This is a genomic window from Arsukibacterium indicum (assembly GCF_019100565.1).
Lineage (GTDB): Bacteria > Pseudomonadota > Gammaproteobacteria > Enterobacterales > Alteromonadaceae > Alishewanella > Alishewanella indicum.
On record NZ_JAHRID010000011.1, the window covers coordinates 35,427 to 93,097 of the forward strand.

The 57,671-nt window shown below is 48.1% G+C and carries 56 protein-coding genes and 2 riboswitches; of the genes, 37 read left to right on the forward strand and 19 right to left on the reverse strand.

All coding sequences use genetic code 11. The features are described from left to right. From KQY15_RS18175 to dapA, 6 genes are all read right to left on the reverse strand, one after another. Positions 1-390: tRNA ligase subunit PheS family protein (locus tag KQY15_RS18175; protein WP_443627117.1), on the reverse strand; the 390-nt coding region annotated here is incomplete at its 3' end. Between the two features lie 152 nt (positions 391-542). Beyond that, complete coding sequence (hda, locus tag KQY15_RS18180) at positions 543-1,238, reverse strand: DnaA regulatory inactivator Hda (protein WP_217671350.1); 696 nt, start codon at positions 1,236-1,238, stop codon at positions 543-545. Next, entirely contained in the window at positions 1,239-2,348 is a 1,110-nt protein-coding gene (locus KQY15_RS18185; RefSeq protein ID WP_217671351.1) for a DUF2066 domain-containing protein, read from the reverse strand. Positions 2,349-2,430: 82 nt separating this feature from the next. Then, positions 2,431-3,150, reverse strand: coding sequence for a phosphoribosylaminoimidazolesuccinocarboxamide synthase (gene purC / locus KQY15_RS18190; RefSeq protein WP_217671405.1), 720 nt, complete (start codon positions 3,148-3,150; stop codon positions 2,431-2,433). 83 nt (positions 3,151-3,233) lie between these two features. Next, entirely contained in the window at positions 3,234-4,298 is a 1,065-nt protein-coding gene (gene bamC / locus KQY15_RS18195) for an NlpB/DapX family lipoprotein (protein WP_308160271.1), read from the reverse strand. An 81-nt stretch (positions 4,299-4,379) separates the two neighbouring features. Continuing rightward, on the reverse strand, positions 4,380-5,261 hold the full coding sequence (dapA, locus tag KQY15_RS18200) for a 4-hydroxy-tetrahydrodipicolinate synthase (protein WP_217671407.1): 882 nt from the start codon (positions 5,259-5,261) through the stop codon (positions 4,380-4,382). 181 nt (positions 5,262-5,442) lie between these two features. Between dapA and KQY15_RS18205 the strand changes: the two genes are divergently transcribed. The 4 genes from KQY15_RS18205 to KQY15_RS18220 all read left to right on the forward strand — a co-directional run bounded on the left by KQY15_RS18205 (position 5,443) and on the right by KQY15_RS18220 (position 9,748). Then, the gene (locus KQY15_RS18205; protein WP_217671352.1) at positions 5,443-5,964 is read left to right on the forward strand and encodes a glycine cleavage system transcriptional repressor; all 522 of its coding nucleotides are present in this window, start codon (positions 5,443-5,445) and stop codon (positions 5,962-5,964) included. Between the two features lie 47 nt (positions 5,965-6,011). Further along, positions 6,012-6,482, forward strand: coding sequence for a thioredoxin-dependent thiol peroxidase (bcp, locus tag KQY15_RS18210; protein WP_217671353.1), 471 nt, complete (start codon positions 6,012-6,014; stop codon positions 6,480-6,482). A gap of 106 nt (positions 6,483-6,588) precedes the next feature. Continuing rightward, positions 6,589-7,713, forward strand: coding sequence for a PQQ-dependent sugar dehydrogenase (locus tag KQY15_RS18215; protein ID WP_217671354.1), 1,125 nt, complete (start codon positions 6,589-6,591; stop codon positions 7,711-7,713). Positions 7,714-7,726: 13 nt separating this feature from the next. Then, positions 7,727-9,748, forward strand: a complete 2,022-nt coding sequence (locus KQY15_RS18220; RefSeq protein WP_217671355.1) for a TonB-dependent receptor family protein — start codon at positions 7,727-7,729, stop codon at positions 9,746-9,748. 14 nt (positions 9,749-9,762) lie between these two features. Here the strand turns inward: KQY15_RS18220 and KQY15_RS18225 are convergent, their stop codons facing one another. Then, on the reverse strand, positions 9,763-10,854 hold the full coding sequence (locus KQY15_RS18225; protein ID WP_217671356.1) for an AI-2E family transporter: 1,092 nt from the start codon (positions 10,852-10,854) through the stop codon (positions 9,763-9,765). A gap of 246 nt (positions 10,855-11,100) precedes the next feature. Between KQY15_RS18225 and bepA the strand changes: the two genes are divergently transcribed. Genes bepA through KQY15_RS18245 form a run of 4 tightly spaced genes read left to right on the forward strand, consistent with a single transcriptional unit; the run spans position 11,101 to position 13,975 of the window. Further along, positions 11,101-12,549 carry a beta-barrel assembly-enhancing protease gene (gene bepA, locus KQY15_RS18230; RefSeq protein ID WP_217671357.1) on the forward strand — a complete coding sequence of 483 codons (1,449 nt, stop codon included), beginning with the start codon at positions 11,101-11,103 and terminating at the stop codon, positions 12,547-12,549. A gap of 42 nt (positions 12,550-12,591) precedes the next feature. Next, a complete protein-coding gene (gene arsC, locus KQY15_RS18235; RefSeq protein WP_217671358.1) occupies positions 12,592-12,951 on the forward strand; it encodes an arsenate reductase (glutaredoxin) in 360 nt (119 codons plus the stop codon). Then, positions 12,951-13,538 carry an NAD(P)H:quinone oxidoreductase gene (gene wrbA / locus KQY15_RS18240; RefSeq protein ID WP_217671359.1) on the forward strand — a complete coding sequence of 196 codons (588 nt, stop codon included), beginning with the start codon at positions 12,951-12,953 and terminating at the stop codon, positions 13,536-13,538. The genes arsC and wrbA overlap by 1 nt, the downstream gene beginning before the upstream one ends. Further along, on the forward strand, positions 13,535-13,975 hold the full coding sequence (locus KQY15_RS18245) for a DUF2069 domain-containing protein (RefSeq protein ID WP_254795839.1): 441 nt from the start codon (positions 13,535-13,537) through the stop codon (positions 13,973-13,975). The genes wrbA and KQY15_RS18245 overlap by 4 nt, the downstream gene beginning before the upstream one ends. A 7-nt stretch (positions 13,976-13,982) precedes the next feature. Here KQY15_RS18245 and KQY15_RS18250 read toward each other — a convergent pair whose 3' ends face one another. After that, positions 13,983-14,759: a substrate-binding periplasmic protein gene (locus KQY15_RS18250; protein ID WP_217671360.1), complete on the reverse strand. Its 777-nt coding sequence runs from the start codon at positions 14,757-14,759 to the stop codon at positions 13,983-13,985. A gap of 170 nt (positions 14,760-14,929) precedes the next feature. Between KQY15_RS18250 and KQY15_RS18255 the strand changes: the two genes are divergently transcribed. Further along, complete coding sequence (locus KQY15_RS18255; protein WP_217671361.1) at positions 14,930-15,511, forward strand: LON peptidase substrate-binding domain-containing protein; 582 nt, start codon at positions 14,930-14,932, stop codon at positions 15,509-15,511. A 30-nt stretch (positions 15,512-15,541) separates the two neighbouring features. Here the strand turns inward: KQY15_RS18255 and queE are convergent, their stop codons facing one another. Next, positions 15,542-16,210: a 7-carboxy-7-deazaguanine synthase QueE gene (gene queE / locus KQY15_RS18260; RefSeq protein ID WP_217671362.1), complete on the reverse strand. Its 669-nt coding sequence runs from the start codon at positions 16,208-16,210 to the stop codon at positions 15,542-15,544. Between the two features lie 96 nt (positions 16,211-16,306). Here queE and queC point away from each other — a divergent pair, with 96 nt between their 5' ends. Next, positions 16,307-16,963 (forward strand): 7-cyano-7-deazaguanine synthase QueC, encoded by a 657-nt coding sequence (gene queC, locus KQY15_RS18265; protein ID WP_217671363.1) that lies wholly within the window; start codon positions 16,307-16,309, stop codon positions 16,961-16,963. A gap of 122 nt (positions 16,964-17,085) precedes the next feature. Beyond that, a complete protein-coding gene (locus KQY15_RS18270) occupies positions 17,086-18,327 on the forward strand; it encodes a dicarboxylate/amino acid:cation symporter (protein WP_217671364.1) in 1,242 nt (413 codons plus the stop codon). 75 nt (positions 18,328-18,402) lie between these two features. Here the strand turns inward: KQY15_RS18270 and lysC are convergent, their stop codons facing one another. Further along, positions 18,403-19,752, reverse strand: coding sequence for a lysine-sensitive aspartokinase 3 (gene lysC, locus KQY15_RS18275; RefSeq protein WP_217671365.1), 1,350 nt, complete (start codon positions 19,750-19,752; stop codon positions 18,403-18,405). Positions 19,753-19,845: 93 nt separating this feature from the next. After that, positions 19,846-20,020, reverse strand: a riboswitch (Lysine riboswitch). A 164-nt stretch (positions 20,021-20,184) separates the two neighbouring features. Next, complete coding sequence (locus KQY15_RS18280) at positions 20,185-20,457, reverse strand: DUF3081 family protein (protein ID WP_217671366.1); 273 nt, start codon at positions 20,455-20,457, stop codon at positions 20,185-20,187. A gap of 143 nt (positions 20,458-20,600) precedes the next feature. Between KQY15_RS18280 and KQY15_RS18285 the strand changes: the two genes are divergently transcribed. The 9 genes from KQY15_RS18285 (at position 20,601) to KQY15_RS18325 (ending at position 31,570) form a co-directional block, all read left to right on the forward strand. After that, positions 20,601-21,197 carry a hypothetical protein gene (locus KQY15_RS18285; RefSeq protein WP_217671367.1) on the forward strand — a complete coding sequence of 199 codons (597 nt, stop codon included), beginning with the start codon at positions 20,601-20,603 and terminating at the stop codon, positions 21,195-21,197. 47 nt (positions 21,198-21,244) lie between these two features. Then, positions 21,245-22,942, forward strand: a complete 1,698-nt coding sequence (locus KQY15_RS18290) for a M28 family metallopeptidase (RefSeq protein WP_217671368.1) — start codon at positions 21,245-21,247, stop codon at positions 22,940-22,942. Positions 22,943-23,119: 177 nt separating this feature from the next. Beyond that, positions 23,120-25,783 (forward strand): intermembrane phospholipid transport YdbH family protein, encoded by a 2,664-nt coding sequence (locus tag KQY15_RS18295; protein ID WP_217671369.1) that lies wholly within the window; start codon positions 23,120-23,122, stop codon positions 25,781-25,783. After that, a complete protein-coding gene (locus KQY15_RS18300; RefSeq protein WP_217671370.1) occupies positions 25,780-25,968 on the forward strand; it encodes a YnbE family lipoprotein in 189 nt (62 codons plus the stop codon). The genes KQY15_RS18295 and KQY15_RS18300 overlap by 4 nt, the downstream gene beginning before the upstream one ends. A gap of 13 nt (positions 25,969-25,981) precedes the next feature. Next, positions 25,982-26,332 carry a YdbL family probable chaperone protein gene (locus KQY15_RS18305; protein ID WP_217671371.1) on the forward strand — a complete coding sequence of 117 codons (351 nt, stop codon included), beginning with the start codon at positions 25,982-25,984 and terminating at the stop codon, positions 26,330-26,332. A 136-nt stretch (positions 26,333-26,468) separates the two neighbouring features. Next, on the forward strand, positions 26,469-28,154 hold the full coding sequence (locus KQY15_RS18310) for a carbon starvation CstA family protein (RefSeq protein ID WP_217671372.1): 1,686 nt from the start codon (positions 26,469-26,471) through the stop codon (positions 28,152-28,154). Beyond that, positions 28,151-28,423 carry a cory-CC-star protein gene (locus tag KQY15_RS18315; RefSeq protein ID WP_217671373.1) on the forward strand — a complete coding sequence of 91 codons (273 nt, stop codon included), beginning with the start codon at positions 28,151-28,153 and terminating at the stop codon, positions 28,421-28,423. The genes KQY15_RS18310 and KQY15_RS18315 overlap by 4 nt, the downstream gene beginning before the upstream one ends. Next, entirely contained in the window at positions 28,414-29,418 is a 1,005-nt protein-coding gene (locus tag KQY15_RS18320; protein ID WP_217671374.1) for an ArsA family ATPase, read from the forward strand. The genes KQY15_RS18315 and KQY15_RS18320 overlap by 10 nt, the downstream gene beginning before the upstream one ends. A gap of 334 nt (positions 29,419-29,752) precedes the next feature. After that, positions 29,753-31,570 (forward strand): PDZ domain-containing protein, encoded by a 1,818-nt coding sequence (locus tag KQY15_RS18325; protein WP_217671375.1) that lies wholly within the window; start codon positions 29,753-29,755, stop codon positions 31,568-31,570. Positions 31,571-31,599: 29 nt separating this feature from the next. Here the strand turns inward: KQY15_RS18325 and KQY15_RS18330 are convergent, their stop codons facing one another. From KQY15_RS18330 to KQY15_RS18340, 3 genes are all read right to left on the reverse strand, one after another. After that, positions 31,600-31,797: a hypothetical protein gene (locus KQY15_RS18330; protein WP_217671376.1), complete on the reverse strand. Its 198-nt coding sequence runs from the start codon at positions 31,795-31,797 to the stop codon at positions 31,600-31,602. A gap of 65 nt (positions 31,798-31,862) precedes the next feature. Next, positions 31,863-33,152: a hypothetical protein gene (locus KQY15_RS18335; RefSeq protein ID WP_217671377.1), complete on the reverse strand. Its 1,290-nt coding sequence runs from the start codon at positions 33,150-33,152 to the stop codon at positions 31,863-31,865. A gap of 76 nt (positions 33,153-33,228) precedes the next feature. Then, positions 33,229-34,575, reverse strand: a complete 1,347-nt coding sequence (locus tag KQY15_RS18340; RefSeq protein WP_217671378.1) for a PKD domain-containing protein — start codon at positions 34,573-34,575, stop codon at positions 33,229-33,231. Between the two features lie 243 nt (positions 34,576-34,818). Here KQY15_RS18340 and KQY15_RS18345 point away from each other — a divergent pair, with 243 nt between their 5' ends. From KQY15_RS18345 to KQY15_RS18380, 8 genes are all read left to right on the forward strand, one after another. Continuing rightward, on the forward strand, positions 34,819-36,864 hold the full coding sequence (locus KQY15_RS18345; RefSeq protein WP_217671379.1) for a tetratricopeptide repeat protein: 2,046 nt from the start codon (positions 34,819-34,821) through the stop codon (positions 36,862-36,864). Positions 36,865-36,952: 88 nt separating this feature from the next. Then, positions 36,953-37,294: a hypothetical protein gene (locus KQY15_RS18350; protein WP_217671380.1), complete on the forward strand. Its 342-nt coding sequence runs from the start codon at positions 36,953-36,955 to the stop codon at positions 37,292-37,294. 281 nt (positions 37,295-37,575) lie between these two features. After that, positions 37,576-38,847, forward strand: a complete 1,272-nt coding sequence (locus KQY15_RS18355) for an efflux RND transporter periplasmic adaptor subunit (protein ID WP_217671381.1) — start codon at positions 37,576-37,578, stop codon at positions 38,845-38,847. Positions 38,848-38,887: 40 nt separating this feature from the next. Continuing rightward, positions 38,888-39,589 carry an ABC transporter ATP-binding protein gene (locus KQY15_RS18360; protein WP_217671382.1) on the forward strand — a complete coding sequence of 234 codons (702 nt, stop codon included), beginning with the start codon at positions 38,888-38,890 and terminating at the stop codon, positions 39,587-39,589. 1 nt (position 39,590) lies between these two features. Then, the gene (locus KQY15_RS18365; RefSeq protein WP_217671383.1) at positions 39,591-40,898 is read left to right on the forward strand and encodes an ABC transporter permease; all 1,308 of its coding nucleotides are present in this window, start codon (positions 39,591-39,593) and stop codon (positions 40,896-40,898) included. A gap of 12 nt (positions 40,899-40,910) precedes the next feature. Then, positions 40,911-42,095, forward strand: a complete 1,185-nt coding sequence (locus KQY15_RS18370; RefSeq protein ID WP_217671384.1) for an FtsX-like permease family protein — start codon at positions 40,911-40,913, stop codon at positions 42,093-42,095. Between the two features lie 3 nt (positions 42,096-42,098). After that, positions 42,099-43,424, forward strand: coding sequence for a sigma-54-dependent transcriptional regulator (locus KQY15_RS18375; protein ID WP_217671385.1), 1,326 nt, complete (start codon positions 42,099-42,101; stop codon positions 43,422-43,424). Then, complete coding sequence (locus KQY15_RS18380) at positions 43,405-44,799, forward strand: sensor histidine kinase (RefSeq protein WP_254795840.1); 1,395 nt, start codon at positions 43,405-43,407, stop codon at positions 44,797-44,799. The genes KQY15_RS18375 and KQY15_RS18380 overlap by 20 nt, the downstream gene beginning before the upstream one ends. Here KQY15_RS18380 and KQY15_RS18385 read toward each other — a convergent pair. Further along, complete coding sequence (locus KQY15_RS18385) at positions 44,774-45,097, reverse strand: DUF1840 family protein (RefSeq protein WP_217671386.1); 324 nt, start codon at positions 45,095-45,097, stop codon at positions 44,774-44,776. The genes KQY15_RS18380 and KQY15_RS18385 overlap by 26 nt on opposite strands. Before the next feature lie 61 nt (positions 45,098-45,158). Between KQY15_RS18385 and glpK the strand changes: the two genes are divergently transcribed. The 3 genes from glpK (at position 45,159) to KQY15_RS18400 (ending at position 47,995) form a co-directional block, all read left to right on the forward strand. Continuing rightward, the gene (glpK, locus tag KQY15_RS18390; protein ID WP_217671387.1) at positions 45,159-46,661 is read left to right on the forward strand and encodes a glycerol kinase GlpK; all 1,503 of its coding nucleotides are present in this window, start codon (positions 45,159-45,161) and stop codon (positions 46,659-46,661) included. Between the two features lie 39 nt (positions 46,662-46,700). Beyond that, positions 46,701-47,336 carry a pyroglutamyl-peptidase I gene (gene pcp, locus KQY15_RS18395; protein WP_217671388.1) on the forward strand — a complete coding sequence of 212 codons (636 nt, stop codon included), beginning with the start codon at positions 46,701-46,703 and terminating at the stop codon, positions 47,334-47,336. An 88-nt stretch (positions 47,337-47,424) separates the two neighbouring features. Next, a riboswitch (cyclic di-GMP riboswitch) is annotated at positions 47,425-47,510 on the forward strand. Positions 47,511-47,623: 113 nt separating this feature from the next. After that, entirely contained in the window at positions 47,624-47,995 is a 372-nt protein-coding gene (locus KQY15_RS18400; protein WP_217671389.1) for a DUF3718 domain-containing protein, read from the forward strand. 83 nt (positions 47,996-48,078) lie between these two features. On the opposite strand, the gene KQY15_RS18405 is transcribed toward KQY15_RS18400, so the two are convergent. Genes KQY15_RS18405 through KQY15_RS18415 form a run of 3 tightly spaced genes read right to left on the reverse strand, consistent with a single transcriptional unit; the run spans position 48,079 to position 50,511 of the window. Then, the gene (locus tag KQY15_RS18405) at positions 48,079-49,629 is read right to left on the reverse strand and encodes a cation:proton antiporter domain-containing protein (RefSeq protein ID WP_217671390.1); all 1,551 of its coding nucleotides are present in this window, start codon (positions 49,627-49,629) and stop codon (positions 48,079-48,081) included. 56 nt (positions 49,630-49,685) lie between these two features. After that, positions 49,686-50,240, reverse strand: a complete 555-nt coding sequence (locus KQY15_RS18410) for an MgtC/SapB family protein (RefSeq protein ID WP_217671391.1) — start codon at positions 50,238-50,240, stop codon at positions 49,686-49,688. Positions 50,241-50,262: 22 nt separating this feature from the next. Beyond that, complete coding sequence (locus tag KQY15_RS18415; RefSeq protein ID WP_217671392.1) at positions 50,263-50,511, reverse strand: DUF1289 domain-containing protein; 249 nt, start codon at positions 50,509-50,511, stop codon at positions 50,263-50,265. Positions 50,512-50,653: 142 nt separating this feature from the next. On the opposite strand from KQY15_RS18415, the gene KQY15_RS18420 reads away from it, so the two are divergent. The 6 genes from KQY15_RS18420 (at position 50,654) to KQY15_RS18445 (ending at position 57,109) form a co-directional block, all read left to right on the forward strand. Then, positions 50,654-53,827 (forward strand): amidohydrolase family protein, encoded by a 3,174-nt coding sequence (locus KQY15_RS18420; RefSeq protein ID WP_217671393.1) that lies wholly within the window; start codon positions 50,654-50,656, stop codon positions 53,825-53,827. A 314-nt stretch (positions 53,828-54,141) separates the two neighbouring features. After that, positions 54,142-54,492: a hypothetical protein gene (locus KQY15_RS18425; RefSeq protein ID WP_217671394.1), complete on the forward strand. Its 351-nt coding sequence runs from the start codon at positions 54,142-54,144 to the stop codon at positions 54,490-54,492. 107 nt (positions 54,493-54,599) lie between these two features. Further along, entirely contained in the window at positions 54,600-55,076 is a 477-nt protein-coding gene (locus KQY15_RS18430) for a hypothetical protein (protein ID WP_217671395.1), read from the forward strand. Between the two features lie 487 nt (positions 55,077-55,563). After that, on the forward strand, positions 55,564-55,986 hold the full coding sequence (locus KQY15_RS18435) for a GNAT family N-acetyltransferase (RefSeq protein WP_217671396.1): 423 nt from the start codon (positions 55,564-55,566) through the stop codon (positions 55,984-55,986). A 99-nt stretch (positions 55,987-56,085) separates the two neighbouring features. After that, on the forward strand, positions 56,086-56,847 hold the full coding sequence (locus tag KQY15_RS18440; RefSeq protein WP_254795841.1) for a hypothetical protein: 762 nt from the start codon (positions 56,086-56,088) through the stop codon (positions 56,845-56,847). 118 nt (positions 56,848-56,965) lie between these two features. After that, the gene (locus tag KQY15_RS18445) at positions 56,966-57,109 is read left to right on the forward strand and encodes a hypothetical protein (RefSeq protein WP_217671397.1); all 144 of its coding nucleotides are present in this window, start codon (positions 56,966-56,968) and stop codon (positions 57,107-57,109) included. Positions 57,110-57,171: 62 nt separating this feature from the next. On the opposite strand, the gene KQY15_RS18450 is transcribed toward KQY15_RS18445, so the two are convergent. Further along, positions 57,172-57,615 (reverse strand): SirB2 family protein, encoded by a 444-nt coding sequence (locus tag KQY15_RS18450; RefSeq protein ID WP_217671398.1) that lies wholly within the window; start codon positions 57,613-57,615, stop codon positions 57,172-57,174. Positions 57,616-57,671 lie beyond the last annotated feature (56 nt).

Here is a 57,671-nt window from a genome sequence, read left to right on the forward strand (position 1 = left end):
AGGGCCATGTTTAACAGCAAAACCTAATTCGGTGAAAAAACTTTCAATCCGGGCAATCGTGCGGGTAACCGGATGCAATCCGCCATCGTCCAGTTTACGACCAGGCAAAGTAACATCAATCTGCTCCTGTGCCAGCTTTGCTGCCAACTGCGTTTGTTGCAGTTGATCGCGCTTCTGGTTCAACGCATCCTGTACCTGCTGTTTAAGTTCGTTTATTTGCTGGCCGGCAATTTTGCGCTGCTCGGGATCCATCGCACCCAGAGATTTCAGCAGTTCAGTAATACTGCCTTTTTTTCCCATAAAGGTTACGCGAACCTCGTCCAGTGCCGCTATGTCTGGTGCAGCAGCAACAGCTTGCAGTGCATTGTCTAATATCGCAGTCAGATTCATCTTTGTCCTCAAAACAGCCAAGATAGTCAGTCAGATTAAAACCGCTAATGATACACCAAAAAACAAGTTAACACGCAGTAGCTAACAGGCTTTTTTCGGCAAAAATAGTAAGGCCTACAATCAGTAATGGCCTTTGCTGTCAGCAAGCTCAACTATAGGAGGATAGATTTTATAAATGGGATGGTTAATTTGCGCTGATGAATGATAGAGGCTTTATCCAGCTTATCGAGCATGGTAACCAGTGATCGGATGTCACGCTCATATCGGTTCAGTAGAAAACGGGCAACGTCATCGCCCAGTTCCATACCGCGCTGATGGGCTTTTTGTTGCAGTAGTTTTTGCTTGTCGTCGTCGGTCAACAAACGAAGTTGTAATGTTTGACAGGCTTGCAGGCGGGACACCAGATCAGCCAAATTAAAACCCAACTGTGCCGGCGTCTGATTAGCCACAATAATCAACGCTTTGCCCTGTTCAACCATCCTGTTATACAAATCAAATACCGCTACCTGCCAGCTGAGGTCACCGGCAATAGCCTGAATGTTATCAAGGCACACCACATCCAGTTGCTCTAAATCATCAAGCAAACGCGGATTGAGCAACCGGTAATCCTGCAGCGCCAGCAGCTGACTGGTTAATCCCTGCTCCTGCGCAAAAATACAAGACGCATAGAGCAAATGTGACTTGCCACTGCCACTGGCACCAAATACAAACATCGGTGGCTGACTGGCGGGCGTTCGCAAATATCGTTTTACTGCATTGACAATCTCAGTCTGGCCAGCAGCATAAAAACTATCAAGCGTTTCATCTTCAGGTAAAGTAACAGCGAGAGTATATTGCAGTGGTTGCATTTAACGCCTGATATACACATATCTGACATCGGCCGCCGATACCGGCTGCAATTCCACTGCACCTGATGCTCGTTGACTGTCATTGTCAATAACCAGCATTTCAGCACGGCTATCTGCCAACGCCAGGGCTGGCTGCCACTGCAATATATGGGTTAGCTGCGGCAATGCTATCTGCAGATCTACGGCGAAACTCGCCTCATTTTCTGAATATTCACGCAATGTTACGCCTGCGACTCCCAGTACCCGGTTCAGCATGCGCTCAACTGCAACGACATCGGCCAGATTCTGCACGTTTTCAACCGCAAGTTGATAGGTACTAACTTGCTCAGTTAATACCACAGCATGTTCAGCTGCAAGTTCCTGACTTAATCCTTTCGAAAATGCGGTTATCAGGCCGGTCAGGTCGGCAGCAGTAACTTCATTACGAATAATCCGGCTCGGGTTTGAACCGGCGAGCTGGCTCTGGCGCTGCCAGCTTAAGCGCAGCAATTGCTCGTTGCCCTGGCTGACTTCATCAAATACCAGCGTCATAATCATATCAGGCCGGTAACGGGAACTCGCCTGGCTAATTGGTTGCCAGAACCCCGCCCAGACATCTGTTTCGGACAGCTGCATCAAATCATCAATATCGTACAACGGCGTTGTAACCGGGATACCGGCTTCAGCAAGATTTTGCAACAACAACCTGAGCAGCTCATCATCTTGCCGGCGCATAAACACCCGTTCTGATCCTTGCTGTTGAACAATCCACAGCAATATTTCAGGACGATGTGCCCCCCAGATAGCAATACCCTGCTGTTGCAGTACCTGGTTAATTAACCCCGAATCCAATAAAACCCGTAAACGATTAGTGCCGTTCTGACGCACCGACTCAAATTGCTTAACGTACTTTCCGGCGTCTTTCAGCTCACTGGCAATTGCCGGGTACTCAGTCAGATTGGAAACACCGGTTAAACGGCTGATGACCTGGGCCAGGGCATTACTTTGCCATTGGCTCTGGCTTTGTTCTGCGCTTACTTCAGCAACGTATAAATTGTCAACTTCAATAGCGGATACCAGATTGCTTAACAGCATTAGCAATGTTGCCAATATCAGTTTAACGGCTTGCATCTGAACTCCTTTATAATGTTGTCGTCAATTATCATCGTGGTATAACACAACAAAGCCACCTTACGGTGGCTTTGTTCCGGGCTTAAGCTAAATTAACCCCAAGCCGGTTGGCGACTTCTTCATAAGCCTCAACAACACCGCCCAGTCCCTGCCGGAAGCGGTCTTTATCCAGCTTTTTGCGGGTGGCCTTATCCCACAAACGGCAACCATCTGGTGAAAATTCATCACCTAACACTACCTGGCCATTGAACACACCAAATTCCAGTTTGAAATCAACCAGCAGCATTCCTGCATCATCAAACAGTTTCTGCAACACCTCGTTCGCTTTAAACGTTAAACGTTTCATTTCTGCTAACTGTTCAGCCGTCGCCCAGCCAAAAGACTCCGCCAGCGATTCGTTAACCATAGGATCATGTAACGCATCGTTTTTCAGAAATAATTCAAAGGTTGCCGGGCTGAGGGCAATACCCTCTGTCACACCCAGACGACGAACCAGCGAACCGGCTGCATAGTTACGTACCACACACTCAACCGGAATCATCGCCAGCTTTTTTACCAAAACTTCGTCATCGGCCAGTAAAGACTCAACTTGAGTAGGAATACCCGCCTGCTCCAGCTTTTGCATGATAAAGAAGTTAAACTTGTTATTTATCATGCCTTTGCGATCTAACTGTTCAATCCGCTCGCCGTCAAATGCAGAGGTATCATTGCGAAAATGAAGAATAAGCAAGTTTTCATCAGTCGTGTTATAAACTGTTTTAGCCTTACCACGGTACAACTCTGTCGTTTTCTGAACCATTATCCACTCCGATCGCCTGGCGAAAAAATCAGGCGAAAGTATAAAGATCTTTAGGCGCTTGGCAAATGACTTTTTCTGTCTATTGCTTAAAGTTCTACCTTAGCGGCCCGGATCGCAGCAACGAAGGGGTCATAAGCTGCCACAATCACATCGGCGGCCAATGGCTTACCTTCTTTTGTCAGCAGATTTATAACGGTACCCTCAGCTGACCGTTGCAGCACAATCTGATAATCACTATCTGCTATAGGCAGGACCGGCGGCGCTTCACGCCCCATCATCGTTGCCCACATACCCCGGCCAGGCTTACTGTAACTAACATAATAGGTAAATGCAGAGCGGTTTATATCATTAACAGTAAAATTAAGCTGTTCAAATACTGGTTCTAACTGCGACCAGGTAACATCAATTGATTGTGGCGTTATAAACGCCGGTTCACCCGCACTGTTTAAACCGGGTTCCAGATCGACCTCCGGCACCCGATCCCGGTTAGCCACTGCAGTTTCTATTTCGGAAACGGCAACCTGGTTAATTAAACTATTTAGTAATTTAACTTCACTATCACGGGCAGCGGCTTTTGTTAACTGAGCTTGTTTGTCAAAAAAACGGTGCTCTAACAAGCTGACTGACATAATAGCTGTTCTGCCGTGTGGCCGCGGTTCAATGCTGATGGTATAGCGGGCTTCGTCCAGTTGTTGCTCGTCCTGCCACAACCAGAAACCCTCAGAACGATAACGTTTAATCCAGCCTGTTTCAAAATTCAGGTTTGCGTCATCTGTTGCCTTTATCTGAATATCCTGCGCCGAAAAATAATTAGTTAATTGCGTTTGTAAAAATGGAATCAAATCACCGGTCAGATCGTTTCGTTCAAACATGACTCTTGCCAGCTTCTCGCTCTCATCAGTTATCCGGCTGCTTGACGCAGTAGCCAGCACCAACACTGGTGATGTTTCTGCGACATCACCTACAGCCATATCACTTTGTGGAATGTCATATTTACCAGGCTGACGCGGTGTTGCCAGATCGGCTGGAATATCCAGGGTGACTTGCTGACGTTGCACACGGCTGTCTGGTTCGTCCTTAAATACTGAACAACCGGATAGTAAAACGGTTGCCAGTGACAATGTGATACAACTCTTTTTCCAATAATGCACCTGTACTACTCCTGAGAAGGTATTTCTGTTAATAACCGGCTTGGTTCGCCAGATTAAATTGTTCTGATGAACATTCAGACATTACGCCGTAAGGCCAGCCTGCTGTAATGCCTGTTCGATTACCCGATGATGAATTGGTTCCAGTTGGGTCATTGGCAGGCGCAAAAAATCTGACTTTATCAGTTCAAGTCGCTGCAATGCCCACTTTGTTGGAATAGGATTTGATTCAATGAACAACTGATGGTGCAAACCCTGTAGTTTATCATCGAGCAGTTTCGCTTCGTTAAACTGCCCGGTCAGGGCCAGCTGGCATAACTTTGCCATCTGCGCAGGCGCGACGTTAGCAGTGACTGAAATCACCCCGTGCCCGCCGCCCTGCATAAAAGCCAGACTGGTTGCATCATCGCCGCTTAATAGCAGAAAGTCTGTCGGGCAGCGTTGCTGAAGCTCGGTTAAGCGGATTAGTGAACCGGTTGCTTCTTTAATACCGACGATATTATCTATCGTTGCCAGTTCTGCTACCGTTTCCGGTAACAGGTCAACACCGGTTCGGCCCGGAACGTTATATAACAACACTGGTTTACTGGTGGCCGCTGCAACCTGCTGAAAATGCGCCAGCATACCTTTTTGCATCGGTTTATTATAAAACGGGGTTACGGTAAGAAATCCATCAATCGCCAGTTTATCAAGCTCGCGGGTACGGCTAACGCCCTCAGCAGTCGCGTTGCTGCCATTGCCTGCCAGCACCGGGACCTGACCACTTACCTGGTTAACTACCCGGCCAATGATATCAAGTTGTTCAACAAAATTAATAGTTGCTGCTTCAGCCGTAGTACCCATAATAACCAGGCCTGCTGTGCCCTGTTGCAAATGCCAGCTAACCAGTTGTTCCAGGCCTTTATAATCAATATTGCCATCTGGCAGCATAGGGGTAACTAACGCAACAATACTTCCACTGAACATCACAGTTAACGGCTCCACGGTAAAAACAGGCAACGATTATAAGGCGGCCTATGTTAAAGAGTGCGGCAAACAAACACAAGACAGGAAACCGATAATGCCAATAGTTAGCCCAGACTGCATATGTTAAGCTTAGCGGTCTGTTCAGTATCAGCTTTTTCAGAAAATTTTTACCTGGAGTTTTATGTCTCAACAACTCGTCATTACGGCAATTGGTACTGACCGCACTGGTATTGTCAGCAAGCTGGCGCGGCTGGTAACCGATTACAATGCCAATATTATTGACAGCCGGATGGCTGTATTTGGTAATGAGTTTACTTTCATCATGCTTATTCAGGGTGATCAGGCTGCGATAAGTAAAATTGAACATCTGATCCCCGCACTGGGTCTGGAACTTGATCTGACTACCATGACCAAGCGTACAACAGCGCGGCCAAGAACTCAGGTAGCAGCTCACTACGTACTTGATTATTCTGGCCCGGACCGGGTCGGCACTCTCGGCGCGATTACCGGCCTGTTGGCCAGCCAGAATATTTATATTGGCTCGTTACAGTCGGCAACATCGGTTAATGATGATAGCAGCGTCGTTATGCACAGCCAGATGACGCTGGAAATTCCGGATGGTGTGCAGCCTGCGTTAATTGAAAGCCAGGTAATGGCATTGCTGGCAGATTTGGCTCTTAGCGGAACCTTCACAGTCCGCTAGGTTTCCCCCGACGGCACGTTTATTTTCGAAGATTATAAGGAGTTATTATGCAAACATTGACAGCTGGCCAGCAAGCACCAGACTTCACTCTACCTGACCAGCACAATCAGCCTGTCAGTTTGAGCAGCTTACTTAAAGACAACAGAGTGCTGGTGTATTTTTATCCCAAAGCCATGACGCCGGGCTGCACAGTGCAGGCCTGTGGTTTACGGGACAGTCAGCAGCAGTTGGCAGAACACGGTGTTAAAATAGTCGGGATCAGCACCGATGCGCCGGTACGGCTGGCAAAGTTTGCTGAGCGCGACCAGCTTAGCTTCACTCTGCTTGGCGATGAAGATCATCAGGTTGCCAGCCAGTTTGGCGTATGGGGCACTAAAAAGTTTATGGGCAAAGTTTATGATGGCCTGCACAGACTGAGCTTTCTGATAAATCAGGACGGAACTATTGCCCATGTATTTGATAAATTTAAGACAAAAGATCACCACGAAGTAGTTTTAAACTACCTGCAAAGTCATTAGTTAGCAGGCCAACCGGCATTTGTCCTGCTGGCTGGCCATTCTGCCCTGTATTTATGTTAATTGCCGGTACAACGATTAGGATATTCAGAAACTTACAGGAGATGTTATGCATACTTTTACCAGGATATTAGCAGCAAGTGCTGTTTTGCTGACGTTTAGCACTGGCTTGTCTGCCCGGCAAGCCACCGAAATCAAATCAGATAAAGCCACATTACAGCTTGAAATGGTTTCGGACGGGTTAGAACATCCGTGGGGCCTGGCATTTTTAGCTGACGGCAAAATGCTGGTTACGGAACGGGCCGGCCGCATGCGATACGTTAATGCCGACGGCAGCCTGAGCGAGCCAATATCTGGCTTGCCAGACATCACCGTTGCCGGCCAGGGTGGCTTGCTCGACGTTGTGCTGCATCCAAAGTTTACTGACAACAACCAGATTTTTTTCAGTTATAACGAGCCCGGTGCTAATGGCAGCAGCACCGCTGTTGCCAGGGCCACACTTACCGGTGATAGCCTGACTGATTTGCAGGTTATATTCAGTGCCCAACCTAAATTTGAGAGCAGGCATCACTTCGGTGGCCGGTTAGTATTCGCTGATAATGGCGACTTATTTATCACCCTTGGTGATCGTGGTCAGCGCCGCGACGACGCACAAACCCACGATACCCACCATGGCAAAGTTGTGCGGGTAACCACCGACGGCAAGCCCTCAGCAGCAAACCCTTATCTGGAAAAGGACAATGCGCTTGCTGATGTCTGGTCATATGGGCATCGTAATATTCAGGGTGCAGCCCTGCATCCGCAAACTAACCAGCTGTGGACTCATGAACATGGCCCGCAGGGTGGCGATGAAATAAATATAACCCGGGCCGCCCATAATTATGGCTGGCCCGTTATCACCTATGGCGAAGAATACGGCGGCGGTAAAATTGGTAAAACCAGCCAGCAAGGTCTGGAGCAACCACTGCACTACTGGGTACCGTCAATAGCACCAAGTGGCATGACATTCTACACCGGTGAGCTTTTCAAAGCCTGGCAGCAGAACCTGCTGGTAGGTTCTCTTAAGTTCGGTCAACTGGTCCGGCTGGAACTTAGTGGTGAAAAAGTTATTAATGAAGAACGGATAATGATTGGCCAGCGCATCCGCGATGTTCGCCAGGGACCGGACGGCGCTGTTTATTTACTGACAGATCAAAAAAATGGTCAGATTTTACGTTTAACCCCAAAAAAATAACAGGATAAGCCTTTTGTTTCGTTCTAAATCACTCCTTACCGCCAGTTTACTGGCGGTATTTTTTCATGCTGCATCAGCCTATGCTGATGAGCCGGTTGAAATCATTGTTATCAGCGCCACCAACAGCCCTGAAAACTGGCTGCAAAGTCCGGCCAGTATCGATGTAAGCTGGCCAGAACAAGCCGGTTTATTAATTGACAGTGCTCAGTTATTACAGGGTATTGCCGGCCTGCAGGCAGATAGCAGGGCAAATTTTGCTCAGGATACCCGGTTAAGCGTCCGGGGTTTCGGCAGCCGCAGTCCTTTTGGCATCCGCGGCATATACCTGCAGCAGGATGGTATCCCACTGAGCGCACCTGACGGTCAGGGTCAGCTGGCCAGTGTACTACTGGATAATATTGCCAGCGTGGAAGTATTGCGGGGCCCTCTGGCGGTGCTGTACGGTAATGGTGCTGGCGCAGTGATTTCACTGCAGAGCCGCCAGTACACTGAAAATGAACTCACTACTCAGGCAGCGCTGAGCGAACATCACCAGCAGCAGCAACTTAACCTGGCGCTGGTCAACGATCAAAACAGCCTGCAACTGGCCGCGAAACAATTTAAAACCGACGGCTACCGGCCGCACTCAGAGGCTGCTAAAGATCAGCTGCAAATTAACTGGCAGCGGCGTTTAACTGACACCCTTCTCCTGAACTTACGCTATGACTGGGCATATGACCCCTATCTGCAGGATCCGCTTAGTTTAAGCCCGCAGCAGTGGCAGGAAAACCCACGCCAGACCATAGACGCTGCTGAAACCTTTGATACCGAGAAAACCGTCAAACAGCGCCAGACCAGTATCAGTTTGCTTGGTGACGGCGCACAACCGTTTCAGCTCAGCATCTGGCAGGGCGAGCGGGCTATAAATCAGCGGCTGGCATTTCCGGGCTCAGCCATTACATCAGCTGGCGGTGAGATATTACTTAACCGGCAGTATTATGGCCTGAAAAGCCAGTATCAGTTTAGGTTGCACAACAATGTTACGGCCGTTATCGGCGGCAGTGCGGTTAAAACTGACGACCGTCGCTTTGGCTTTATTAATAACTTTGGTCAACGGGGCGACTTAAGACGCGATGAAGACAACACTGCCCGTAATCTTGATGGCTTTATCCGGCTCAACTATCAGCCTACTAAGGCAACCAGTATTCATGGTGGCTGGCGATATACCGATTTGGCCTATCAGATAACAGACTACTTTATCGAGGGTGATAACCCCGATGACAGCGGACAGCGGAATTACTATCAACAGGCTTTTGCGCTGGGGATTAACCACCAGCTAAACCCACAGCTAGCCTGGTTTGCTAGTGCAGGTAAAGGTTTTGAAACCCCTACCCTGGCCGAGCTGGCATACAGCCCGACTGATGGCAGTATTAACTTGCAGCTTGCCGCCAGCACGAATAAACAGTGGGAAACAGGGCTTAAGTGGCAAAGCAGCCAGCATAGAGCCAGCATCAGCCTGTTTAATATTGCAACCAGCAATGAAATTATTGCTCAGACCAGTGACGGCGGCCGTACCAGCTTTGCTAACGCCAGCAACACCGACCGGGTAGGCGCCGAGCTGCAGTGGTATTATCAGCTATCAGCGCAGTGGCGCTCAGAACTCTCTGGCCACATTTTACAGGCAGAGTTTAACGATGATCTCAGGGCCGGTAACCAGTTACCCGGCGTAGCTGCTAATGAACTGCACTGGCAGATTGGTTTTACCCCGCCCCTGACAATACCGCTGCATTTTGCGCTGCATAGCCATTACCGTAGCAAAGTATATACCGATGATGAGAACAGCAATGCCGCGCCGGCTGCTATTCATTTCAGTGCCAGTGTTAACAGTCAGCAGCACTATCAACAGTGGCACTTTAAGCAGTGGCTCAGCCTGAGCAATATTACCGACAAAGACTATGTCGGCGCCGTCGTAGTAAACCAGGCAAATGGCAGATCATTTGAACCTGCTGCCGGTCGCGAACTGGCCGCCGGCATCGCCATCAGTTATCGCTGGTAAGCTTTATTATCTTATCAGGGTTCCACCGAGCCAGACTTTATGGGCTCTGGCTGCGGATGAACCCTGCTCGACCAGGCTTTAATTGTCGCTTTAACCAGCGACGCCAGCGGTATGGCGAAGAAAATGCCCCAAAAACCAAACAGGCCGCCAAAGAAAAGCACAGCAATAATGATAAATACAGGGTTTAAATCAACTACCTCAGAAAATAGTAACGGCACCAGTACATTACCATCTAACGCCTGGATGATTCCGTAGGCCAGCATCAGGTAACCGAACTCTGCGGTCAGACCCCATTGAAACAATGCAACCAGGGCAATAGGCACGGTTGCCAGCGCGGCGCCGATATAAGGCACCAGCACTGAAAAGCCGACACACACAGCCAGTAATAACGCATAGTTCAAGCCAAACAGGGTAAAGACCACAAAACTGACCGCACCAACAATCAGGATCTCCAGGATTTTACCGCGGATATAATTCATTATCTGGCCATTCATCTCATGCCAGACCTGACTGATTAATTTACGTTCTGCAGGCAATAACCCGACAAAGCTGGCACTTAGTGACTCTTTGTCTTTCAGCATAAAAAACACCATCACCGGTACCAGCACCAGATAAATAAGCACGGCCACCACATCAAATATTGATGCCAGCGACAGTGACAGGATCTCCCGGCTGAACGTCATCAACCGCTCATCGGTGGTCTGGATCATCAGGTTAATTTGTTCAGCGCTGACTAGCCCGGGAAACATTGCTGGCAATTCCAGCAGGTAAGTCTTGCCCGCTGCGATCATTGTTGGCAAATCTTTCGCCAGATTTCGACCCTGCGCCCAGGCCGCCGGGATAATAGACATCACAATCAGGGTAATGACGGAGATAAAGGTGACCACTACCACACTGGTGCTTATAGTCCGGCTGAAACCCAACCGGGTAAAGCGGGCAACCGGCCACTCCAGTAAATAAGCAAAAGCGATAGCAACTAATACCGGACCCAGCATGCCACTTAACCAGTAGATGGCCAGAAAACCCAGTAACAGCGTTAAAAATAACGTTACCACCTGAGGGTCTGAAAATTTATTGGTATACCACTTTTTTAACCAGTCCAGCATAACGCCGCTCCAACCCTTTATCTATGACAACAATTAATGGGTCCAGTATAACGAAGTTACAACTTATTTTATCGCTAATTATGTCAGGCAAACGTCAGAGTGTGCTAAATTGACGCTCCTGATGTAAAAACAGTCTGATCAGGCAGAAAGTTTGTGGCAAATACGCCTTTGCTACTGAACTAAAACGGTAAATGACAGACCAATAGTCCAGTTAATCTAACCATCTGACACAACTATCGGGGCAGTATGTCTTTTAAAGCAGCACAGCAGTTTTTCGTCGCTTTTCTGGTCAGTTTCGGTCTGGCAACCGGTTCTGTTCAGGCCCGCTCAGGCTTACCTGATATCGGTGGTAATGCTTTTTCGACGTTAACACCTGAAAAAGAAAAGCAACTGGGCGATGTATTGATGCGCCAGACCCGTGGCAGCTTACCAATGGTTTATGATCCGCTGCTTGACGAGTACCTTAATGATCTGGGTAACCGTTTGGTTGCCCGGGCCAATGACGTTAAATTTCCGTTTAAGTTTTACTGGGTAAACAATAAACATATCAACGCGTTTGCCACACTGGGCGGCAACATTGCCTCGCACACCGGCACCCTGGCAGTATCGGAATCTGAAAGCGAATTCGCGTCCGTAATCTCTCATGAAATTGCTCACGTAACCCAAAGGCACATTGCCCGTTTTGTTGAAGCACAGAACCAACGTGCGCCAATGTCACTGGCTGCAATACTGGGAGCTGTGGTGCTGGCGACGGTTAACCCGGAAGCTGGTATGGCAGCAATGATGGCCACTCAGGGCGCCGCTCAGCAAAGTGCAATTAATTTTACCCGCGGTAATGAGCAGGAAGCAGATCGGATTGGCATGAAAATTTTGGCTGACTCTGGCTTTGACCCCTATGCGGTACCTGAATTCTTTTACAAACTAACCCAACAAAGCCGCTTTGTTAATCAACAACTGGCTTTCTTGCAAACCCACCCGCTGTCGCAGGCAAGGGTCAGTGACACCCGGCTTCGGGCAGAGCAGTTTGAAAGACGCTATGTTCCTGACAGTCAGGATTATATCTTAAGTAAAGCCCGGGTATTAGCCCGTTATCACTTTCCAACCAAAGAAACAGTAGAAATATTTCAACAGCGGTTAAGTCAGCCAGGCGGCAACACCAAGGCCAATCTGTATGGTTTGGCGATAGCAAAACTTGATAATGGCTTGCTGATTGAAGCCCAGAAGATTATTGAAGATTTGCTGCAGCAAGATCCACACAACCTTTACTATGTAGATGTTTATACCGATATTTTACTGGGCCAGAATCAATATAAAAAAGCGCTGGAAATGCTGGAGCAGGAGTACCTGATCCGCCCTAATAATCAGGTTGTCACCCTTAATTATGCCAATGCAGCAGTAAAAGCCGGCAGCTATCGGTTAGCTATTCATCTGCTTCGTAATTTACTGTATTACAAAAACGATAACATTCTTGCCTACGATTTATTATCTGATGCGTATAAGCAACTGGAAGACTTTGCCAAGTATTATGAAGCCAGAGCAGACTTATATTACCAGTTGGCTAATTACCCAAAAGCCATTGATGATTTAAACGAGGCACTAAATCATATTGGTGAAAACTCACGGCTTGAAAACCGGCGGGTCGAAGCAAAAAAACAACAGTTGCAGGCTGAGTTTGACCGGTTAAGAAAAATGTAAACACTGCAGCAATAACTCTGTTCTGAACCAAACGGAAAAATTATGATTACCATTTACCATAACCCTCGTTGCTCTAAAAGCCGCGACGCACTGGCACTTTTACAGCAGCATATCCAGCAACATAATGATCTGGCACTTAACGTTGTTGAGTACCTGAAAACCCCGCCAACCGAAGCCGAACTTACAGCAATATTAGCGAAGTTAAAGATACCAGCCCGCAGTCTGCTTCGTACCGGCGAAACTGACTATACAAGCCTGCAACTTAATCAGCCTGAACTGACGGAACAACAGTTAATTAAAGCGATGAGCCAACATCCTAAACTGATTGAGCGGCCGATTGTCGTTATTGGTGATCGGGCAGCCATTGGCCGGCCGTTAAGTAACGTAAGTGCAATTCTCTGATGGCCGCTCAGGTACTGGTACTCTATTACTCCCGCCATGGCAGTGTGCTTGCGCTGGCTGAAAAAATTGCTATTGGGATAACACAGGCTGGCGCTACCGCTGTTATTCGCAGTATTGCCGGTTTTGACAACAGCCAGCCCGGCCAACATCCTGCTGTCAGTAAACTGGATCTTAGCAATTGTGATGGTCTGGCTTTTGGCAGCCCGGTGCGTTTTGGTAATATGGCGGCAGAAGCCAAAGCCTTCTGGGACAACACCAGTGATAGCTGGCTTAAAGGTGAGTTAATTAACAAAGCCGCTGGCGTTTTCACGTCTTCGAGCAGTATGCATGGCGGCAATGAAGCAAATTTACTCAGTATGATGTTACCGATGCTGCATCATGGCATGGTGCTGATGGGTATACCGTACGCCGAGCCAGAATTACATAATACTCAGAGTGGCGGTACGCCTTATGGCCCTACCCACGTTAGCGGTTTGCAGGGTAATAACAAGTTAACTGTCGATGAGCAGCGCCTGGCCGTGGCCTTTGGCAAACGGCTGGCCCAGCTAAGTATCTCTTTGAAGTCTTCAGGTTTTGATAAACAATGAATAATAATCCTGCTGTGGCAATGGCGCCACGAACAAAATTTTATTTGCAGTTAGCACGGGCCGGTTACTGGGGGTTATGGTTACTTATTCCAGTATGGTTATTATGGCTAGCGCCAGCAAACTACGGCGGCGCCGGTGAAATAACGGGAAATAAATTAATCAGCACCGCCCTGCTTTGGTTACCATTATGGTTGCCGATGTACGGGATCATCAAAGGCAAAGCCTATACCTTTGCCTGGGCAAACTTTATTGTCATGATCTATTTTTTGCATAGCCTGACCAATTTATGGGTCAGTTCAGGTTTATATCAGTTGCTGTCAGGTTTAGAACTGGTACTGGCGACGGTGATGTTTATCGGTTGTACCTATTATGCCCGCCACCGGGGTATTGAGCTTGGCTTGAAAATTCCAAAACTAAAGGATGATCCAAGGCGTTAGGCCCCAATTAGTCTGTTGCTTCGGCAGTTTCACCTTTATAACGGCGAAGCTGCCGGTTAATAAACTTATTGGCTACCAGCATATTTAAGCCCCTTACTAATCTGGCAGCAAGCTGAGGATTATAGCGACTTATGGCACAATACACCGAGGGTGGCGCAGACCAGATTGGATCGGCCGAAAAATTGCCTAATCCACCGTTATTCATAAAAAAATAGTACGACAAATCGACACTCATCACCACATCCAGCCGCCCCTGCTCCAAGCGTTTCAGATTACTCTGCAAAGAATGCGCATCATCCCGGATCACGTCGCCCAAAGAGAACACCTGCTCCAGTTCAGGGTAGGTAAAACCACGGGTTGTGCCAACCCTTTTACCTGCAAGATCTGGCAAGGCTTTTATCGGCGGGCTGTCAGCGCGGCGAATAAATAGCTGCTGGGTAGCAAATAATGGTGGGCTCCAGATATATAAAGAGGGTGTTGCAACCCAATCCGGATTAAGAAAACAGGCAATGTCAGCCTGACCTGACTCCAACCAGCTTTCTATTCGTGCTCTGGGCAAATCCAGATATTGAATATCGAGCTGGCTGACCAGCGCCAGTGCATCCAGAATATCTTTACTCAGCCCCGCACTAAGTGCCCCCGAACTATCGAAAATAGCGTAAGGGGGGGTGTTGCTGTCACTGACCACCGCGCGCAAGGTGTTTCTTTCACTGGCAACAGCAGCGCAGCCAACGATACTAAACAGTAGCAACAGCCTGATCCTCTGCCGCAGGATAAACCGCATTGATACCTCTGAGCATTACAGCCAACAGTGGCCTGTTTATTTAATCTAACATGCTTTGTTAAAATAGCCAGCTACGCCGTGGCCAGAAATTTTAATAAGGCTCCGATCTGATAAGCACTGCAATTCGTAACACTTGTATCAATAACAATTGTTTTGCAGTGAACAGAAGTATGAGTAAACAACTAGCGTTATTTCCACTAAGCAGCTTTATTTTACCTGGTGGTAAAATGCGCTTACGTGTCTTTGAAAAACGTTATATCAGGCTGGTGAAAGAAGCTGGGCTGGGCTCACGCAGTTTTGCAATGGCATTACTCAACCCTTTTGTTACACAGCAACATCGCGACAGGATACTGCCATTAGCAACTGAAGTGGTTATTGAAGATTTTGAGCAGCTGCCTGATGGTTTACTGGGCATTACGGTGCGAGGAGTATGTCGGGTCGAAATTATCAATCGCTGGCAGGAAGAAGATGGTTTAAATGTAGCTCAGGTTACCCCATTGAGCAGCTGGCCGGCAACCCGGCTAAACCAGCGCTACAGTGAGCTTGCCAGCTCTTTGTTACAATTGCTGGCAGAATATCCGCAACTGCAGCAGTTATACCCGGAACCCGAACTTGATAATGCCAGCTGGCTTGCGTCACGCTGGTTAGAATTAATGCCAATGCAACCTGGCTTAAAACAGAAGCTGTCAGCTGAACAAGACCCTCTAACCTGCCTGGAAAGTTTACAGAACTGGCTTGAACACAATACCTGAGCCACTGACTGTCGTTATCTTCAACACCCGCTATTCGATACCCAGATACTTATGCACTTGCACACTTAACCGCCAGTTATGCTTTTTACAATACTCAATAGCCAGTGCAGTTGCTTTTGCTTGCTGACTAATCGGCTGTAGGTAAATAAGCTTCTTGCTGATGTCAGTATCCTCTAATAACGCCAGTAACTGCTCTATATGTTTAGCCATCGCCACCGGGTGCTTTATTTCATCTGCCCTGTCCAGTGCGCCCTGCAAAACCTTATAGCCTCCTTTCATATTAATTTTTGGTGATACGGTAACCCAGCTTTTAGCGGGCACCTGGATTTCAAAGGTACCACTGGTTTCAATCTGGGTTTGATAGCCGGCCTCATGCAAAGTACTGCAAAGCGGATTTAAATCGTACATACAGGGCTCGCCACCGGTTATCACCACATGTTTCGCCTGATAAGCATTTTCCTGAAACAGTGCCAGCAATTGTTCAGCGGTAAGCGCTGCCCACTGCTCAGTTTCAGCTGATTTCGCCATCAGGGTGTCCGTTGCAACCTGCAAATCAGGATTAATTGTCCAGGTATGTTTAGTATCACACCAGGAGCAGCCAACCGGGCAGCCCTGCAGCCGTATAAATACAGCCGGCACCCCGGTAAAGCTGCCCTCACCCTGAATAGTTTCAAATATTTCGTTAACCTTATACAACAAGCCGGGGTTCCTTCAAATGCAAGCAGGTGATCTGACCGCAATGTTCAAGTACAATGCGCGGCCTATTTACCCGCCATTATACAGAGAGAGACAGTGATGAGCCAAAAAGTTGTGGTTATTTATTCCGGTGGTATGGATTCCTTTACCATCCTTCATAAAGCGGTAGCGGCCGGCCACGACGTTTATGCATTGTCTTTCAACTACGGCCAACGGCATGTCAAAGAGCTGATTTGCGCCGCTGAAGTCTGTAAAGAGCTATATATCAACCATAAAATTGTCGATATTTCAGCAATTAACCAATTGATCTCAGGCTCGTCACTGACCAGTGACATCGACGTACCCGAAGGCCACTATGCTGCCGATAATATGAAGTCGACAGTGGTACCTAATCGCAACATGATCCTGTTATCATTAGCGGTGGGTTATGCCGATTCAATTGGCGCCCGGGCCGTATATTACGGCGCGCACTCTGGCGATCACTTTATTTATCCGGATTGCCGGCCCGAATTTGTCCAGAAAATGAATGATGTTTGCCAGATAGCAAACTACCAGCCGGTCGATATCGTCAGCCCTTACCTGTACCAAACCAAAATTGAAATTTTAGCCGACGGCCTCGCCATGGGTCTTGATTACAGCAAAACCTGGACCTGCTACAACGGCCGGGATAAAGCCTGCGGTAAATGCGGGTCCTGTCAGGAGCGTTTAGAAGCCTTCACCCTTAATAATGCGACCGATCCGTTGCCGTACGAATAATCGTTACAACTGATCCAAAACCATTTTATCCAGCATACTGGTTATAACATAGAGTAAAGCGGCCTTGTTGCCGCTTTACGCGTCTTTATAATAATGTAATTTTTCTGACTCAGCGGTGATTTATGATGGCTTTCTGGTTTGCAATTCCTTTTTGGCAACGGGTACTCGGCGCATTGCTGCTGGGGGTTCTGACCGGCGTAGCCCTGGGCGAAACCGCCACGCTATTTAAACCGCTGGGTACGTTATTTATTAATGCCATCCGCATGTTAGTGGTACCACTGGTATTATTTGCCTTGATCACCAGCATTACGTCGCTGGCCGACAATCAGAAAATGGGCCGGCTGGCAGGCAAAACTATCGGCTTATTTCTGCTTACCGCCTTTATTGCCAGTTTAATTGGCCTGACCATAGGTAGCTTAATGAACTGGGGGGATGCATTGCAACTGACTGCTAGTGAAGTGCGTGAACGTACTATTCCACCGGTGGCTGATGTGATCACTAACCTTATTCCGACTAACCCGGTGGCCGCGCTGGTTAATGGCAATGTGCTGCAGATTATTGTGTTTGCCAGCCTGGTTGGTATTGCCATTAATGTGATAGGCGACAAAGCTGAGCCGATGAAAAAAGTAGTGCATAGTGGTGCTGAAATTATGTATCAGATCACCCGGATGGTGATGCAGCTTACCCCGATTGGTGTATTCGGTTTAATGGCCTGGGCAGTGGGTAATTTTGGTCTGGCAACATTGCTGCCGTTAGCCAAGTTTATCGGCGCTATTTATCTGGCATGTTTAATTCATATAGTGCTGGTATATGGCGGCCTGATCAAACTGTTTGGAGGTATCAGTGTACGAACCTTTTTTAAGGCGGTATTGCCTGCACAGCTGGTCGCATACAGCAGCGCCAGCAGTTATGGCACGCTGCCGGTTAGCCATAAGGTTGTTACTGAGGATCTTAACGTTTCAAAAAACTACGCCAGTTTTGTATTGCCATTGGGCGCTACGATTAATATGGACGGTTGCGGCGGTATTTTTCCGGCGATAGCTGCTATTTTTATTGCTCATATTTATGGCATCCCGCTTGATACGCTGGATTATTTGCTGATTGCCGGCACCGCCACTCTGGCATCACTGGGCACGGCCGGTGTACCCGGCACGGCCATGGTCATGCTAACCGTCACCTTAAGTGTGGTGGGGTTACCACTGGAAGGCATTGCCTTTATTGCTGCAGTTGATCGTATTATCGATATGATGCGCACCGCAACCAATGTCACGGGCGATATGATGGTAGCAGTGGTTGTTGGCCGTTCAGAGGGGTTGGTGGGTAACACTGGCGAGCCTGTTACCGCAATGACAACCAGTAACTGATACGACCCAGGCTCCGCTGCCTCAATTATGGTTCTTGCCTCAGCAATGATTATCCAAGCTGAGGCAAGTGCTTGTTTATGCGCTAAATAAGTTTGAATGCAACTGTTTCACCACCGCAGGCGCATCCGCATCCTGTACCAGGAAGCACAGGTTATGTTTTGAAGCACCATGGCAAATCAGCCGCATATTAATCCGCTCCAGGGTTTGGAACAGCTCACCGGTAATGCCTTTGCTACTGTGTAAATGGTTACCAATAACCGCTACCAGGCTTAACCCCTGCTCTACCACCACTTCACAAAACGCCCGCAGCTCCAATAGTGCCGGCTCAACTGCATTGCTAAAGGCGCTGGTCATGCCGCCCTCATCTAAGGTAAGCGCGACGCTGATTTCTGAGGTAGTAACCAAATCGACTGAAATCTGATGGCGGCTTAAAATGTCAAACACCCGGGCTAAAAAGCCGGCAGCATGTAGCATGTCCGGGCTTTTTACTGTGATCAGGGTTTGTGATTTACGCAGAGCAATGGCGCGGTAAGGCGGCCGTTGTTTTACCTCTTTAGCAATCCAGGTACCACCGGCTTCGGGCTCGCGACTAGAGCCGACAAACACGCCAATATTACGCCGCATTGCCGGAATAAGGGTGGCGGGATGCAGCACTTTGGCACCAAAGGTGGCCATTTCAGCCGCTTCATCAAAGCTGATTTCGCCAATACAACGCGCCTGATCGGTTAATCGTGGGTCGGTGGTAAAAATGCCAACCACGTCAGTCCATATTTGGACGGTATCGGCCTGTAAGGCTTCTGCAAGCAAAGCAGCGCTGTAGTCAGAGCCGCCACGGCCGAGGGTAGTGGTTTGCTCATACTCATCCTGGCCGATAAAGCCCTGAGTAACGATCCGCTGCTCACTAAGCAACGGTTTGAGGTGAACCTCTGCCAATTGGGCAATTTGCTTAACCTGGGGCTCAGCCCGGCCAAAGCGGCTGTCGGTGCGCATTACCCGGCGAATATCAAAACAGTGGGCAGCGGCGCCCCGCTCGGCCAGAACCTGGCTGAATAAAGCGGAGCTTAAGCGCTCACCAAATGACTGAATAAGGTCTTTATGCGCACTGCTGTAAACCGCTCCACCGTTTTCAATCAGCGCTTTCAGCTCACCAAGCAACAATTCTATCGCCTGGGCAACTTGCTCAGGTTGTTTTAAGCGGTTAAGTACGGCCAGAGTAATAGCTTCAATACCAGCATAGGCATCATAACGCTCGGTAACACTGGTGGTTTTAGTAATGTCGACCAGCAGGTTGGTCACGCCGGAACTGGCACTGACCACAACGACGCGGATGGCCTGATTAGCCAGAATAATATCGGCACAACGGCCCATGGCATCAAAATCGGCAACGCTGGTACCGCCAAATTTGGCAATAATAAGATTGGACAAGGGTGTCTCTCCTTACAAATAAAATAAGCAGAGCATGGCTTTTGCTAATTGCAGCAAAACGGGAAATAGTACAGACCGTTGCTATCGATAACAAAGGCCAGAAGCTCTCCACCAAACAAACAGGTGACAGTCGGCAGGATTCAGCCTGCCCGACCGAAAGTACACATCACTATATTGTGCACTTTCTCGGCGTTAATCCCCCTGGCCCGTGCTGCGAAGTATAGTCTTCTGTCACGAGTTACCTGGTTAACGCGCCTCTTCTGGTCTATCAGATATGATTGACGGCGGTCACTTTACCTTGTCGACCGCCAGATAGCAATAGCCTTTTAGCCGTCTATCAGCTTAGCGCACGTCTACCGATTTTCCATCGGTTATATTGCGCCGCATCATAACAGCTATAGCTGAATCCTGCCTTAGTAAAGGTAACTTTAATTAACTGTAATGGTTGTTAACATGCTTGATAAGCTCAATAAAAGCATCCATGTCTTTTTCATTCTGGGCGTCACTGTGCCACTTATGATGAAACCCCAGGGTCAGTTGCACTTTTGCAGACTGAAAATATACTTCATACCCATCGAATCCCTGGCTGACTGTCAGGCCATCCAGGGTAAAACCCGCGCCATGGTCGGTATCAACCGGCTTGCCGTGTTTTTCAACCTTAGCGTAAACATTTAAAAGTAATTTACCATCCAGTTCATTTTGCATAGTCAGCCCGTGATTTTTCACTCTGCGTCATTCAAATAGCACAGATTAATGTAAGGTGACTTTTAGCATAGCAGCTAAAAGCTATTGGTTTGATGACTTTACGCAATGCGGGTATAGTACGGTTGTCTTAAAAGGAGAAAAAAATGCAAAAGACGCTCATTGCTACCGCCTTGCTATTCAGCTTTGGCGTCAGCGCCAACATCGTCCAGGATGCGCCGTTAGTTTCTATCGCAACTCATGATGCCTATTTTAATCATTTGAAAGCCCTGTGTGGCAAAGCGTTTGCAGGTAAAGTTGTGGTCGACAACCCGCCTGCTCCCGGTTTTGAGGGTGCGCTGATTATGCACGTCAGAAAATGCACTGACAGTCAGCTGCAAATTCCGTTTCACGTCGCTGACGATCACTCCCGAACCTGGATTATCAGCAAAACCGGCTCCGGCCTTACCCTGAAACACGACCATCGCAACGCCGATGGCAGTCATGATGAGCAAACCATGTATGGCGGCCAGACACTGGATGCCGGTTGGGATACTGCCCAATCTTTTCATGCCGATCAGTATTCAAAAGAACTGTTTACTGCCCGCGGTATTCCACAGTCTAATACTAATATCTGGCAGATGTTTATTTACCCTGAAAAGTTCAGCTACCGGCTTATCCGGGAAGGCCGCGAGTTTCGGGTTGATTTTGACCTGACCCAACCCGTCGCTTTACCGCCAACGCCATGGGGCTATGCTGACTAGTGTTTTACTTATAAAACTAAAAACAACCTTGGAAAACTGGAGCCATTATGAAAACGTCTGTAAAGTTTTCACCACTTTTTATGATCCTGGCAGGTGCACTTACCCTGAGCGCCTGCTCCAAACAACCGGCCACACCGGTCAACGACGGCCAGGCTGAACCTGAGCCAACTGCTGAGCTGGTCGATACCGAGTTTAACCCGCGCCTGGGCGAATATATAAAAACTCTGGCAGCTGATGAGTTTCAGGGCCGGGCACCGGCAACTCAGGGCGAAGAACTGACCGTCGCCTATCTGGAAGAAAATTTTAAACGGATTGGCTTAAAACCCATTGATGGCGACAGCTATAAGCAACCAGTGTCATTGGTTCAGATTGATCCGAAGCAAGTCTCTGATATGAGCTTAACGGGTGAAAACCTGCCTGAAAGGTTTAAATACCGCGATGAAATGATTGCCTGGACAACCCGGGTTACCGAGCAGGTATCGGTTGAAGACAGCGAGATGGTATTTGTGGGCTACGGTATCGTGGCGCCGGAATACAACTGGAATGATTACGAGGGCCTGGATGTAAAAGGTAAAACCGTGGTGATGTTTGTTAACGACCCGGGGTATGCCACTCAGGATCCTGAATTGTTCAATGGCAATGCCATGACCTACTACGGCCGCTGGACCTATAAATTTGAAGAAGCGGCCCGCCAGGGTGCGGCAATGGCACTGATCATTCATGAAACTGCCCCGGCAAGTTATGGCTGGGGTGTTGTAGCCCATGGCTCGCCGATAAAATTCGATCTGGTTAATGAAAACAAAAACATGGACCGGGCAAAAATTGAAGGCTGGCTAACTACAGAGTCTGCTGAAAAACTGTTTGCCAACGCCGGCACTGATTTAGCAACTATGCATAAAAAAGCGCTGGAGCCTGATTTCAGCCCGGTAATGCTCAATGCCAAAGCGTCAGTAACCGTTAACAATAATTTACGTGAACTGACCTCCAGCAATGTGGTGGGCTATATTGAAGGCAGTAAATACCCGGATGAATTTGTATTGTACATGGCCCACTGGGATCATCTGGGCATGGACTTTTCTAACCCCGACAATAAAGTGTTTAACGGTGCCCAGGATAATGCCAGTGGTACAGGCGCAGTTATTGCGCTGGCAGAGCACTTTGCCAAACAACCTCAACCGGAGCGCTCTGTTGCCTTTGTGCTGGTAACGGCAGAAGAACGGGGCTTACTGGGCTCCGCCTGGTATGCTGCTAACCCGGTATTCCCGCTGGAAAAAACCGCCGCCGCCATTAATATGGATGTAATGAACATGTATGGCCCGATGAAAGACATGGTTATTGTTGGTCTGGGTAATACTGATGTTGAGGAAATTCTGGTGAAGTATACCGAGCAGCAAGGTCGTTATGCCGTGCAGGAGCCGAATCCGGAAGCGGGTATTGCCTATCGTTCGGATCACTTTAATCTGTCGAAAAAAGGCGTACCTATCCTGTATGCCAAAGGCGGTAATGATCATTATCAGAAAGGGGCTGAATGGGGCGCAGCGCAACGGGCAGAGTATAATCGTTGTTGCTACCACAAAGTACAGGACGAATGGCGCGCCGATTTCGACCTGCGTGGCGCCCAGCAGGACCTGTTCCTGTACTACCGGGTAGGCAGCGAGCTGGCAAACAGCCGGCAGTGGCCGAACTGGTATGAAGGCAACGAGTTCAGGGCTATTCGCGACGCTTCAGCTGCAGCAAGGCAGTAGTTTGCTGCCAACGGATAGCAAATCAGACCAGGGCAGCCAGCAGGCTGCCTTTTTTTCAACGCGCTTAGTGGCAAACGGCAAGCTTGCTAATTCAGAACTTATTCAGCTAGGCTGAACTACATTAACAATTATTGTTGGCAGTGAATAACTTAGCTGATGGTTGCCGTTGGAAACACTATGAAACGTTTGTTAAAAGCACTGCTGATTTTCGTTATTGGCATACCGGTGTTAGCAGCCGCTGGCTATTGGTATTTACAGCAGCAAATTGCCGCGGCAGGTATAACCGAGCTGCAACTGGATATCAAACGGCTTACCTTACGAAGTGTGTCGCTGGCCAGTGTTAGCTTTGAGTTAGCGCAAAATGGCAGCTTGCATCAGGTAAACCTGCAAAATGTTGAAGTTAACTGGCACTGGCCAACCGCCTTTAATCCCGTTTTACAACGGGTAACTGTTGGCCCTGGCCAGATATCACTCGGCCAACCGGCAGCGACTGCCACTGCGGCTGAAAGCGCTGTGACGCTGCCCACCCGCTGGCAATTGCCAGACTGGCTGCCAAACCATATACAGCTAAACAATACCCGTTTAAGCCTGCCCTGCCCTGCAGGCCAATGTCAGCTGCTGCTGAACGGCTACCTGACTTACGTTACAGATCCGCAGCATTCAATAGCGGACAAAGTGCAGCCTGACAACAGCCATCCGGCATACTGGCAAAGCCAGCTGACTGTCAGCCCGCTCAGTTCACAATTGGTTGCAGCGGGTAGCACAGATGGTGCTGATCCGGCCATTAATAACATCTTAATAGATGCCAGCTATCAGCCAGTTCCAGAGCCGACACTGCAAATCACGCTACAGCAGCAAAACCAGTTTGCACTGAGTATTAAGCAGCATATTGCTCCGGCAAGTATGCAGGCCAATACCGAGGTTGTGTTAGCGCTTTCACCGCCACTGCCTGCTAACCAGACATTGTTACAGCAATGGGGAGTTGCCCTGCCACAAGCCTGGCTGACACAATTTCAGCAACCGGTCCAGCTATACGGTAAATTGCACTGGCAGCTGCCAGCCAACGGTGATCTGACGACCCTGTTCAGCAACCATGACATCGAAGCAACGCTGGTCGCCCGCGTACCCGACCCGTTTTATCTGCCTGCGATCGGCCTGATCCAGGGTGAACTCAATGCTGAGCTACGCCTTAAAAACCAGCTTGTGGAACGTTGGCAATTCAATGCTACCGGCCGGCTGTCTGAGCTGGAACTGCCAGCAACCCTGAGCGAATACAGCCTGACCTTAAGTCCGCTGCAATTTACGGTAAGCGCCAAGACTTCCGAGCCGCTCAATCTGGCCGCCCTGCCTTTGCAGCTGCAACTAAGCAGCGACGGTGCCAACCGGTTAAAACTGGATAGCGAACTTACGGTTGATCTCAGTGCCGGGCCGACGCTCAGGCTTGGCAAGGCAGATTTACAGCTCAATATCGACCGCCTGGAGTTGGCAAATAAGGCTGCAACACTTACCGCACTTGCTTTAAAAACCCGGCTAACAGGCTACTGGCAATCTGAAAGCTGGCAATTTCAACTGACGGATAACAGCACCCTGAGCGGCGGCGTTAGCAGCGACACCCTATCTGTCAGCAACATTAAAGTATTGCTGAAAAACAGTCAGATCAACGGCGATGAAACCGGCCTTACGACTTTTGGCAGCAAGCTGGATTTGAGCGTCAATAGCCTCAGCCTACCGGCACTGCTAAGCCTGAACTGGCAGTGGCAGGGCCTGCTCAGTGGCAGTCCGTCACAAATAACGGTTAAAGACGGCCAGCTTAGTAATGATGCGGGTATCTCACTGGCTCACCAACTGACTTATCAGACAGCAACCGGAGAACTGGCCGGACAATGGCAGTTAGCTGAGGTTTTTCTGCTGGCAGGTAATCCGCTTGCCGGCACCCTGACCGACTGGCCTGAACTGCTGACCCTGAACAGAGGCAAAATAAGTGCCAGTGGTAATATTAAGATGAATAACAACAAGTTTAGCAGCACCAGTCAGTTGCAGCTGGGGGATGCGGGCGGTATTTATGACCGCAGCCTGTTCGCCGGCTTAAATGCGACTGTCGATGTCACGATTAACGAAAACACCTTGCAATTAAACTCAGACAACTTACAGCTTAACCGGTTAAATCATGGTATTGAGATGGGGCCGCTAAATATCAGCGCATCAGCCAGTGTGCCGTTAGCAACACCGGACCAGTTAACCGTTAACCTACGACAGGCTGAGCTACAGTTAATGCAAGGCAAGGTTACTGCCAATCAGCAGCAACTGGATTTCAGCCAGAACACCAACCAGATAGTGGTGCAGCTACAGCAAATTGATTTAGCCAGTTTACTGCAACAACACCCATCCAGCGATTTAACCGGCAATGGTAAACTTTCCGGCACTGTGCCAATTCTTGTTAGTAACAACGGCGTTAGTGTTAACGATGGCCGGATAGCCGCAGAAGCCCCCGGCGGCCGCTTGCAATATCAGTCTGCAAGTGCCAGTGCGATGGCAAAATCTAACAGTAATATGAAACTGGTATTTGACGCACTGCAGGATTTTCACTACAGCGTGCTAAGCAGTGATATCAGCTATGATACCAGTGGCAAATTAGTGCTCGGCTTAAAATTACAGGGCCGAAACCCAAACCTGCAACAAGGCCGGCCGATAAATTTAAATGTTAATCTGGAGGAAGATTTACCAGCGTTGATCACCAGTCTGCAACTGACAAATAAACTGAATGATCTGATAACCCAACGGGTCAGACAATACCTTAAACAACAACAGGCGGCAGCGGCTGCTAACGGAGAAAAACCATGAAACGACTAGCCGGTTTGGTGGCAGTAGCAAGTTTGCTGTTGCTCGCCTGCACCCCAAAGGTTCAGGTAGAGCTACCTAATGAACCGATTAATATTAACCTTAACGTTAAAATTCAGCATGAAATCTATATTAAAGTAGACAAACAGCTTGATGAGTTATTTAGCGAAAACAGTGGCTTATTCTAAGGAGATCGTACTGATGAAACTGACAAAATTCCGCCTTCTGCTGGCCAGCCTGCTACTGGCACTAAGCTTACCGGCCATGGCAATGAATCTGCAGCAGGCGATGGCAGCACTGGCGCAGACAAAAGCACAGGGCCTGGTTGGCGAGCAACCCAACGGTTATCTGGGGGTAGTACAAAGTACCGAGCATAGTGAAGCGGTGGTAAAACTGATTAACGATGCCAGACGTGCTGAATACACCAGAATGGCCAGGCAAAATGATATTGCCGTTGCGGATGTTGAAGCGATTGCCGGCCAGAAAGCAATAGAAAAAACAGCCAGCGGTCATTTTATTCTGCTCGATGGCAATTGGATTAAAAAACGCTAACATCCTGTCTCACTACTGCCAGTTCAGCTACTGCGCTGGCAGTTAGACTTTAGTCGCATGCCTATTCAATACCCGCTGATGTACTATGCTTATTACCAGCTGAGTTAATGCTGTTTTTTTAGGCAGAGGGTGTTGAATGAACGCGATATTTTTAATGTTGATGGGCTTAGGCGCTATGGCACTGGGCTTTTTTGTCTATTCAAAGTTTATCTGCGAAAAAATCTTTAAAGTTGATCCGCATTTTCGCACGCCAGCGCATGACATGCAGGACGGCATTGACTACGTGCCAACCAACAAATATATCCTGTGGGGCCATCACTTTACCTCGGTTGCCGGTGCTGCGCCGATAATAGGCCCCGCCATCGCGGTGATCTGGGGCTGGGTACCCGCTTTTTTATGGGTCGTATTTGGCACCATCTTTTTTGCCGGGGTGCATGATGCCGGCGCTATCTGGGCCAGTGCCCGCAATAAAGCAAAATCAATAGGATCATTAACCGGAGATATCGTCGGCAACCGTGCCCGCAGTATCTTTATGATTGTGATATTCCTGGTGTTGCTGATGGTTAACGCCGTATTTGCAGTGGTAATTGCCGGTCAGCTGATTAATTTCCCCAGTGCCACTATTCCGGTCTGGGGGGCCATCGTAGTGGCGCTGATTATCGGTCAACTTATTTATCGCAAACTTATCGGCCTGCTAATGGTTACTTTTATCGGCGTAGTCGCACTGTACGCGATGATTTATGCAGGGCCCATGCTGCCGCTTGCCCTGCCCGAAACTCTGGGGCCACTTAGTGATAACCAAAGCTGGATTATCTTACTATTCGGCTACGCAGCTATCGCCTCCCTGTTACCGGTTTGGATGCTGCTGCAACCGCGCGATTATATCAATGGCATTCAGTTGTTTATCGGCTTAATTTTGCTATATGGCGCGGTATTGATTTCTGGTCCGGAACTGGTTGCACCGGCTTTTAACACTAACCTGCCAGAGAACACCCCCTCGATGATCCCGCTGCTGTTCGTAACCATTGCCTGCGGTGCTATTTCCGGCTTCCACGGTCTCGTTTCCAGTGGTACCACCTCAAAACAACTGGATAAAGAACCCGATGTGCGGTTTGTTGGTTATTTTGGCGCCGTAGGCGAAGGCTCATTAGCCTTAGCGGCCATTATCGCCGCCACCGCCGGCTTTGCGTCTCTGGCCGACTGGCAGGCTATCTATCACAGCTTTGGCCAGGGTGGCGTATCGGCCTTTATAAACGGCGGCGCCAATATTCTGCAGCAAGGCGTTGGCCTGGATACGGTACTGGCACAAACCCTGTTAACGGTCATGGTAGTATTGTTTGCCGGCACCACCATGGATACCGGCCTGCGACTGCAACGCTATATTTTTCAGGAATGGGGCCATATTTATAATATAACCTGGATGCAAAAAGCTGCTCCGGCCACGTTGCTAGCGGTTGGTACCTGCCTGCTCCTGGCCTTTGGCGCTGGCGGCGATGGCTCGGGTGGTATGTTAATCTGGCCGTTATTTGGTACCACCAATCAGTTACTGGCAGGCTTAACTTTACTGGTCATCACCGTGATGTTGGTTAAAAAACGCCGGCCAATGTGGTACACCCTGGCACCGTTAATTTTCCTGTTAGTGATGACGACGCTGGCGCTACTTACCCAGTTAAAAAGCTTTTACGATAAAGGCGATTGGTTCCTGTTTACCCTGGACTTAGTGGTACTGGCAGCGGCCATTCTGGTATCCCTGGAGTGTTCAGCTACGCTAACCAAACAAATTAAGGCGAATAAAAACACGCCGGTTACTGATAAACCATGAAGCTGGAGAAGCTCAAGGCCTGGCTACGCCAGGCCAGTTTTTATGCCGAAGAGGCTTACAATGCTCCCTATCGCAGTGCGATAGCGCGGGCTAAAAGGGAGCAGGACGATTTGTTTATGCTGCTGATTTTCTCAGAAATGATGGGGGTGCCCAACCCTGCAAGTTATTACACCCTGGAGTTGCAACCACTATTGATGGAGCGTTTTCACGACTGGCACACCCGGATGGGCATGGAGCACTCACCGCTGGACAACATTAAATGCTGTTAACAGACAAACGGTTGCTGCTAGTCGGTGGTAAAGGCGGTGTGGGTAAAACCACAACCAGTTCGGCACTGGCTTTGCTGGCGACAGAACGTGGCAAAAAAGTCCTGTTGGTTTCCACCGATCCGGCGCACAGCCTGAGCGATGCTTTTAACCGCCCTATTGGTGACAGTATAACCCGGTTGGCACCAAATCTGGATGGTCTGGAACTTGATCCGGACCGGGAGGTTGAGCAGCACCTGGCTAAAGTCACCGCCCAGCTAAAACGCTTTACCCGGCCAGAAATGTACAGCGAAATTGAACGGCAAATGCGCTTAACCCGCCAATCGCCAGGCGCGCAGGAAGCAGCTATGCTCGAGCGAATTGCCAATGTGATTGAACTGGGTCTGAAAGACTACGATTTAGTGATTTTTGATACCGCCCCCACCGGCCATACCTTACGCTTACTTAGCTTGCCAGAGGCCATGGCTGCCTGGACTCAGGGTTTGCTCAATGCCAATAAGCGTTCAGATAAACTGGGCGATGTGCTCGGTCATTTAACCCCCAAAGCCGGCCGCGATGTCGATAACCCGTTGGCGGATCCAAACGAACACGCCACGGCCGGCATGGATGAGCGCAATAAAGCCATTACTGAAACCCTGCTAAGCCGGCAGCGTTTATTACAGCGCACCCGGCAGATCCTCACCGATAAACAGCAAAGCGCCCTGCTGTTCGTATTGACGCCGGAAAAACTGCCTATTCTGGAAACCGGCCGCGCGGTACAAAGCTTGCTGCAGGAAAAACTGCCATTGGCCGGCTTAGTCGTTAACCGTATTTTACCTGAAAGCGCCGATGGCGAATTTCTGGCAGCTCGCCGAGCTCAAGAGAAAGTGCATTTGGCCCAGATAGCACAGGATTTTTCGACCCTGCCCCGGTACAAAGTGCCACTGCAAGCCACGGACATTCAGGGCCTTGCTGCGCTGCAACATATGGCAAGCTTGCTGGAGCAAGCCGGTTTATAGGGAAAGTCCTAAAGTATTTGCAAGGACAGTTAAACAGCACCATAATTTTAATTTAGTGTGTAACAGCATATTTCTGTTCAATTCAAAGTATAAATACCTGAGCTAAATAATGCCTCCATTCAATTATCACGTTCAGCAAATCCTCGCTTCAGGTAACGACAGTTAATGCCAGTTAGTTACACTTAAGCAAAAACCACTTTAATTATTCGCCTCCAGGCTGCTAAAGCTGCTACAAGTACTTCTTATCTAGAAATGCCCAAGGCCTGAAAACTTTGTGGCGATCAAACAAACGACAAATTCACAATAGAACACTAACGTATGGAGGAGGTTGAACTTGCCTGACGTTAAAACAACTTTTATAGATATGTTCAGAATTATCTTTATGCTGTATCTGACGCTTAATGTCAGTTCTGTTTATGCTAAAGACACGCTTGGTATCGCTTTAGGACAAGGTTACAGCGCTCCTTATATATCAGCGATAGATCCCTTTGGTTTAGCGGCAACATCTGGTCTTATGCTGAACGACCAAATTATTGAGATTGGTCATGTATCAATTTCATTTAAATCTCAGGCAAAAGCTTTTCTAAACTTAAAATCGCCAGGCAAGCCTTATATAATAGTAATAAAACGAAATGGTACGTTGCATGCTATTACTATCGACCCGCATAGAGCCCCAAAAATATGGTCAAGGCTCCAAAGTACTGATCCCTTTGCTGCATGCTACTTTTCTCCGTCAGTTCAATGCATAAAGTCATTTGTTGAAAAACCAATGCATAAAGACCCACAAACCCGGTTTAGAAATTATTACTCGGTTATTAATGATCTGGTTAAGTTAGAGCAAATGGCGGACGCACAAGCACTGCTGAGTGAAATGCAGATACTTTTCTATCAGTTGCCTCAGGATGCAAATATGAACATAGCCGCATTAATCGAGGCTATGGCGCTTTTCGGGCAGCAACCTACCGAGAAAATGGCAGTTTTTGTGTATCAGAATATGTCTAAAACTTTTTTGTTTTCGCTATTTTCTCAAGCTGAATTGTTTGCAAAATATGGCAACTTAAAAGCAGCTGGTGTTTTCCTTGATCCGCTTATCTCGCTGGCAAAAAATGATCCAGATCACCTAAAAGATGATGCCGCTGCTTTTGGACGTGCTTTAGCAGCCACCAACAATCACCAGATAATTGAGTTTCATGTACAAAACAAACATCATAAATCGGAATGGAAGAATAAATTATTACAAGAGGCGTTGCTCTATCATCTTAAAAATGAGCAGCAAGAATCTGCAGATAAAGTATGGAAAATAATCTTTGGAACACCACGCTCATGGACCGATGAAGATTATCTGAGCTATGTACGGTTATTTAGAAAAATGCACAATCTTGACGCAGCACAGCATATGATCAACAAAATGCAAACACATTATCAGAGCTTATCCGAAGGAGACAAAAGCATTTTCCAGTCACTCGCAGCAGGCAGGCTGATACGAGCCTACGGCGCGAATGGTAATATTCATCAGGCTAAACTTTTGATTAATCAATACTTTGCAACAAACCCATTAAATCACATGATGGCGCTTGTAGTTGAGGTTGCAAATAGCAAAAATAGCAGAGGTATAGCTTTACAACATTTCAAAGATCTATCGGTACTACTTGAAGATACCCACAAACGCTTAAAAACTGCCTCCAACAGTCAACGACGTCAACTTAAAGCAAGCGAGTTAGAAGCATTCTATCAGGTGCAGGCGGCCTACCTTAACACCAACCTTACTCTGCAAGAGGTTTCTGGATACAAACTAAGTAAATTTGCCCACGAAAAAATTATCGATAGCTTGTTAGAGGTCAGAAAGCACGAGCAAGCCCTGATCTGGACAGATTACGTTAATTCGGAATTAGGTAAGTCGTATAAGTACGGTACTATTTTTGCTTCCTTTGGCTCATCTTCCACGTCAAAACAAATTGAAAATCTTAAAAGGCACCCAAAATTTCCTGAATATAACCAACGCTTTTACCGGCATCATTTAAAACGACTATATTGGAATGGCTATTTGGACGATGCACAAAAGCTATTTAACAAATTATCAGAGAATGAAAAACGTAATGCGGTACTGAGTCAAATACCTTATGTTGTTAACTGCAACAAATGTAACTTATGAATTGACATCCCAGTCAGCCTGCGATTTTTTCAGCTACCGCGTTTTCCCCGCCAACGATCTTTGACAGCCGAAGGCTGTATATCATCACGCTCTGTTGGCAATTTGCCTTTTTTAGTACCTCTGGAACGAGCCCTGATATCAATATCCACTTCCTGACGTTCAGCATCAAGGCCATGATCGGCTTTCCGTTCCGACTGAGTTTTGGGGTGTCGAAAAGCTGAGTTCATAATATATCTCTTCTTTGCTTTTGCCTGGAAAAGTATTTGTTGTTGTGCAAGACTATAGTTTCAGTCTAATCCCAACCAGCTTGGAGCCGCCATTTCTCCAACTCCTTGCGGTTACTTTCATACAGTCTGAACAGGTTGCCTTCAAACTGCTTTACAATTTCGCTATCACAGGGGTTTTGCTGCATAAACTGATATGTGGCACGACTTATATCAGCAACCGTAATCCTATCCTTTTCCTGTGCAAGTAAGTTCAAAAACGTTTCACTTACGTTCCTTCCCGTGCGAGTGGAGTCGAAATCAGCCACCCGCTTAAGGGTGTCATAATGCTCTGGCTTCACCCACCATTGCTGGGTTTCAGTGCCCCAGGCCTTATGCGAGGCGGGAAAGCCATATTCGTAAGTCGTTGTTTTTACCCATTCTCGCGACAATTTCAATCCCTTTGCATTTTCGGGCAAACAACTAGCATAACGTGTATCGAAATTCAGCAAGTAGGCGGTCATTACGGGCGCGATCAGGCTAATATTGTTGTACCATTCGCGGGCAGCGCGATCCTCTGCATCGGTGGCAAACCCTTTGCCAGCTGCAATTCGCTCCAGGTCACGATGTGCGCGAGTCTCCTTTGAAGCCGCCCCCTGAACTATTACTCGCCGGTAGTTTGCGTCCATCTGGTAAAGAGTACCGGTATCATGATTCACGACGGCGGCAAGGTAGGATTCTGCCGTGCCGCTTGTTTCGGCCTGGACGATAACGTGTGTTGTATCGCCAGAACCAAAAACGCCCGTTGATGGGCGCAATATTCCGCCAACTCTGGAGACATTGGCTGTCTGCACAAATTTATCTGTTGGGCCATCTGTCCGCTTAAAGACTGCTTCCATCTGTTGATTTACATAGTAGCGTTCCGCATCCCTCATCTCACCGGGTTTACGGGGTAATCTTGCCCGAATCGAAAAATTCGTTTGTGGTGTGCTTCTTAATATATTGTTATCAATAGTTGACCAAACACCAACCCAATGAATATGAAGCGAATTGCCCGAAGGAAAGTCTGGGGCACAATTTATACCGTGACGTTTTCGGTCAAGACGGCTGGCGCTACTCTCTGCTATAACCGAAGTGTTGCCGTTATTGTATACCTCACCATTTATCGCTCCAAGGCAATCATGTGTGGCTTCATAAATGTAGCCTTGATATTTTTTGGGATTTCTTGGGTCAGGCCATAATGTCATCTCGATCGTGAAACCAGCTACTTCAGTAATCCAAGCACCTGCTAACTTGTCAGAAGTAACCTGATTTGCCAAGCTGTTTGCTGCATATAAAAGTGCAAGCAGTATTATTGATATCAAGTTTTTTTTCATCATTTCAATACTCTCAATACTTGTAGACTTAGCCAAAGCACAGATCGTGTCAGGCAAGCACTCACTACCGAATTGATAATTACTGTACAATATGGCAGGAACGAGGAAACCCCCACCCTATTCCAGGAACTAATAATGGCTGTTCCTCTTCGAAAGCTAATAACGGATCTATTAGGTTATTTAGCCATAAAATTGGCTGGGAGCACGAAGCTTGCTCATATTCGAACCGAACCACCGCTTCTATATTGCCATTTGCACCTAAATCAACCAATTGCCGCACTATTCGAGCTTGTTCATCATATTCGTAAATAAAGTCATAGCGGGTAAAAGTCCGACCGGGCAAGGGGATTATTTCATGCTCCTCTCTAACCAGTAGCTGGTCTTCGAACACATAAGTTGTACTTCCCAGCGCGCTGCCATCACTAGCTGTATCCACTACTTTTTCAATTTTATTATTCAACCAGAAGAATTGGGTAACAGTGCCACTTAAATCCGTTTTTGTTTCCAGTTTACCATCTGGCATGTACTCAAATTCTACACGGTTTTGCAGACTACCATCGGTTGTATTTCGCTGTTCCCAGGCAAAGAGCCGACCGTCTGAATACGTAAAAGTGGTTGCTAATGTCAGATCTATCACAGGAGTAAAATTATTATCTGTAAATCTTAAGTCAGAATGATTTAAGGTAAAATCTCCATCGAAGCCAACGGTAATAGCGGTTGTGGTATCGTTCGAGGAAATGATCACATACTCAGTTACCCGATGTTGATCGTCAACAGTAAAAGTTTCCTGATGCCCTACAGACTCGTCACCCGTTATAAAAGAGCCGAGTGAAAATGATTCGAAATTAGTATCAGTTGTACCATCATCAGTATACGTATAAGTTCCGGTCTGATACCTGTTTTGCACGTCATACTGTAAATTTAGCTGCCCCTCAAACACCCCGTTATTATCAAAATCGTAATATATATTGATTAAACGGCTTTGCTCTCCAAAATCAATATCTTCTGCTGGTTCAACGGTAACCTGAACTCGATCCGTTGCTGTTAAGCCTTCTGAATCTGTTGCTGTTAGTTCAAAAACCAATGTTTGTAACTCAGTAACGTCCGGTGCCGTAAAGCTACTGCTCGTAGCATTTGAATTAACTAATTCAACTTCCGGCCCGGAGATTTGCTGCCACTCAACAACAACAGACCCTTCTGCATCGGTCGCTGTTCCATTTAAAAATACAACCTCACCGGAATAAACCTGCATATCACTACCAGCATCAACAACGGGTACAGTATTTACTGGAGGGGGAGTAGGCATTTCTGGCTCGTCACTATCCCCACAAGCAAACAAACTTAGAATAAAACAGCTTATTATTAGAAGTTTATCGAACCGGCGTACTGTACAAGTATTTGATTGTTGTAATGGTAGTTGATACATAGCAACTATCTCCGTGAAGAAATTATTAATAAAAGCGAGGAATGAACACTACTTTAATTAATATCCTGAAATAGCTACTTATCCAGCATAATGACATTCAATGATTTCTAACTGGCGCTATATACATTTAAGTGCCGTTAACTGACGATGCTTTTAACTTAAAATTTTTTTTACTGTTGAAACGTGCAATTCATAACCAGCTTGGGTACCATAAAATCATCAATGCAATACAGATGGCTGAACATGGATGACAGAAAGCGAAAGCGTGGCATAAAGGCATCCAGAAACAAACTAGAAGCAGCGATGTTAGCGAGGGGCTTTGAAACACAAGCTGCCTTAGCTCAGCAAATAGCATTAAATGAAGGTATCGATAAAGCGCCGCGTGATCTGGTTAACAAAGTTTTTCGTGAGCAAGCGGTGTCTCCCCATAATCTGGCAAGAATTGCACTGGCGTTGCAAGTCGAAGTTCATACCATTTACATGTCACAAGATGACAAACCGCTTGCACAGATTCACTCTAAACAAAATATTCAACCCAATAAAGCCTCATTCGTTTTTAGCAAAAAAAGTACCTATTTACTACCGTCTTCAACCAGTAACAACCTAAAAGCCTCCCGGTACAGCATAGGTATTCTTGGCGTACTGTTATGTATCAGCATAGTTGCAATGGGGTTCAACTGGCTGCAGCAAGAAACCCACAAAGCACAAAACCCTCGAGCTAAGCTTGTATCCTCAATAGGCAAAGCTCTCGTTGTCATCCAGGCACCGGACGACTTACAGCAATTTGGCACTGAACTCGTAACGGAAATTTCTGCTATGCCGTCGATAAATGCCACGATGCTAACTTCACAGGAAGCGTATTCCATCCCCCCCGCTGAAGCTTTGTTAAAGTGGCAGGCACACGGTGTATTACGCCTGGAATATCAAAAAAGACAATTTTACATAATGGTTACAGCAACTTTCACTACAGCAAATTACAAAAATGTTATCTTGCAAAAAATTATGCACAACAGTGAATTAACACACGATATAGCTGTTATTAGCGCCGATATCCGTTCACAAATTCAGCAATTTGTTGATGGTAATATGCCTAATCCGGTTATCACATCGTCAGCTGAATCACTGCAGCTATTATTGCTTGGCAAAGAGCAATTGTTTACCAGCCGGTCAGAAAAGGACTTTAGCAAAGCGTCAAAATTATTTAACCAGGCCGCTCATGAAGACCCTGAATTTAGTGCGGTGTATGCAGAACTTTGTCGTACTTATGTACGCATTAGCTGGATACATCAAGAAACACCGTCGCTTGAGCGTGCTGCAGATTACTGCCGGCATGCGTCCGATTTACCCCACTCCGTTGCCACTGTTACAGCAAATGCTGAATTGTTAGCACGAACAGGTCGATTAGAGCAGGCTTTAGCGTTAATAACAGCAAATATTCCGCTTGATACCGCCAACGCAGATACCCTTGCACTACTTGCCGCATTGCAACTGGAGCAATTTGAAAGGGATCGCCGCGATACTGATAAGCAACTTATTGAGGCCAACGCCAGAAAAGCAATATTACGGACACCGAGGCACTGGCAGGCGCTTAATACTCTGGGTAATTTATATTTTATGACGGGTAACGTGCAGCAAGCTAAAGTTCATTTTGCTAAAGCGTCAGAAATTGTTAAACATGACGTGATCCTCGCAAATCTGGGAACTTTGCAAATGTGCCACGATGAACTAGAGGACGCTGAAAAAACTTACCGGCAATTAATTACTAGTTTCGAAAACAACTACCTTGGTCACGAAAGTCTTGGCAAGGTGTATCATTTTCAGCGTCGGTTTGAGCTATCTCTGCAGCAACAACTTTTCGCTATCGACAAACAGCCTGAAGTCGCCATTCATCATGTCTGGGCTGATCTGGCAGGAACGTACCTAAAACTGGAGCAAGACTCTGATGCGAAAAAATATTATCTGCATGCACTAACGTTGCTTGAACGAGATGAGTTATTGGAAAATATATCGTCGAGTGATCAAGTACATAAATTATACTACCAAACAAAACTGCTCACTCTAACCAATAACGATAATTTAAAAGACAAGTTAAACGATAAAAGTGAGCAGGCCGGTTTGTTACAAGCTCGCACTCAATCTCTGAGCATCAGAGCAAAGAGTCATCTGGCATGGATTCTGGATATCACTGGAAATCCAGATACCAGCAAACAATTGTGGCAAGAAATTTCTACCTTGTGCCCGGTATATTTGCGTTCTGCAGCATTAGCTACAGAGCAAAACAATCCCTAAAAGACCGCAAGCCGCAGGATATTATGCAGCTGATTTTCAAAGAAAGATCCGTTACCCTATTATTTTTTAGCATTGGCATAGTACACAAATGACTCCTCGATATTCTCTGCTAATAGTTTGTATTACTGTTTGCACCATAAACCTGATCGCAATTGCAGCGGCGGCAGAACAACCTGACACCAACAACGGCGATTTTAAAACTGCGGTACTGGACGGTTACTTAAAGCGCTGTGTCGAAGTACTGCATAGCAAAGGCTATAGCAGCGAAGACATTAAAGCAGAATGCAGCTGTGAGCTTGATTATATCGAGCAGAACTTTGCTATATTTGAACAAATGCTGGGTAACAGCGCAGCTGACAACCAGCAGCGGATAAATGATTTTAAAAAACAATTACTGCAATGCAAAGTGAAACCGCATGCCACCCAATAGGATGGCAGAAGTCGCCGTATAACGCGCTGTTGCAGTTATCACAATATCGCTGCGCCGATGTATCCATTTTGGACTCACCTATATTTTCCCGACCTGAATGATTCTACGTTAAGCAGTTGTTTTAGCAACAGTTGTCCGCATAATTATCGCGGACACTTTTCCTGTCCGCGGACACTTAAACAGACCACTCACAATTAATCATTTCCTTAAATATCATAAACTTAAAAGTTGGCACCAAAGCTGCTTTGTCCTTGCAGCAAGTACGACTACAAGGGCTGATTATGATCCAGGGTACCGAACAACAAGACATTATAATGCAACGACCGGTCAGCAGCAGGCTGCGCCGCGTGCTGCCCGCTGTCATCATTGCAACTATTGTCATCCTGCTGATCCTTGCCTTGTTCCAGAGCATGGCAAATAACGGTGCCAGCATGGTGGTCTCGCGTAACCAACTGCAGTTTGCCACGGTGCAACGCGGCGATTTAGTCCGGGATATTGCAGTACAGGGCCGGATCGTTGCTGCCAATGCCCCTACCTTGTACAGCCAGGAAACGGGTCAGGTGCAGCTGTTTAAACAGCCCGGTGAAGCCGTAAACCACGGGGACATCGTGGCCACTATCACCAGCCCTGCCCTGCAAAGTGACTTGCAGCAACAACAAGCCGTGCTCTCAGGCATGACCTCTGAAGCGGAACGGGCCGTGCTAAGCGCTCGTGAGCAACAACTCGACATTGAGCAGGTGATGAATAATGCCCAGGTAAACTTATTGGCGGCCCGACGCGAGTTACAGCGCGCAACCCAATCCATTGAAATGGGTGTGATCCGACAGTTAGACTTTGATATCGCCAAAGACAACCTGACCAAAGCTGAACTGGAGTTTGACCACGCTAAACGCAAGGTCGAATTGGCCCGGGACAAACTGGCTTTTGAGCAAAGCTCACGGGCCCAGGATATTCATCGCCAGCAACTGGTGGTTAATGAACTGGAGCGCAAAGTTGCCGCCCTGAATATCACCGCGCCGGTAACCGGACAATTAGGTAACTGGCTGGTTGAGCAACAAAGCCATGTATTGCCGGGGCAGGCACTGTTAACCGTTATCGATTTAAGCCAGTACGAAGCCGAACTTGCGGTACCGGAGAGTTACGCCCGCGATTTATTACCAAACCAGCAAGTAGAGATTGTTATTGCTAACGAGCAATTAAACGGCGTGATCAGCTATATCGCTCCGGAAGTTCGCAATAACCAGGTCAGTGCCCGGGTTCGCTTTGACCAGGCAGACAGCATGGCACTGCGCCAGAGCCAGCGCCTGACGGCCCGGGTGATCCTGGAACATAAAACCAATGTGCTGAAAATTGCCCGCGGAGATTTTATCAGCTCTGGTGGCGGTCGACAGGCTTATCAGGTGCTCGATAACCAAGCAGTTCGCAAAAATGTCGAACTAGGTGCCCTGTCAGTACAGTGGGTTGAAATTTTAACCGGGGCAACCGAAGGCGAGCAGTGGGTAATATCTAACCTTAACGAATTCAAAGATCTACAGCGGGTTAATCTGAATTAACTAACCGCGCTAACAATAATAAACAGCAAAAGGACAACTAATGATAACGCTAACCAATTTAAGCAAAATATTCCGCACTGAACTGATTGAAACCCATGCCTTGCGTGATGTGAACCTGCAGGTCAATGAAGGCGAATTTGCGGCACTGACCGGCCCGTCCGGCTCGGGTAAATCCACCCTGTTAAATATTCTGGGCACCCTGGAAAATTTTGATGAGGGTGACTACCTGCTGGATGGCAAGTCGGTTAAAGGCTTATCTGATGCGGCCCTTTCCAGACTACGCAATGAAAAAATCGGGTTTATATTTCAAAGCTTTAACCTGATTAAGGACTTCAGCATTTTTGACAATATCGAGCTGCCATTGCGTTACCGGGGGCTGAAGGCTTCTGATCGTAAGCAACGGATTGAACAGGCCCTGGAATTAGTCGGCTTACATGCCCGTCGCGACTACCTGCCCGGCCAGCTATCAGGTGGTCAGCAGCAGCGGGTCGCCATAGCCCGGGCTATTGCCGGTGAGCCGCGTATTCTGCTGGCCGATGAGCCAACTGGTAACCTCGATTCACTGATGGCTCGCCAGGTTATGGAGCTATTAGAGCAAATTAATCAGCGTGGCTGCACCATTCTGATGGTAACGCATGACCCGGAACAGGCACGGCGTGCTGGACGGCATATTCAGATTGTTGATGGTCAGTTACATGACAGTACCCTTTATCAACCTTTGGCAGCAGTACAAGGAGCATGACATGGATAATCTGCTGCATGCATTTGCGCTGGCGCTACGCAATATTAAACGCGCACCACTACCTTACTTACTGACAGTATTAATTTTAAGCCTGGGCCTGGGCATGTTTTTCTCTAATGCCACCCTGTACTACTGGCTGAATCATGATCCATTACCGCAAAAAAGTCACAGTCTGTTTTATCCACAGATAAACAGCGTGCTGCAACCCTGTGACAGCTGCACCGAGCCAATGCGGGTGTTAAGTTATCAGGATGTGCAAAAACTCAGTAGCAGCGGCATTCCTTCGGCACAAGCGGCGATGTTCCAGTCAGCCGGCTATGCCCGCCTGCCAGGCAACAGCGACGTTAGCCCAACCCCGGTTCGGCTGCGGGTTACCCAGCGCGACTTTTTTACTCTGTTCGATGTTCCCTTTTTGCATGGTGAACGCTGGGCCGATGATACGGCCAGACGCGAGTTAATTCTGAGCAAAGCCAGCGCCGAACGTTTTTTTGGCCGCAGCAATGTGGTGGGTGAAACGCTGCGCCTGGGCAACGAATTATTTACAATTAGCGGTGTCTTACAAGACTGGGAAATGCTGCCAAGGTTATACGATGTTGCCAACGGTCTGAACAGTGCCCGGTCAGCTGATATTTATCTGCCGTGGGAGACAGCTTTTGATTTGGGGATCAAGTCTAATACCACCACCATGTCACGGGACGAGCGTGATTACAGTGACAACTTTGCCGTAAATGGCCGGGAAGGACAATTTTATCAGGCCCAGTTCTGGGTGCAGCTGGACTCACCACAACAGGTAACGGCTTATCAGCAATTTATGCAACAGCTGGTACACAGCGAGAAAGAAGCCGGCCGTCACCCCCGGCCTGAAGCTAACCGTTTAACCAACATTCTGGATATTACTGAACACTTTAACGCCCGCAACCGGCAGTTGGATGCGTTCGCCCTGGTATCCCTGCTGTTCTTGCTGGTTTGCCTGTTTAACGCCAGTCATTTGTCGCTAAACCGCTACCTCGCCAGTCAGTACGAGTTCGGGTTACGCCGGGCACTTGGCTGCAGCCGCAGCCAGCTGCAGCAGCTTATTCTGGCTGATGTTGCGGTCAGTGCAGCTCTGGCACTGTTTCTGTCACTGGCGGTTGCTGCAGCTGCAATGAGCTTAATTGCCAGCCTGCTGCCGGCCACCCGCAATCTGACCAGCTGGAACCCGCTTATGGTGCTGACAATGGCGGGTACAGCCTTAATTGCCTGCTACCTGGTCACCTTATATCCGGCTCTGCGCGCCTCTTTTGGCAGCCTGAACCGCCAATTAAAATAACGGACAACGATCATGAGCTTAACCTTATTGTTTAAATCCTTGCTGCAACGTAAAGTCATTACTGCTCTGCTGCTGGTACAACTGACCCTGACCCTGGCGCTGCTGAGCAACAGCGTGTTGTTAAGCAGCCAGGCTTATCAGCTAAGTAATCAGCCTACCGGCCTGCAACTGGATACCACGCTGGCAATTGAACTTAAACCCACCGACGAAAACCTGATTGTTCATCCGGCTCTGGGTGACCTTATTCAGCGGCAGCTGGCGGCGCTAAGACAAATCGGCGGTGTCAGGCATGCAGCATTTAGCAATCAGACACCGTTATTATTTGGCGGAATGAATGGCAATGTTTATGTTGAAGGCAAACAAGACACCACAAATATAGAAATGGTGCCCTATAACTTTGCCGAAGCAGAGTTGTTCGATACGTTGCAAATGACCCTGCTGCATGGCCGCTGGTTATCTGCGGAAGATAAAAATACCGATAATGTGGTAATAACTGACAAACTGGCAAAACAACTGTTCAGCGACAGTCATCTGGCCATTGGCCAGCAAACCAATGGCGGTAACATTGTCGGTGTTGTCGCCGATATGATGTATCAGCGTTTTGCCAGTGATCAGTATTTCGGGCTGTTTTTTAACCGCGACTTAAACCGGGCCGACTATGGTTATCGTTTGCTACTGCAGGTAGAACCTCAGGCGGTGGCTGCAGTGCGTCAGCAAATTTACGACAGCTTGCGCCAGGTTGAACCTGAAATTGATATCCAGCAGGTGGTAAGTTTGCGCCAGTTGCATCGCGATTACTTTGAGCAGGAACGTGGTCTGGCTATTTTGCTGTCGGTATTAAGCGGCCTGATGCTGGTAGTCGCTATGATTTCAGCCTACAGCCATGCGTTATTTCACGGAGTGCAACAACAAAATGAAATTGGGGTTAAGCGCGCGCTGGGTGCCAGCAAACAGCGGATCCTGGTAGAAGTACTCAGCGAAAGCTGGCTGACCACCGGCATTGGCGCAGCACTGGGCTTACTGGCCAGCTATCTGTTGCAACAGCAACTGGCCACTGTGATTTCGTTACCCGCGCTGCCGCTCTGGCTGCCACTTTGCGGTGCACTGACGCTTCTGCTTTGTGTCACCATTGCAACATGGTATCCTGCGGCGATTGCTACCCGGGTCTCTCCGGCCACTGCCACTAAAGCGTTATAGGCCATGCTTAAAATATTGGTAATTGACGATAACCAGCCAATTTGTCAGGCTCTGCAAACCCTGTTCTCGCTGCAGGGCTATCAGGTTTGCTGCGCCACATCACCGGCTTTAGCCTGGCAGGAACTGGCCGGCAACAATATAGATTTAGTGCTACAGGATATGAACTTCAGCGCCGGCCAGATGGATGGCGACCAGGGCAAAGCTCTGTTTTATCAGTTACGGCAGCAATACCCCGACCTGCCAATCGTGTTAATGACTGCCTGGACTCAGCTTGATATGGTGGTTGAACTGGTAAAAGCCGGCGCTACCGACTATATCGCTAAACCCTGGGATGATCAGCGCCTGCTGTTAACGGTTAGCAATGCCCTGAAGTTAAAGCAGCTTGCTGTGCAGCAGCAGCGGCTTGAGCGCGAGCGCGAGGCCGCTTTTGCCGGTAAGAATTTATGCAATATGGTATTTGCCAGCAGTAAAATGCAGCAATTATTGCAAATGACTCTGCAACTGGCACCATCCTTGGCGGCAGTGCTTATTACCGGGCCAAATGGTGCCGGTAAAGAAGGCATTGCCAATGTCCTGCATGCCAACTCACCACGCAAAAATAAGCCATTTATCAAAGTAAATATGGGCGCGCTACCCGCTGATTTAATGGAAGCTGAACTGTTTGGTGCCGAAGCCGGCGCTTACAGTGGTGCCAGTAAAACCCGGATTGGCCGGTTCGAAGCAGCAGACGGCGGCAGTATTTTCCTCGATGAAATTGGTAACTTGTCACTGGCCGGCCAGGCCAAGCTGCTACGGGTACTGCAAACCGGTGAATTTGAGCGCTTAGGCTCCAGTACAACCCGCCACACCGATGTCAGAGTCATCAGCGCTACCAACAGCGATTTAACAGCGGCAATTAACCGGGGCGAGTTTCGCCAGGATTTATACTACCGGGTAAATGTAGTGCAACTGCAATTGCCGGCCCTGAACGAGCGGCCGGACGATATTCCGGTACTGGCCCGCTATTTTCTGGCAGGTAAAAAAATGTTAAGCAGCGCCGCCGAGCAAAAACTGCTGGCGTATCAGTGGCCGGGGAACGTGCGGGAGTTACAAAATGTCTGTCAGCGATCACTACTATTAAGTAACAGTACAGAAATTCAGGCAGGCGAGCTTGGTTTGCCTGAGCTTTCTGTACCCGCTAAACGTTCGCTGGACGATATCGACCGGCCGCAATTAGAGCAAGCGCTGCTGCAGGCTGGCGGTGTGGTATCACGGGCGGCCAAACAACTTGGGATCAGCCGTCAGGCCTTATATCGCCGTATGGAATTTTATGGCATTGCAACCCCATGAAATAGTGCCTGAACCAGGGCGCTATCGCGCCAGGCTGCAGTTATCCAGTCGCAGTCGCCTGACGTTGTGTTGTATGTTGTTAACGGCACTGGGCCTGGCCGGACTGGCGCACTTTAAGCAGCTGAGTTTGTGGTATATCCTGGCAATTATGGCGGCAGCAGTTGGCCTGTGGCTGATGTTCAACTGGGTTCTTGCGCCACTGCGCCGGGAAATACTGGCGCTTAATCTGCACGCTCAGAATTTACAGGATGGCAGCTTTAATACCAGCGCTAATCAGTTGCAGGTTGATGAACTTGCACCACTGGCCACCAGTTTAACCCGAATGTCGGCACAATTGCGGGCAGAGCGTGCCAGCCTTTATCAGCGGGAATTGTTACTTGATACGATACTGCAAAGCAGCCCGACTGCTTTTATTCTGACCAGCCATGCAGATACAGTAATAATGGCCAATCCTGCCGCCTGTCAGCTGCTGAATAACGGCCGGAAATTTAACGGCAGTAAGTTATTCAGCCTGAACAACCTGAGCACACCGTTACAGCAGGCACTGGCTGCTAAACAGCAGGGTTTGATCCGGCTGGATAACAGTAATCAGTCGGTCTGGCATTTATCGGTAAGCCAGTTTCAGCTGAATCAGCAGCAACACTGGTTATATTTGTTAAAGCCGCTTACCCGGGAAATTCAGCGGGAAGAGCTTAACGCCTGGAAGAAACTGCTGCGGGTTATTGGCCACGAGCTCAATAATACCCTGGCGCCATTATCGTCGCTGGCGTTTTCAGGTAAACAAATTGCCGACCAACAACAGCAATCTCAGTTATCTCAGCTGTTTGACACCGTTAGCGAACGTTGTCTGCATTTAAACCAGTTTGTACAGGCCTATATTAATTTTGCAAAGCTACCCCTGCCACATCTTAGCAACGTTAACTGGCCACGGTTAATTAATCAGTTACAAGACCAGTTTGAGTTTGAATTGCTAGGCGATTTACCCAAAAGAACCTGGCTGGCCGACTCGCAGCAGCTGGCCCAGCTGATGTTAAATGTTTTAAAGAATGCCCACGAGAGTGGCTCAGCCGCTTCTGATATCAGCTTGCGTTGTGTTGAACTGGCCAACGAGTTGCAGCTGCAAATTACCGATGGCGGCGGTGGTATAGCTGAAGCGCTGCTAAACCAGGTGCTGGTACCATTTTACAGCAGTAAACCCAGTGGCTCCGGCATCGGCCTGACCTTATGCCGCGATATCGCCGAAGCCCATGGTGGCAGTATCAGCTTACGCAACACCATCTCAACGGCAAGCGGTGCAGCCGTCAGCGGTCTGGAAGTGACCATCCGCCTACCCGCCGCAAACCAGACCACTACTCCCACATCAGGCCAACATTAGCATCCTGAGCCTGCTGCAACAGTTTTAACAATGGTTCAGCTCTGGTCTGCAGGCTGACCGCTGCCGGTTTGTCATCATCCTCATTTGCCGTTTCGTTTGCCGGCGGCTCGTCCCGGGCTGCCTCTTCATCTGCCTGCTTTTGTAATTCCTGCTGCAAACGGGCCCGGGCATCAGCTACGTCACCGGCAAACATCGCGCTTGGCAGTTTGCTGTCCCGTCCCATCATTTTCAGCAGCTGCAGCCCTACATTAGTATGGTAATCGACACTTCTGCCCGCTTTACTTTTAAAGGTGATCATAGTAACTCCTTGTTATTTACTGCTACTCTGACAGCAAGCATAACCTACTATTCGTTAATTTATGGTAAAAGAAATAAAGTCTGACTACATTCTGGCAATTGATCAGGGCACCACGTCCAGCCGGGCCGTTGTTTTCAACCGGCAGATGCAAGCGGTGGCTATTGCCCGTCAGGAGCTGTCATTAACCTATCCGGCTGCCGGCTGGGTTGAGCAGGACCCGGAGCAAATCTGGCAAAGCGTATTAGCCTGTATCACTGCGGCCATTGCTAAGGCCGGCCTGACGCCAGCCAACATTGCCGCAATTGCCATCAGCAATCAGCGCGAAACCACCATTCTTTGGGATAAAGAAAGCGGCGAGCCCATCGCCAATGCGATTGTCTGGCAAGACCGGCGTACCGCGGCATTCTGCCGGCAACTGCAACAACAGGGGGCGGAAGCAACCATCAGCCAGAAAACCGGCTTACGGGCCGACCCGTACTTTTCTGCCAGTAAAATCGGCTGGCTGCTGGATAATATTCCTGATGCCCGCGCCAGAGCCAACGCCGGTAAGCTTTGCTTTGGTACGGTAGACAGTTTTATTTTATCCCGGCTTACCGGTGGTAAGGTGCATGCTACCGATGCCAGCAATGCCAGTCGCACCGCACTATACAACCTCAGTAGTCAGCGCTGGGATCCGGAGTTATTGCAATTGTTTAGTATTCCGGCCAGTGTGCTGCCTGACATAAAAGACAGTGCCGGGCTTTTCGGGCACACATCAGTAGCGATATTGGGTGCGGCTATCCCTGTATTGGCGATATTGGGCGACCAACAGGCGGCATTAATGGGTCAGGCCTGTATCAGCACCGGTATGTTAAAAAGTACCTATGGCACCGGCTGTTTTGCTGTGGTGAATACCGGCAACACCATTATTTGCAGTAATAATCAGTTGCTATCTACCCTGGCCTGGCAACTAAACGGCAAAGCCACTTATGCACTGGAGGGCAGCATTTTTATGGCTGGCGCCACAGTGCAGTGGCTGCGCGATAAACTGGGGATTATTAACCAGGCCAGTGATACAGAGGCGCTGGCTGCTCAAAGCAGTTATCAGCAGTCTGAATTACTGATCCCGGCTTTTACCGGCATGGGCGCGCCCTACTGGCAACCGGAGGCAAAAGCCGCAATGCTGGGGATGACCCGGGATACCGGCAAGGCACAGTTCGCTGCGGCGGCGCTTTGCGCAGTGGCTTATCAGACCGCAGATTTACTCAGTGCCATGCATCAGGATGGCATTAACATCGCCCGGCTGCGGGTCGATGGTGGTATGACAGCAAATAACTGGTTTTTACAGGCCCTGGCCGATTTATGCCAGCAACAGGTACAGCGCTGTAATACTGCTGATGCTACGGTATTTGGTGTTGGCTTTTTAGCCGCTGTCAGTCTGGAATACTTTGATGATATTTCTGCTATCAGCCAGTTGTGGCAAGCTGATCAACAATATAAACCACAAATCGATGCTGCTGCACAGACGCAGTTATACCAGCGCTGGCAAACAGCAGTTGCTGCAATACTGAAGCAGCAGCTATAGTAGTAGTGACTAAATAACTATAAATCTGAGGGCAAGATAATGGCAAAGGTACTGATCACCGGCTTTGAACCCTTTGCCGGCGAAACACTGAACCCGTCATGGCAGGTAGCCAGCGCCCTTGACGGCTGGCAGCTCGATAACGAGGTAACGGTAACAGCAGTCCGCTTACCCTGCGCCTTTAAGCAAAGCCTGCTGACGCTCGAACAGGCTGTTAATCAGGTACAACCGGCGGTAGTTATTATGCTTGGTCTGGCAGCAGGCTGCAGCCAGCTGATGCTGGAAAAAATTGCCAGCAATTTTATTGATGCCACTATTGCCGATAATGCCGGTCAGCAACCCCGTAATGGCCTGACCGCCTCTCATGGCCCCGCCGCTTATTTCAGCAACCTGCCACTTAACGCTATGTTGCGGGCGCTGCATTTACAGCATATTCCGGCTCAGCTCTCACTGTCTGCCGGCAGTTATGTCTGCAACCATAGCTTTTACGGCCTGATGCATCTGATAAAAAACCAGTATGCCAGTATCAGAGGCGGTTTTATTCATCTGCCCTATCTGCCTGAACAGGTATTAACGAAACCCGGCATGCCCAGCATGGCCCTGGCAACACAAGTTGCTGCCTTGAAAATTTGCATTGAAGTTAGTCTGCAGCAGCAAGCTGACCAGTTAATTGCCTGATAGGTTTTGCCAGGTTACTGAGTTTTAAGCTGAAAAAAAAATTTAAATTTAACGCTTGCATAAATTTTAAGCATTCCTTATGATGCGCGCATTCGAAAGGCAAGTCATCTGAAAAGGTGATCACGCAAAGCTTCAGGTCTAACGGGGAAACCCTATGATAGCTGGGCTGCCGTCGCAAATTGCGATGTTTTATTCTGTTTCGTCCAGAGTTAAACGCATGACCTTTCGTGTATCGCAACCCAGGTTGCTAACAATGATCGTGAACTGACTCAATTCGGAGCTTGAATATGAAAACCAAAATTATCGCTTTAGCCGCTGTAATCGCTGCCACCTCTTTTGTAAGTACTCCTGTTGCCGCCGACGATCAATTAGCTATTTCTATTTGCTCATATGTTGCTGCAGACAGCCGTAATAACCTGCGTAAAGTATTAAGCGACAACCGGATCCGTCTGTCAGCTGTGTACAACGGCGTGGTATGTGACGGTTTACCTCTGGTACGCCATGCAATTAAACACAATGCCAATGAAACGGCCGAGTTTATGATTAAGCAGTTACCTGGTAGCGTTGTTGCTGCATCAGGTGACGCTGAGTGGGCACAAAGCAATGGCTTTGGCGCATCACCGGTAATCAATGCCATTAAAGAGCGCAGCGCCAGCTAAGCTGCTGCTTATTTAATAACTGAAGTTAGTAACAAAGGCGCCTGTGGGCGCCTTTGTTGTATTTGGCGAAGTGCTGCTTCAGCTTACGCCTTCAAACCAAAACAATGCTGTTTAACATGCTCAGCAATACCTACACCGGCCTCCGACATCGTCAGATAGGTTTGGTCGGCGCCTGCGGCAATAATGTCTCTGGCCTCATCATTATGCATACTGTGCGAGACAATAAAGCCCTGAAAACCTGACGCCCGCAGTTTTTTTGCGGCAATCACTTTAGCTTCCACATCATTCATACTGAGAATAACGGCCTCTACCTTGCCAAAATCCAGGCCCTGCCAGAACACCTGATCTTCTGCATCAGCATAAAAAATATTAATGCCCTGCTGCTGATGATCACTTACCTTAGCCGGATCGGAGTCCATAGCAATAATTTTGCGATTAGCCTGTAAATAGTTATACGCCGCCGTGCCGGTACGGCCCATTCCCATAATCAGTACATCTGCATCACCCAGCGACACCGGTTGTTCATCCGGGTGGTGAATATTGCGCTCAAATTTCAGCAGCCGGTTGCATAGCCGGTCGTACAGCGGGTGCGCCAGCCGGTTTAACGGCGCAGAAATTACAAATGAAATAGCCACGGTTAATGCCAGTGGTACCAGCCATTCCGGCAGCACTACACTGGCAACAATCAGACCAAACTCGCTGTAATTGGTCAGGCTCAGGCTGGCCAGAAAGGCACTGCGCGCCCGCAATTTAAACAGCACCAGTAGCAGGAAAAACAATATTGCTTTAATTGGCAGAAGCAGCGTCATTACCCCGGCGAATAACCAGGCATTGGCATCCGGTAAACCATCTATACCAATTTGCAAAAAGAAGCCGACCAGAAAAAACTCTTTAATACTCCACAACGATTTCGATAACTCGCCTGCCCGCGGATGTTTGGCCAGCATAGCGCCAAATACCAGGGCGCCGAGCTCTGAGCTGAGGCCAACCAGTTCAAAACCCTGACCGCCAATCACCAGCGCCAGCAGCAAACCGAACAGGATCAGTAAATCTTCATGACCACTGGCATCCAGCAATTTATATAGCATTGGCCGAAGCAGCGGCAGCGCAAATACCAGCAAAGCCCAGAGCGAAGGCACCGTGCCACTGGCCACGCTCATTACCAGAAGTGCCAGTAAATCCTGGACAATCAGAATACCAATTGCCACCCGGCCATGAAATGCCCGTAACTCGCGCTTGCTTTCCAGCACCTTTGCGGCCAGTACTGTGCTGGAAAACGCCAGGGCAATTGCCAGCATTAATGCCTGGTACCAGCTTACGTCAAAAATAAACAGTACTGCCGGCAGCGTTAACACAATCGACAAGCCAAAATGCAAGGTGCCACCGCCCAGCACTTCAGCTTTGGCCAGGCTGCGGACATTTAGTTTTAAACCGACTGTAAATAACAGTAACAACACCCCTAAATGGGCAACATGATGAATTATTGAAGAGCCTTCGGCCGGCAGGCTCATTTCAGTGGCGGTGGCGGATATAACAAAACCGGCCAGCAGGTAGCCAATTAATGGCGGTAAACCAATTAACCGCACCAGCAAGCCCAGTGAAAATGCAAAACCTATCCAGACAGCTTCAAGCATTTGTTATTCCTATGTTATTTGACTGGCTTATTATATCTGAAAAAACATCACCGTTTTTAATGTGGATCATCAATATCAGGCCGGCCCGCCGGCGACACATCATCTTTACGCCGGTTAAACAAGCTGCCATTAGCCCGCTGAACCCACTCGTTGTAGGTTCGGTGGACGCCGCGCCGCATAGCCGACGATGAGCTTTCCAGCACGCCAATACCAACCAGCACCGCCACCACCAAAACGGATAATTTAATGGCGACTAAATCCTGGCCAATCCCAATACAAACCCCAATAGCGGCCAGTACCCAGATAGTGGCGGCAGATGTGACACCCAGCACCATGCCATCGCGGCTTAGCATTACGCCGGCGCCCAGAAAACCAACACCGGTTATTACCTGGCCGATAATCCGCGAGGGGTCGGTCATTGCCGAATTAACTGACATCGATGCCGCAATAAAAACATAAGTGCCCATTACAATCAGGATAGAGGTGCGGATGCCGGCAGGTTTACCACGCAGTTGTCGCTCTAAGCCAATAATAAAGCCACATAACAGCGCCGTTAACAGCTCAGGCCAGCCAAGCGGTTCTATTGCCACTATACTCTGCCAATCCGGCATATTGTTCCCCTGAATATTGTTGTTATTTTAATCTGACGGCGGCTTTAGCGGCCTGCCACTCAGCCTGGGTAATTGGCGTGGTTGGCTGCGCAGTTGTCGCCTCATCCCGCTTTGCTTGCGCTTTTCTCTCAGCAACCTTTTGTAATATAGCGTAATTCTCAGCATCTGATCGCCTGTTCCAATCAACTATCTCGGTAATATAGCGATAACAGCCAACACACATTTTTTCACTGTTTAAGCGGCAACAGGCCACACAAGGTGATTCAGGCATAATTTTGTCGGCTCTGTGGCCCCTTTGGTCGTATTGTTTTTCGCACAGGCTTAACTTTATCGGCGCTTTGTGCCAATCTGGCCTGCATATAAAAAGCGATTAAAACGCTAACTATAACTAAAACCGCCACGGGAACCTACCAATGACCATATTTAAACCCTGTTTACTGGCACTGGCCATTGCCAGTTTAACCTTGCAAGCTGACGATGATCAGCCAAAGTGGGATGTCAACGCGCCTCAAGGCCAGTTTGAAACTGTTGATATTAACGTGCAGCAAGGCAGCTGGATGAATGTTACGGTAAGCCCCGATGGCAAAACGCTGGCGTTTGACCTACTTGGCGATATTTATACCATGCCCATAAGTGGTGGCAAAGCCACCGCCCTGACCAACGACATAGCCTGGAATATGCAACCGGTATTCAGCCCGGACGGCAAAACTATCGCCTTTACCAGTGATCGGGCTGGCGGCGATAATATCTGGCTGATGAATGCCGATGGCAGCGAGCCGCGTGCGGTAACCAACGAAACCTTTCGCTTACTGAACAGCCCGGCCTGGAGCCCGGATGGCCAGTTTATTGTTGCCCGCAAACACTTTACTGCCAGCCGCTCATTAGGCGCCGGTGAAGTTTGGCAATATCACGTTAGCGGCGGTAATGGCGTAATGTTAACTGAGCGGCCAAACGATCAGAAAGATTTAGGCGAACCGGCGTTTTCAAAAGACGGCAAATACATTTACTTTTCACAGGACGATACCCCGGGTAAAACCTTTCATTACAGCAAAGACTCGGAATCCGGCATTTATGTAATTAAACGCTTTGAGCGAGCAACCGGTAAAATTGAAGAGCTGATTGCTGGTGCCGGTGGCGCAATCCGCCCTACACCGTCACCCGATGGTAAATACCTGGCTTATATTCGCCGGGTCGATTTTCAAAGCACTTTATTTTTATATGATTTAAGCAGTGGCGAACATATCAAACTCTACGATGGCCTGGATCGTGACATGCAGGAAACCTGGGCCATTCATGGGGTTTACCCTACCTTAAGCTGGACCCCAGACAATAAAGCGCTGGTATTCTGGGCCGGTGGTGAGATTAAACGGCTGGATATTGCCAGCAAGCAGGTGGCAACGGTACCGTTTGAAGTGAATACCAGTAAGCAAATTCAAACCGCAGTGCGCTTTACCCAGGATCTGGATAAAACCGACGTAGACGTGAAAATGCTGCGGTTTGTTAATGTCTCACCCGACGGTAAAAAAGCGGTATTCACTGCGCTGGGCCATTTATACATTACCGACTTATCTGATCCGAAACCGCGCCGGTTAACCAAGCAAACTACTGACTTTGAGTTTTACCCGGAATTCTCCCGCGATGGTAAACAACTGGTGTATGTCAGCTGGAATGATCAAACTCAGGGTGCCGTTAACCTGCTGAACCTGCGTAATGGCCGGGTAACCAAACTAACCAGCGAGCCGGGTAAATATATTGAGCCTACCCTGAGCCCGGATGGCAAAACGGTGGTGTACCGCAAAATTGGGGCGGGCAGCATTCTGCCACGGCAATGGTCGCTGAACACCGGCCTGTATAAAATCAGCAGCCGCGGTGGCGACAGCGAACTGATTGCCCGCAATGGCCGCGCGCCAATGTTTGGTGCCAGCAATGATAAAGTGTATGCAATGGATTATGGCAGTTCGCCTCGCTTTATCAGTATTGATTTAACCAAACAAACCCAGCAAACCCTGTACACCGCTAAATTTGGTACCGAGTTTAAATTATCACCCGACGGTAAATACCTGGCCTTTGCCGACCGCTTTAAAGTGTTTGTTACCCCCTTTATTGAACGGGGCAGCGCTATTGATATCAGCGGCAACGATAAACAATTGCCGGTAAAGCAGCTGTCAGTGCGCGCCGGCGAATACATCAGCTGGAGTGGCGACAGCCGCAACCTGTACTGGAGCTTAGGCCCCGAGCTTTATCACGCCAGCATTAACGGTTTGTTTGAGCACAGTGCAGACAGCGAAGCGTTTAAAGTAAAAAACGGCATTAACCTTGGCTTTAAATTCCCGGCCGATATCCCGCGCGGCACCGTGGCCTTTGTTGGTGGCCAGGTACTTAGCATGAAAGGCGATGAAGTTATTGAAAATGGCGTGGTTGTGGTTGAAAACAATAAAATTGTGGCTGTCGGCAGCCAGGCAGATGTTGCCATTCCTGCCAGCGCGAAAGTGTTCGATATCAGTGGCAAAACCATTATGCCGGGTATTTTTGATGCCCATGCCCATGGCAGCCAGGGTACTCAGCAAATTACCCCGCAACAAAACTGGCTGAATTATGCCGGTTTAACCTTTGGCGTAACCAGCATTCACGACCCGTCAAACGATACCCGCGAAATTTTCTCGGCCAGTGAAATGCAACAGGCTGGCAAAATTGTCGGGCCGCGCATTTTCTCTACCGGTACCATTTTATACGGCGCAGAAGGTGCCGGTTATACCTCGCATATCGACAGCCTGGACGATGCCAAATTTCACCTGGAGCGCTTGCAGAAAGTGGGCGCTTTCAGTGTTAAAAGCTACAACCAGCCAAGGCGTAATCAGCGCCAGCAGGTAATTCAGGCAGCACGCGAGCTGGGCATGATGGTAGTACCGGAAGGTGGCTCGTTAATGCAGCATAACTTAACAATGATTGTCGATGGTCACACCACCATAGAACATGCCCTGCCGGCAGCCCGGGTGTACGACGACATTAAACAGTTATGGCAGGCCAGCGGCACAGCTTACACCCCTACCCTTAACGTCGCCTATGGCGGTATCTGGGGCGAAAACTACTGGTATGATAAAACCGAAGTGTGGAAACACCCGCGGTTAAGCAAGTATGTACCGATGGACGTATTAGCCCCGCGCAGTATGCGCCGGCCTACCGCACCAGATCATCATTACAATCACTTTGCCGTGGTTAAAACCGCCAAAGAGTTGCAGGATGTCGGGGTAGTCGCGAATATTGGCCCGCACGGTCAGCGGGAAGGCTTGGGTGCCCACTGGGAGATCTGGATGTTTGCCCAGGGTGGCATGAGCCCGCTGGAAGCGCTGAAAACCGCCACCATTAACCCGGCCAAAACTTTTGGTATGGATCATCAGCTAGGCACGATTGAACCGGGTAAACTGGCTGATTTAATTGTTATCGACGGTAACCCGCTTGAAGATATCCGGGTAAGTGACAAGGTAATTTACACCATGGTAAATGGCCGCTTATTCGATGCCGCCACCATGAACGAGATTGGCCTGCGCGAACGTCAGCGTCAGCCATTTGAGTTTGAACCTAAATAGCCGTTTATCAATAACGCTACATACCAATAAAAGCCCCGGCCAGCGCCGGGGCTTTTTTGTTCCTGCTCATTTATTACTGTTTATACCAACAGTAAATAGTATTGAGTTTTTATTCTGCAACTTGCGGGCTTTAATCCTGTATTTTGCAAAAGCAAAAATGTATACAGGAAAAAAACGCTTGATTTACATTCAGGTACAAGAATAGACTCAGGCAACTAAAAAAACTCAAAGGAAGTTTTGTCTAAAACTTGCAGGCAAAGATCCTTCTATTAAATTGTTAGTGCACCAAGTTCGTTCTCAAACAAGGAGTAAGTATGGCATATGAGGAAATAGCAAAAGCGTGTGAGGCATTAAGTTACAGAGACAAGTTCAGACTTGCGCAGCTGTTACTCCAACTTGGTCGAAAGCAGGAAGAGGAGGAATATCCGGCCCCACGAAAGGCTTCTGGGCCTGATGGGCAGGATCAGATAAGTTACGTTACAGAACGTTTGTTGAAGCTTAAGCCGTCTAAATTATCTTCACTTTCTAATTCCATAGCTGCGATGTTTCAATTCCAAGGTGGCATATCAGAGCCAGATAAAGATGCCATTATTGCGAATTTAAAAAAACAAAAGGTTATATCCGTAAGTGAGACGGGGCGAGTTTCCTATCCGGACTTCCGGTAATTAAATGCACTAACAAGGCCAGGCATGGCGACGTCTTCTTCGCTGCGGCTTCGCCTTCGCTACAAAGCCGCGCATGCTGGCGGCGTTATGTTTTCTGAGGAAGTTAGATGGCTGATGTAATCAGTAATATAATTACAGGCATATTTATAGCCGGAGTAACTGCATATATTACCGTTCACCTATCGGTTAAGCGGTTTAGGCAAGAGCGCTGGTGGGAGAAACAGGTAGTCGCATATGAAAAGCTTATTGAGGCGCTGCATCATTCTAAAGCATTTTCAGACGAATACTTGAGTGCCAGTTATGAATGTAGAGAAGTTTCAGAAACAAGAGACAAAGAGTTAAGAGCAAAATCGGCTGAAGCGCACAGAGAAATTGAGAAAGTTGCCGATGTAGGCGGTTTTCTATTAAGCACTGAAGTGAGGCAGCGAATACAACGATATCGCCAAGAGTCAGATGCTGCATCAGAGACTACTGACTGGGTTACCTATCTCGAAGGTAGTTTAGCAGCCACAAGTAGTTGCCTCGAAGATATTGTAAAAATCGCGAGAAAGGAGCTCAAAATTGATGGCAATGAAAAAACATAACAAGCGCCATCAAAAACGCGCCCGTTGGGCGCTCGACTCGCAACAAGTTGCTCGCGTTTGTGGCGGGCGTTATGTGACTCGATAAGATGAAGTTACCAACAAAGTCTGAAATTATAATTGGGTGTGTTTTTATAAGCTTTGGCGTGATCAGGTTGTTTTACACACCCAATGAATTTAATCCTGGATGGTACGCAATATTTTCTGGTGTAACATTATTTCTCTTTCCTGGGCCTCAACTAAGAGATCGGTTTAAACAAACTGAAGATACAAAAGCACAGTGGAGGCAAAGCTCCAAAACAGCAAGTTCAAAAAGCTTAAGCTGGTGGGCATCTCCGTTTCCATGGGCTTTTTTAATCTGTTTAGTGGTGCTTGTTTTTGCAATCGTCACATAACAAACAAATATTATCGCCAGCAAAAAGCGCTGGCTGCGACGTCAACCCGCTGCGTGGCTTTCCGCGCTAAATTTGGGCGATAGGAGACTAAAGCAGTGGTTACATTTAGACTATCTAAAGATTTGGCGAAAGCAGCACGTTTTACTCTGTCGAATATGCGCCGATATTATGAACAATACTCTGTAGATTGGGATGAAGCTCAGATTGAGAAAATGACGCAAGAGCTTGTGAACTTTGATATTTTACTTGAGGGAAAGCTTATTGGTGTCATTAGATTATCTTTCGATAGTGACGATTGCTGGTTACGTGATTTGCAAGTTGAGCAGAGTTATCAGAATCAAGGCATTGGCTCAATCGCTATTGCAGAGGCGGAGCGATTCGCGAGAGAGCACTGTGCTGAAAATTTAAAGCTTAGAGTGTTTAAAAACAGCCCAGCTGTTCATTTGTATAAACGGCAAGGGTTCGGCTTAACGAGTGAAGACGAGCGGTTTTACTACATGAGCCGTATCGTCTCTTAACAAACAAATTTTATCGCCAGCAAAAAGCGCTGGCTACGACGTCAACCTGCTGCAAGGCTTTTCGCGCTAAATTTGGGCCGCACCTCTTGGGGAGTCATTATGTCTATCTTTCATGGAAGAATAGTGAAGAATCTGGTTTTAGTTTTTACATTTCTGATTGTTGGCTGTACCAGTTTAAAAGATGTTGCTGAAAGCAGCCAAAATTCTGAAGCTTTTATTGGTATAGAAGATGGACAACTGATTTATAAGGGTGAAATAACTGAAACATCAAATAATGTGATTTTTTCATTGTTTAGGGCATCTGAACTCAAGCCAAACCGATTGCTTATTTCCAGCCAGGGCGGTGAGATTGGTGCGGGAATGGATTTAGGACAGTGGGTCAAAGATAATAATTTGGATGTTGAGGTGATAAGGGTATGCGCTTCTTCTTGTGCAAACTATGTATTGCCCGCTGCCAATACAAAGTACTTAAGAAAAGACTCGGTTCTGATATGGCATGGTAGCGCATGGCAGTCTAATTGGCATGTTGATAAAGAACACCGCGAAACTTTCAAAACATACATCACTTTAATGCGTCAGAGGGAAACTGATTTTTACGCAAATATTGCAGTCGACAACCTACTAACTACATACGGCCAGTCTAAATTTAATTTCTTAGACTTCACTCTGAGCTTGTTTGGCAAAGAAACTGTTGGTTACGATTACTCTGTAGCTGATATGGAGAAGCTCGGGCTGGTGAATATCGTACTCCTGGACGGTGAATGGAACTGGAGAGCCTATAAGCCTGGCAAAGCAAATTTGGTAAAACGTATAAAGCTCGATAATGATTTTAAGTTTGAGCTTCGTAGATTTGAAATATAACAAGAAAAACTTATTGTCAGCAAAAGTCGCAAGCCTTAACGTCAACCCGCTGCGAGGCTTTTCATGCTAAAACGTTATGGCTTAGCCCTTCCCTGTTAATATTTTTAAAGGAGGAGACATGTTTAACGAATTAAAAAACTGGTGGAATTCTGTACCAAAAGCCCAGAAATCCGGCTTGATAGTGCTGGCAGCATTTTTGGTGGCAGTGCTTATTTTCAGCTTTGGCGTGACTATTGGTTCATCTGTTGGCAAGGCACTTTAACATAAGGTTACGCGAGACCTCGCCCGGTTGCAGCCCCTGCTGTGCAGGGGCGTAGTTTATAGCTAACTTATGGCAAACAGCATTGACTGCGCGACGTCGATATAAGCATTAACATCATCACCGGCGCCCTTTACTTTCAGCCGGTGGGCATACGCCAGCCGGGCACTCATGACAAACCAGAACAGCGCACTGAAAAAACCGACAAAGCGCCAGACAGTTGTTTTGGCCCACTTCAGTGCCAGAGTGATAGACAACACATAAAACACAAAACCAGCCAGTTTAGACGACGCCCAGCCATTAACGAACGGATACAGCTGCAGCGGATTCACCATCATCAGATAAATAGCGGTAACGATAAACAAGGTATATAAAATATGCGGGCCAATTTTCAGCAGTTTGTTGTTAACCTTGTCAGACCCCTTCAGCGTTAAGGCAAAGTTGATGAGAAAAAACACCAACGTCAGCGCAATTATGGTCAGATGGGTATGTTTTATTATCAAGTACATGGCGTATTCCCTGAGTTTATTATTTTCGCCCGCCAATATAACGTTTTATCTGTGGT

Bases quoted from the DNA above. Each gene is read 5' to 3' on its own strand.
- KQY15_RS18255 (WP_217671361.1), top strand. From the start codon at position 14,930: ATGAGTAAACAACTAGCGTTATTTCCACTAAGCAGCTTTATTTTACCT.
- KQY15_RS18385 (WP_217671386.1), bottom strand. From the start codon at position 45,097: ATGATCACCTTTAAAAGTAAAGCGGGCAGAAGTGTCGATTACCATACT.
- KQY15_RS18375 (WP_217671385.1), top strand. From the start codon at position 42,099: ATGCTTAAAATATTGGTAATTGACGATAACCAGCCAATTTGTCAGGCT.
- KQY15_RS18215 (WP_217671354.1), top strand. From the start codon at position 6,589: ATGCATACTTTTACCAGGATATTAGCAGCAAGTGCTGTTTTGCTGACG.
- KQY15_RS18405 (WP_217671390.1), bottom strand. From the start codon at position 49,629: ATGCTTGAAGCTGTCTGGATAGGTTTTGCATTTTCACTGGGCTTGCTG.
- KQY15_RS18245 (WP_254795839.1), top strand. From the start codon at position 13,535: ATGAATAATAATCCTGCTGTGGCAATGGCGCCACGAACAAAATTTTAT.
- KQY15_RS18370 (WP_217671384.1), top strand. From the start codon at position 40,911: ATGAGCTTAACCTTATTGTTTAAATCCTTGCTGCAACGTAAAGTCATT.
- KQY15_RS18305 (WP_217671371.1), top strand. From the start codon at position 25,982: ATGAAACTGACAAAATTCCGCCTTCTGCTGGCCAGCCTGCTACTGGCA.
- KQY15_RS18355 (WP_217671381.1), top strand. From the start codon at position 37,576: ATGATCCAGGGTACCGAACAACAAGACATTATAATGCAACGACCGGTC.
- KQY15_RS18345 (WP_217671379.1), top strand. From the start codon at position 34,819: ATGGATGACAGAAAGCGAAAGCGTGGCATAAAGGCATCCAGAAACAAA.
- KQY15_RS18350 (WP_217671380.1), top strand. From the start codon at position 36,953: ATGACTCCTCGATATTCTCTGCTAATAGTTTGTATTACTGTTTGCACC.
- KQY15_RS18295 (WP_217671369.1), top strand. From the start codon at position 23,120: ATGAAACGTTTGTTAAAAGCACTGCTGATTTTCGTTATTGGCATACCG.
- KQY15_RS18360 (WP_217671382.1), top strand. From the start codon at position 38,888: ATGATAACGCTAACCAATTTAAGCAAAATATTCCGCACTGAACTGATT.
- KQY15_RS18280 (WP_217671366.1), bottom strand. From the start codon at position 20,457: ATGCAAAATGAACTGGATGGTAAATTACTTTTAAATGTTTACGCTAAG.
- KQY15_RS18205 (WP_217671352.1), top strand. From the start codon at position 5,443: ATGTCTCAACAACTCGTCATTACGGCAATTGGTACTGACCGCACTGGT.
- KQY15_RS18440 (WP_254795841.1), top strand. From the start codon at position 56,086: ATGTCTATCTTTCATGGAAGAATAGTGAAGAATCTGGTTTTAGTTTTT.
- KQY15_RS18185 (WP_217671351.1), bottom strand. From the start codon at position 2,348: ATGCAAGCCGTTAAACTGATATTGGCAACATTGCTAATGCTGTTAAGC.
- KQY15_RS18225 (WP_217671356.1), bottom strand. From the start codon at position 10,854: ATGCTGGACTGGTTAAAAAAGTGGTATACCAATAAATTTTCAGACCCT.
- KQY15_RS18300 (WP_217671370.1), top strand. From the start codon at position 25,780: ATGAAACGACTAGCCGGTTTGGTGGCAGTAGCAAGTTTGCTGTTGCTC.
- KQY15_RS18330 (WP_217671376.1), bottom strand. From the start codon at position 31,797: ATGAACTCAGCTTTTCGACACCCCAAAACTCAGTCGGAACGGAAAGCC.
- KQY15_RS18380 (WP_254795840.1), top strand. From the start codon at position 43,405: ATGGCATTGCAACCCCATGAAATAGTGCCTGAACCAGGGCGCTATCGC.
- KQY15_RS18310 (WP_217671372.1), top strand. From the start codon at position 26,469: ATGAACGCGATATTTTTAATGTTGATGGGCTTAGGCGCTATGGCACTG.
- KQY15_RS18420 (WP_217671393.1), top strand. From the start codon at position 50,654: ATGACCATATTTAAACCCTGTTTACTGGCACTGGCCATTGCCAGTTTA.
- KQY15_RS18415 (WP_217671392.1), bottom strand. From the start codon at position 50,511: ATGCCTGAATCACCTTGTGTGGCCTGTTGCCGCTTAAACAGTGAAAAA.
- KQY15_RS18410 (WP_217671391.1), bottom strand. From the start codon at position 50,240: ATGCCGGATTGGCAGAGTATAGTGGCAATAGAACCGCTTGGCTGGCCT.
- KQY15_RS18445 (WP_217671397.1), top strand. From the start codon at position 56,966: ATGTTTAACGAATTAAAAAACTGGTGGAATTCTGTACCAAAAGCCCAG.
- KQY15_RS18335 (WP_217671377.1), bottom strand. From the start codon at position 33,152: ATGATGAAAAAAAACTTGATATCAATAATACTGCTTGCACTTTTATAT.
- KQY15_RS18450 (WP_217671398.1), bottom strand. From the start codon at position 57,615: ATGTACTTGATAATAAAACATACCCATCTGACCATAATTGCGCTGACG.
- KQY15_RS18250 (WP_217671360.1), bottom strand. From the start codon at position 14,759: ATGCGGTTTATCCTGCGGCAGAGGATCAGGCTGTTGCTACTGTTTAGT.
- KQY15_RS18315 (WP_217671373.1), top strand. From the start codon at position 28,151: ATGAAGCTGGAGAAGCTCAAGGCCTGGCTACGCCAGGCCAGTTTTTAT.
- KQY15_RS18320 (WP_217671374.1), top strand. From the start codon at position 28,414: ATGCTGTTAACAGACAAACGGTTGCTGCTAGTCGGTGGTAAAGGCGGT.
- KQY15_RS18365 (WP_217671383.1), top strand. From the start codon at position 39,591: ATGGATAATCTGCTGCATGCATTTGCGCTGGCGCTACGCAATATTAAA.
- queC (WP_217671363.1), top strand. From the start codon at position 16,307: ATGAGCCAAAAAGTTGTGGTTATTTATTCCGGTGGTATGGATTCCTTT.
- pcp (WP_217671388.1), top strand. From the start codon at position 46,701: ATGGCAAAGGTACTGATCACCGGCTTTGAACCCTTTGCCGGCGAAACA.
- bcp (WP_217671353.1), top strand. From the start codon at position 6,012: ATGCAAACATTGACAGCTGGCCAGCAAGCACCAGACTTCACTCTACCT.
- KQY15_RS18430 (WP_217671395.1), top strand. From the start codon at position 54,600: ATGGCTGATGTAATCAGTAATATAATTACAGGCATATTTATAGCCGGA.
- KQY15_RS18340 (WP_217671378.1), bottom strand. From the start codon at position 34,575: ATGTATCAACTACCATTACAACAATCAAATACTTGTACAGTACGCCGG.
- wrbA (WP_217671359.1), top strand. From the start codon at position 12,951: ATGGCCGCTCAGGTACTGGTACTCTATTACTCCCGCCATGGCAGTGTG.
- glpK (WP_217671387.1), top strand. From the start codon at position 45,159: ATGGTAAAAGAAATAAAGTCTGACTACATTCTGGCAATTGATCAGGGC.
- arsC (WP_217671358.1), top strand. From the start codon at position 12,592: ATGATTACCATTTACCATAACCCTCGTTGCTCTAAAAGCCGCGACGCA.
- bepA (WP_217671357.1), top strand. From the start codon at position 11,101: ATGTCTTTTAAAGCAGCACAGCAGTTTTTCGTCGCTTTTCTGGTCAGT.
- KQY15_RS18400 (WP_217671389.1), top strand. From the start codon at position 47,624: ATGAAAACCAAAATTATCGCTTTAGCCGCTGTAATCGCTGCCACCTCT.
- hda (WP_217671350.1), bottom strand. From the start codon at position 1,238: ATGCAACCACTGCAATATACTCTCGCTGTTACTTTACCTGAAGATGAA.
- KQY15_RS18290 (WP_217671368.1), top strand. From the start codon at position 21,245: ATGAAAACGTCTGTAAAGTTTTCACCACTTTTTATGATCCTGGCAGGT.
- KQY15_RS18285 (WP_217671367.1), top strand. From the start codon at position 20,601: ATGCAAAAGACGCTCATTGCTACCGCCTTGCTATTCAGCTTTGGCGTC.
- KQY15_RS18270 (WP_217671364.1), top strand. From the start codon at position 17,086: ATGATGGCTTTCTGGTTTGCAATTCCTTTTTGGCAACGGGTACTCGGC.
- dapA (WP_217671407.1), bottom strand. From the start codon at position 5,261: ATGTTCAGTGGAAGTATTGTTGCGTTAGTTACCCCTATGCTGCCAGAT.
- KQY15_RS18425 (WP_217671394.1), top strand. From the start codon at position 54,142: ATGGCATATGAGGAAATAGCAAAAGCGTGTGAGGCATTAAGTTACAGA.